Origin of the sequence: Clostridium fallax (assembly GCF_900129365.1) — a bacterium.
GTDB lineage: Bacteria > Bacillota > Clostridia > Clostridiales > Clostridiaceae > Clostridium_AH > Clostridium_AH fallax.
Window position 1 is genome coordinate 1 of the sequence record NZ_FQVM01000006.1, and the last position, 57,671, is coordinate 57,671.

A 57,671-nucleotide genomic window follows, 5' to 3' on the forward strand; every position below is an offset into this window, starting at 1 on the left:
GATAACTTTAAAGAAATTATAGAAATTATAAAGAATAATAATGGTATTTATACTAGAGCAGAGCTTAAAAATAAATTTAATATATCTACCTATTCCCTAAAAAAATTAATAGATAATGAATTTTTAGAAGTTAAAGAGGTAATAGTTGATAGAGCTAATTATAGAGAATATACTTATTATAGTAAAAAAATATTAAATGAAGAGCAAAAAGTAGCTGTAGATACCATTTTAAATTCTAAGGAAAAGATTTTTTTGCTTAAAGGTGTTACTGGAAGTGGTAAAACAGAAGTATATATGAATTTAGTAGAAGAGATGCTAAGGAAAGATAAAAGTACACTGATATTAGTACCAGAAATTTCTCTTACTCCTCAAATGATTGAAAGATTTAAAGGAAGATTTGGGAAAGATGTTTCCGTATTCCATAGTAAGCTATCTGATGGAGAAAGATTTGATGAGTGGTTTAGAGTGAAATCAGGAAGGGCAAAATTAGTTGTAGGTGTTAGATCTGCTATATTCCTACCATTTAACAATCTAGGACTTATAGTAGTAGATGAAGAACATGAAAGTACTTATAAATCTGAACAAAATCCTAAATATCAAACTAAGGAAATAGCAGAATTTAAAAGTAAACTTTATGGATGTAAAGTGGTGTTAGGATCTGCAACTCCTAGTATAGAAAGTTATTATAAAGCTAAAACTGGAAATATATCTTTAATAGAACTTAAAAATAGGGTAGATTGTGGAAAACTTCCTAAAATTCATATTGTAGATATGAGAGAAGAGCTTTCTTTAGGTAATAAATCTATTTTTAGTGAAAAGCTACAAAATTATATAGAGGAAAGATTAAAAAATAAAGAGCAAATAATCTTATTTTTAAATAGGAGAGGTTATTCTACTTTTGTTAGCTGTAGAAGCTGTGGTTATGTTTTTAAATGTGATCATTGTGATATTGCAATGACTTATCATAATAATGGTTTTTTAGTTTGTCACTATTGTGGAAAAACTTTAAAAGAACCAAAATTATGTCCAAAGTGTGGAAGTAAATATGTAAAATTCTTTGGAACAGGTACTGAAAAGGTGGAGGTTACACTTAGAAAATTATTTCCTAAAATAAAAATATTAAGAATGGATGTAGATACTACTAGAAAAAAAGATTCATATGAAAAGATTTATAATAGCTTTAAAAAAGGCGATGGAGATATTTTAGTTGGTACTCAAATGATAGCTAAAGGGTTAGATTTTAAAAATGTTACTTTAGTTGGAATAATTGCTGCAGATATTTCATTAAATTTTCCTGACTACAGGTCATCAGAAAAAACCTTCCAGATAGTAACTCAGGTTAGCGGTAGAGCTGGAAGAGGAGATAAAGAAGGAGAGGCTGTAGTTCAAACATATAGTCCTAATCATTATAGTTTAAAATATGCTATATCTAATGATTATGAAGGATTTTATGAGGAAGAGATAAAAATAAGAAGGTTAATGGGATATCCACCTTTTAAAAAGTTTTTAGCTATAAATTTAAGTAGTGAGAATGAAAAAAAATTAATAGATTTTTCTATGAAATTAGGAAATAAATTAAAACCTTATATTCTTAATTGGAATTTAGAAATGTTAGGACCCTGTCCTGCTATAATTCAAAGAATAAATGGAATGTATAGATGGCAAATATTAATTAAAGGTAACTTTGATTATATTATTGGTAATAATATAAAAGAAATTCTTTATGAAAATACAAAGGAAGTTTATAATGAAATAAGGGTAAGTATAGATATAAACCCTAATAGTTTGACTTAGGAGGTAGAAAAATGGCATTAAGAAATATTAGAAAATATGGTGATGAAATATTAAGAAAAAAATGTAGAGTGGTAGATGAAATAAATGAAAGAATACTAACACTTATAAAAGATATGGCAGAAACTATGTACAAAGCTGATGGAGTAGGAATTGCAGCACCGCAAGTAGGAATTTTAAAAAGAATATTTGTAATAGATGTTTATGATGGTGAAGGTACTAGAGTTTTTATAAATCCTGAAATCTTAGAAAAGGATGGAGAACAAATAGATGTAGAAGGATGTTTAAGCCTTCCAGGAGAGCAAGGAGAGGTAAAGAGACCAGAAAGAGTTAAAGTTAAGGCTTTAGATATGAATGGTAATGAATTTACTCTTTCAGCAGAAGGACTTTTAGCAAGAGCTATATGTCATGAAAATGATCATTTAGATGGAATTCTTTTTGTTGACCACGTAGAAAAACAAGACTAAAGGAGCGATTAAATATGAATATAGTTTTTATGGGTACTCCTGATTTTGCAGTACCATCTTTAAAAGGCTTAATAGAAAAGTTTGGAGTTAAAGCTGTATTTACTCAACCAGATAGGCCAAAGGGAAGAGGTAAAAAATTAGCTATGTCACCAGTTAAGGAAGTGGCTTTAGAAAATAACATCCCAGTTTACCAGCCAATAAGTATAAGAAAAGAACCAGAAGTTATTGAAAAACTAAGAGAAATGAAGCCAGATTTTATTATAGTTGTAGCTTTTGGACAAATATTACCAAAGGAAGTTTTAGAAATTCCTAAATATGCTTGTATAAATCTACATGCATCACTTCTTCCCAAATATAGGGGTGCAGCTCCTATAAACTGGGCTATTGTAAATGGAGAAAAGGTATCAGGAAATACAACTATGCTTATGGATGTAGGTCTAGATACTGGGGATATGCTTCTTAAAAATCAAATAGAAATTACAGATGAAATGACAGCAGGTGAACTTCATGATAAACTTATGGAGTCAGGAAGTTCTTTATTAGTTGAAACAATAGAAAAAATGGTGAAGGGTGAAATAACACCTATTAAACAAGAAGATGATAAATCTTGTTATGCATCAATGATTAATAAAGATCTTGCTAAGATAAATTGGAAAGATGATGCTCTTACAATTCATAATCTTATAAGAGGATTTAACCCTTGGCCAATAGCTCATACTTTATATGGAGATAAAGCTATGAAAGTATATGAAAGTGAAGTGGCTAATGGTAAAACAGATAAAGAGCCAGGAACTATATTAGAAGTTTCTAAAAAAGGAATAGAAGTTGCAACTGGAAGTGGAATTTTATTGATAAAAAAAGTTCAATTTCCAAATGGAAAACCTCTTACTATAGAGCAATACTTAAATGGTAATGACATGGATAAAACTATAATTTTAGGAAAATAGGAGATGAAAATTTATGTATTACTATGGTTTTGATTCTAGTATTTTATATTTAATTCCAGCATTAATAATATCTATTTGGGCCCAGAGTAAAGTATCTTCAACTTTTAATAAATATAGTAGAGTTAGAAGCATAAGTGGATATACTGGTGCTCAAGTGGCAAGAATGTTATTAGATGGAGCAGGACTTTATGATGTTCCTATTGAAATGATACCAGGAAGGTTAAGTGATCATTATGATCCTTTAAATAGAGTTTTAAGATTATCACAAGATGTTTATAGTAGCCAGTCAGTAGCATCAATTGGAGTTGCAGCCCATGAGGTTGGTCATGCAATACAACATAAGGAAAGCTATAAACCTCTTATCGTAAGAAATTCTATAGTGCCAATAGTAAATATTGGTTCAGGTTTTTCTTGGATATTATTCTTTGCAGGATTAATATTAGGAATTAAACCACTACTTACAATAGGAATAATATTATTTTCAGCAGTAGTTATATTTCAGTTAATAACATTACCTGTAGAATATAATGCTTCTTCAAGGGCCTTAACAATTTTAAATTCAAAGAAAATTTTAAACAATGAAGAAATAAATGGTGCAGAGAAAGTATTAGATGCAGCAGCAATGACTTATGTTGCAGCTACATTGACTTCTATAGCACAATTAATTAGACTTATAGCAATCAGTAATAGAGAAGATTAAGCGAGGTATTTAAATGAACAGTAGAAAAATAATAGTTGAAATACTTGATAAAGTATTTTTTGAAAAAACTTATTCAAATTTAGAATTAGGAAAAAGATTAAATGAAAGTTCTTTAAATGATAAAGATAAAGCTCTTGTAACAGAAATAGTATATGGAACTATAAAGTATAAGTTATACATAGATAGTATAATAAAAAACTTTGTAAATTCTATAGATGATATTGATCCTAAAGTTATAAATATTTTAAGAAGTGCAATTTATCAAATAAAGTTTTTAGATAGAGTTCCAGATTATGCTGTAGTTAATGAAGCAGTAAATCTTACAAAGGAAATAGATTCTTCTTTAACTAGCTTTATAAATGGAGTTTTAAGAAATTATTTAAGAAATAAAGATAATATAACAATAAAAACTTTAGGAACTAAAGAAAAACTTTCAATAGAATATTCTTTTCCTAAGTGGATTATACAAAAGTTTTTAAAACAATATGGCCTTGAAGAAACAGAAAGAATTTTAAGAGGATTAAATTCTATTCCTGATGTAACAATAAGAGTTAACAGTTTAAAGGGAGATTATGACGATGTATTCTCAGAACTTGAAGAAGCTGGATATGAAGTAGAAGAAGGAGTAGTATGTCCAGAGGCTATAAAAATTTCAAGAGGCAAAAACATAGAAAAAAATCCTTTATTTAATGAAGGTAAAATAACAGTTCAAGATGAAAGTGCTATGTTAGTGGCTCCACTTATGGACCTAGAAGAAGATATGAAAGTATTAGATATATGTAGTGCTCCAGGTGGAAAAACAACTCATATAAGTGAACTTATGAATAATAAAGGAGAGGTTTATGCTTTTGATATTTATGATCATAAACTAGACCTTATTAAAGAAAATGCAGGAAGACTAGGTCTTTCAAATATTAAAACAGAAATTATGGATGGAACTAAAATAAATAGTGATTTTATAAATTTTGCAGATAGAGTTTTAATAGATGTTCCTTGTTCAGGATTAGGAATAATAAGAAAAAAGCCAGAAATAAAATGGAATAAAACAAATAAAGATGTGGAAGAGCTTATAGTAATTCAAAAACAAATTATGGAGAATGCTTGGAACTACCTTAAAAAAGGTGGAGTAATGTTATATTCAACTTGTACTTTAAATAAAGAAGAAAATGAAGATAACATAGAGTGGTTTTTAAAGAAAAATAAAGATGCTGTTATTGAAGATATATATGTAGGAAAACTAGATAATATAATATATAACAATGATAAAACTATAACTGTATTACCTAATAAAAATATGGATGGATTCTTTATTGCAAAACTTAAAAAAATATAGGTGGTAATATGAAAAACAATATATTAGATTATAAATTAGAAGAACTTCAAGATTGGATGAAAACCAACAAAGAACCTGCTTTCCGTGGAAAGCAGGTTATAGGTTGGCTTTATAAAGGTATAGATAGTTTTGATGATATGAAAAATATCCCTAAAGCTTTAACTGAGAAATTAAAGGATAAATTTTCTTTATCTTTACCTAAAATAGTTAAAGTTTACGAATCTAAAATAGATAACACAAAAAAATTACTTTTGGCTTTAGAAGACGGTAATTTAATTGAATCTGTACTTATGAAATATAAGCATGGTAATTCTATATGTGTGTCTACACAGGTAGGTTGCAGAATGGGATGTAAGTTTTGTGCATCTACTGTAGATGGAATGAAAAGAAATTTAACAGCAGGAGAAATTATTTCACAAATTTTAGTTGGGGAAAAAATACTAAATGAAAGAATTTCTAATGTGGTCCTTATGGGAAGTGGAGAACCTTTTGATAATTATGATAATGTAAATAAATTTATAGATCTTGTTACTGCAGATTATGGACTTAATATAGGTCAAAGACATATAACCATTTCCACTTGTGGTATAGTTCCTAAAATTTATGAATTTGCTGATAAAAATACTCAAGTAACTTTAGCAATATCATTACATGCTTTCAGCGATGAAAAAAGAAAGCAAATAATGCCTATTGCTAATAAATATAGTATAAAAGAAATATTAGATGCTTGTAATTACTATATAGAGAAAACTAAAAGAAGAGTTACATTTGAGTATTCTTTAGTTAAAGATGTGAATGATTCTAAAGAAGATAGTAAGTCTTTGGCAAAACTTTTAAAAGGTATGCTTTGTCATGTTAATTTAATTCCAGTTAATGAAATTAAAGAAAATTCCTTTAGAAAATCCTCCGATAAAACAATAGAAGACTTTAAAGAAATTTTAAAAAGTTACGGTATTGAAGTTACAGTAAGAAGAGAAATGGGATCAGATATAAATGCAGCTTGCGGACAGTTAAGAAGAAGTTACTTGAATTCACAACAAAATCAATAGGGGGGAAACTATGGTTGGTAAAATAACAGATTTGGGAAATAAAAGAGAGTTAAATGAAGATTATTTAGACTATTTTAAATGCAAAGATTTTGAAGTTTATGTCATAGCTGATGGAATGGGAGGTCATAATGCCGGTGAAGTAGCTAGTAAAATGGCTGTAGAAGGTATTTTGAATTTTATAAAATCTAATTATGGTATAATAAATAACGAAGAAATTTTAAAAAAATCTGTTGAATTTGTAAATGATAAAATTTATAAACACTCGCTTTCCTCAAAGTCTTTAGAAGGTATGGGAACAACTTTAACTGCATGTTTTAGAACTAAAAAAGAATTACAAATAGCTAATGTTGGAGATAGTAGTTGTCTAGCTATTAAAGATGATAAAATCGAAAAAATCACTAAAGATCACTCTTTGGTTCAAGAACTTCTTGATTCAGGTTCAATAACAGAGGAAGAAGCAAAAATTCATCCTATAAAAAATATAATTACAAGAGCAATTGGTACTAATTCAACTGTAAATATAGATATTTATAATTACTGTCCTAAAGAATATGATACCTTTATATTATGTACAGATGGCTTAACTAACGACGTTTCTATTACAGAAATCTTAGAAGCTGTAAAGTCTACTTCAGATTATAATAAAGTTTGTAGATCTCTTGTAGATTTAGCTAAATTAAGAGGAGGTAAGGATAATATCTCAGTTTTGATTTTTGGAGGAGAGATGTAGATGAATGAGATGATTGGGAAGATAATAGGAGATAGATACGAGATATTAGAAAAAATAGGTGAAGGTGGAATGTCTTATGTATATAAGGCAAAGTGCAATAAGTTAAATAGGTATGTGGCAATAAAGGTATTAAAAGACTCTTTTAAAGACAATGATGAAATAGTTGATAGATTTAAAAGAGAGGCTACAGCTATTGCTAATTTATCTAATGCAAATATTGTTAATGTCCTTGATGTAGGTACTCAAAATGAAGATATTCATTATATAGTTATGGAATACGTAAAGGGTAAGACTTTAAAAACTATAATAAATGAACAAGGAAAGCTTCCTTATGATGTAGCAGTTAATATAGCTATAAAGGTAGCAAATGCATTAGAATGTGCCCACAAAAATAATATAATTCATAGAGATATAAAACCTCATAATATTTTAGTAACTGATGAAGGTGTAGTTAAAGTTACTGATTTTGGTATAGCAAAATCTACCAATTCTACTACAATACAATATACTAATAGCGTTATGGGATCTGCTCATTATTTTTCACCAGAGCAGGCAAAAGGAAGTTATATAGATTGTAGAACGGATTTATATTCTTTAGGAGTAGTTTTATATGAAATGGTTACAGGAAAGGTTCCTTTTGATGGGGATACTCCAGTTACAATTGCTTTAAAACATATACAAGAAAATCCTATTCCGCCAAAGGATATTAATTCAAAAATACCAGAAAGTTTAAATCAGTTAATACTTAAGGCTATGAATAAAGAGCCTATAAAAAGATATCAAAATGCAAAGGAATTAATTAATGATCTTCAAAAAATAAAAGATGATCCAGATACTGTTATAGGAAGTAATAAATTAAAGGATGATGAAGATCATACAAGGATCATGGCTCCTGTAAATGTGCCTCCTGATGAAGATGATGAGGAGGAAGACTATGATGACGACGATGATGAAGATTATGAGGATGATGAAGATGAAAATAAAAAATCTAGTTCTTCAAAAAAGAATAAGATATTAAATAAAGTTATATTTGCTTTAATTGCTATATTAGTTTTAGCTTTAGGTGGGGGAGCCGCTTATATGTTTACTAAAGGTTCCTCAGAAAAGGTAAAGGAAATATCAGTTCCTGATGTAGTAGGTAAAAGCAAAGATGAAGCGAAGAAAATTATAGAGTCTGCAGGATTAATATTTGTTGAGGCTGGACAAAAGGAAAGTGACAAAGAAGAAGGAACTGTTCTTGAGATGTTTCCAGAAGCAGGCAGTAAAGTTAAAGAAAAAGCTGAAATAAGAGTTATTGTAAGTGGTGGTGGTGAAAAGCTTAAAGTACCAAACTTACAAGGAATGACAGTAAAAGATGCTAAGAATATGTTAGCTACCTACGGATTACAATTAGGAAATGTTAGTGAAGAATTTAGCAGTAAAACTAAAGGCACAATAATAAAGCAAAGTCCTGAATCTGATTCAGAAGTTAAAAAATCAGATAAGATAGATGTTGTAGTAAGTAAAGGACAAGAAATTAAAACTTCTAATGTACCAGATTTATCTGGAAAAACTTTAAATGATGCTAAAACACTTTTAGATAGTTTGAAATTCCAAATGAAACAGGTAGAAACTGTAACTAGTGAAGGTGATAAAAAAGATTTAAATGGAAAAATCTATAAGCAAGATCCAGGTGCTGGTTATGATTTAAAACAAGGAAGTACAATAACTGTTTATTATTATACCTATAAAGAACCAGAAAAGAAAAAATATAATGCTAACGAATTAGTTGGCAAATCTTATGGAGAAGCTCAAAACTGGGGAAAAGATAAAAAGATAAGTGTAAATGTTCAAAATGCTGGAGATTTTGCACAAAATCAAGGAGAAATGAGTAGTGCTAAAGTAACAAATGTTAGTCCTCAAGAAGTTGAAGAAGGCGGTTCTGTAGTTGTTACATTAGAAAAGCCAAAGGCACAACCTCCAAAAGATGAAGGAACTCATCCAGACCCTCGTTCTAGTAACGATAAAAAAAGTTAATTAATAAAATTAAAAGCAGCTAATTTTAGAAAATTAGCTGCTTTTTTAGTAAAGTATAGATATAAAGAAATAAAGTTCTTTAATAAATAAATATAATGTTGCATTATTATATTTATTTTGTTTATTATAAGTATATAAGAATTTTTAATTGGAGGAATTATGACAGGAAGAATTATAAAGGGAATAGGAGGCTTTTACTATATAAAGGTAGAAGATAGAATAATTGAATGTAAAGCTAGAGGGAAATTTAGACATAACTCAATGAAACCTATGGTAGGAGATTATGTAGAGATTTCTTTAGATAAAGATAAAGGAGTTATAGAAAAGATATTAGATAGAAACAGTGAACTTATAAGACCAACTGTTTCCAACGTAACTCAAGCTTATGTAGTATTTGCTATAAAAAATCCTGATATAAACTATGATTTATTAAATAGATTTTTAGTGTTATGTGAAAATAGTAATATACATGCTATAGTGTGTTTAAATAAAATAGATTTATGTACAGAGGAAGAAAAATTAGAAGTTAAAAGGAAAATAAATGATATAGGATATGAAGTATTATTTATAAATGCTAAAACTGGTGAAGGAATTGAAACCCTTTTTAATAGGTTAGAAAATCAAACTACAGTGCTTTGTGGTCCTTCAGGGGTTGGAAAATCTACTCTTATAAATATGTTAACTGGAAAAGACCATATGGAAACTGGTAAAGTTAGTGATAAAATAGGAAGAGGTAAACATACTACAAGACATAGTGAACTCATAGAAATAAAAAATGGATATTTAGTAGATACTCCAGGTTTTTCAACTATTGATATTAATTTTATAGATAAGGATCAACTAAAGTATTGTTTTCCAGAATTTAATGATTATAATGGAAAATGTAAGTTTAATGGATGTAATCACTATAAAGAGCCTGGCTGTGCAGTTAAAGAAGCAGTAGAACAAGGAAAAATAAATTCTAATAGATATGATTTTTATATAAAAACTTTAGAAGAAATAATAAATAGGAGGAAAAATAAATGGTAAAAATTGCACCATCAATATTATCAGCAGATTTTGCAAAATTAGGAGAACAAATAGAAAGAGTAGATAAGGGAGGGGCAGAATTTATTCACATAGATGTAATGGATGGAGCCTTTGTTCCTAATATATCCTTTGGATTTCCTATTATAAAAGCAATTAGAAAATATACAGACAAGGTTTTTGATGTTCATTTAATGATAGAAGAACCTTCAAGATACATAGATGAATTTATAGAATGTGGAGCAGATCTTATAACAATTCATTATGAGGCAGATAGACATATAGATAGAACTATAAATTATATAAAAAGTAAAGGAGTTAAAGTAGGAGTTGCTTTAAATCCAGGAACACCAGTTGAAGTTTTAGAAAATATATTGGAAAGTTTAGATATGGTTCTTATAATGTCTGTTAATCCAGGCTTTGGAGGACAAAAGTTTATTCCTTATTCTTTAGATAAAATTAAAAGAATAAAGGATATGTGTGAAAAAATAGGTAGAGAAGATATGCTTATACAAGTAGATGGAGGAATTGGACAAGGTAATATAAAAGAAGTAGTAAAAGCGGGAGCAAATGTTATAGTAGCAGGTTCAGCTGTATTTAAAAATAATGAAATAGAGAAAAATATAGAGGCTTTGAAAAGAGGGGTTTAAATGAGAGCTTTAATAGTATCAGGTGGATATAAACCAAGTAATAAGATGTTTTTAGATGAAGTTAAAAAAGCTCAATATTTAATAGCTGCAGATAGGGGAGCAGAAGTATTTATAAAAAATAATATAAAGCCTGATTTAGTAGTAGGAGATTTTGATTCTATAGGGGAAGAATTTAAGGAAAGTTTAAAAGATTTTAATTTAGTTAAGTTTAATCCTGAGAAAGATTTTACAGATTCTGAAATAGCTTTTAATAAAGCTTTAGAAAAAGGGGTAAAGGAAATTGTTTTGTTAGGAGTTACAGGTAGTAGGTTAGATCATGCCTTTGGAAATATAGGACTTTTAAAGAAGGCCTTAGATAAAAATATAAAAGCTTATATAAAGGATAATAATAATATTATATTTCTAACTAATAAGCCTATAAACTTAAAGGGAACTTATGGACAAACAATATCATTTCATGCTTACTGTGATATTGTTAAAAAATTTAATATAAGAAAAGCTAAATATAGTCTTTATGATTATGATTTACATTTAGGGGAATCTAGAGCTATATCTAATGAGTTTTTAAATGAAGATATAGAAATAACCTTTGAAGAAGGTATTATAATGGTAGTTTACTCAAGAGATTAATTTATAAGTCACTAATAAGCTGTTTTTGCATAATATGTATTAAAGCAACTTATTGGTGATTTTTATGTTTCAGTAAAAAAAGTAAATTTTTAAAACTAATATTAAGTTTAGGGGCATTTCTAATTATTTTAAATGTTTTTTGTAGTAAATTTTATTTAGTAGCATTAGGAGTAATAATTGCATTAATTGGTTATTCAATAAGTGAGAGTTAAAAAGTTTGGGGGAAGAAGAAATATGAAAATTTTTGCTATTAAAGTTCCAAAGGCTATTTCGTGTATTGTAAAACTTTTTGTAAGAAAGAAAAAGTAGATATACATAAAATAGCAAAAAATATTAAAAGTAATGGTATTGCTAGATTATATATCTTCTAAAATTTTAAAAGCTACAGAATATAATTTCTGTAGCTTTCTTTATATTTATTTTAATGAATTTTATGTTTTAATAAAAGTTAAAGTATTTTATTGTTTTTTTTAAAAGAAAAAATGCAATTGTAAATTACACAACTGCATTTAGTAAAACTATTATATAGCTCTTTGAACTTTACCTGAACGTAAGCATCTAGTACATACGTGAACAGTTTTTGGAGTTCCGTTAACTATAGCTTTAACTTTCTTTATGTTTGGAGCCCACTTTCTCTTAGATTGTCTATGTGAGTGGCTGTATTGTACTCCTGATACAACGCCTTTGTTGCATACATCGCATCTTCTTGCCATCTGAAAACACCTCCTTGCTGTGAAGATCTACTCTTCAATAGGACAAATAATATTTTATCATAGAATATATAGATTATGCAAGTAAAATATAAAATTTTCTTATTATGAAATTAATAAATATCATAAAGGTATTTGCTTGAATATTATTATTAATTAATATAGAATATAGTATATGGATAAATCAAGGAGGAATAGCCATGATGGGATTTTCAAATGCAAATGGTAATATAAATTATTCTGATGAAGTGTTAGCTAAGATAGTTGGATTAGCTACAATGGAATGTTATGGAGTTGTCGGAATGGTTTCAAAAAACGCAACTGAAGGTTTTTGGGAATTAATGAGAGTAGAGAACTTAAGTAAAGGCGTTAAAATAAATTTTAATGAAAATAAATTAAATATAGAGTTATTTGTAATGGTTGAATATGGTGCTAAAATATCAGTTATAGCTAATAATATTATTCAAAAAGTTAAGTATAATGTGGAAAGCTATACAGGATTATCTGTGTCAGCAATTACTGTAAATGTTCAAGCAGTTAGAGTCTAGGAGGGAGTTTCCGATGGAATATACTAAAATAAATGGAAAGCATTTTTATAACATGGTTGTAAATGCTAGTAATAGATTAGAAGAAGAAAGCGATTTTGTTAATTCTTTAAATGTTTTCCCTGTGCCAGATGGAGACACAGGAACTAATATGTCAATGACTTTTAAAGCAGCAGTAAGAGAAATTGAAGGCATGCAAAATAGTACAGTAGCAGAAATTTCCAAAAAACTTGCTAAAGGTGCTTTAATGGGAGCTAGAGGAAACTCTGGAGTTATTTTATCTCAAATTCTTAGAGGAATATCTAAAGGACTAGAAGATAAAGAAGAGGTTACAAGTAAAGAATTTGCTCATGGGTTAGAAGAAGGGTGTAAGGCTGCTTATAAAGCAGTAATGAGACCTACTGAAGGGACAATTCTTACAATTATAAGAGCTGCAGCTGAAACTGCTGTAAAATCTAATAAAGAAAATATCGTAGAACTTATGGAAGAAGTTTGTGTTGAAAGTAAGATAATGTTAGATAAAACTCCAGAAATGTTACCAGCACTTAAAAAGGCAAGGGTAGTAGATTCTGGTGGAATGGGATTATTAATCATATTAAAGGGAATGGAGCAAGCTTTAGAAGAAGGAGTGGATTTTACAATCCAAGACTTTAAATCTAAAGGAGAAAGCAAAGTTTCTAAAGGTAATGTTGAAGAATGTGATATTAAATTCGGATATTGTACAGAATTTATAATTTTAGGTGATGCATCTTATGCAAATCAATTTAAAAACAGTATAGAATCTTTAGGAGACTCTATGATAGTTGTAGGATATGATGATGTAATAAAGGTTCATATTCATACAAATGATCCAGGAGAAGTTTTAAGTAGAGCAGTTAAAATAGGAGAGTTATCAAAAATAAAAATTGATAATATGAGAGAAGAACATAGAAGCCTTATAATGGATGGGGCCTATAATAATGAAGAAGAAACTGTAGATACAGTAGAAGATAATGAACCTAAAAAATATGCTTTTATAGCTGTTGCTATGGGAGAAGGAATTAAAAATATATTTAAAGATTTAGGTGTTGACTATGTTATAGAAGGTGGTCAAACAATGAATCCAAGTACAGAAGATATAATGAAATGCATAGAGAGTTTAAATGCAGAGCATATATTTGTACTTCCAAACAATAAAAATATAGTAATGGCAGCTAATCAAGCAGCAGAAATTTCAGATAAGGATGTAAGAGTTATACCAACTAAAACAATACCTCAAGGTATTACTTGCATAACTATGTTCAATCCAGAAAATGAAGTTTCTGAAAATGAAAAAGAGTTAAAAGAAGCTATTGATATGGTTAAAACTGGTAGTGTAACTTATGCAGTCCGTGACACAGAAGTTGATGGAAAAGAAATAAAAGAAGGTAATATTCTAGGATTATTAGAAGGAAAGATTAAAGAGGTAGGAGAAGATAAATTTAATGTTGCTGAAACTTTAATCGAAAAAATGGTAGATGAAGATAGTGAACTTATAACTATACTTTATGGAAAAGATTGTAATGATGAAGAAGTTGAAGAATTTAAGGAAAAAATAGAAGAAAAATATAGTGACTTAGATATTCAATGTTATAAAGGGGAACAACCACTTTATTATTTTATAATGTCTGTAGAATAAAAAATTTTATGAAAAATTAAAAGCGACTTAGTCGCTTTTTTTATTATTAATAGATATAATATTCTTATAATTTTACAAAGGAAAAGGTAGGTGATTATTTGAACATTAATAGTGAAGTTAGTATTTTAAAGGGAGTTGGCCCTAAACTTTTAGATAAATTAAATAAAGCAGGAATATTTACTGTATTAGATTTATTATTATATTTTCCAAAGGATTATGAGTATATAAATGGGGATAGTTCTCTAGTAGAAATAGATGAAAAAGAAAAAAGAATACTAAATTGCAAACTTTTATCCTTTGAGGGAACTATTAAAACAAAGACAAGAAAAACCTTAACTACTATAAAATTTATCTGCGGGGAAAAAATAGTTTTAGGGAAATGGTTTAATCAACCTTATATTATAAAAAATTTTAGAATTGGGGAAAGTTATAATCTTTTAGGGAAGTTTAAAATGGAGAAAAATCATATAGAAGTTATTAATCCTATATGTGCATGTAAAGAAGCATTAGATAGTGATATTATTCCTAAATATGCTCTTAAAAATGAACTAACTAATAAAATATTATCAAAGCTTATAAATAATATTTTAGATACTGTAAATATAGAAGAGAATTTACCTAAAGACTTAATTGGAAAATATAATCTTATGGATTTAGATAGAGCAATTAGAAATATACATTTTCCAAAAGATAAAGAATCACTTCTTTATTCTATAAAAAGGCTTAAATTTCAAGAACTTTTTATCTATTCAATGAAGCTTATGGCATTAAAAAAAGAATTTAAAAATAAATCTAATGGAATTCCTTTTAAAATATCAGAGGAACTTATAGATTTAAAAAATAAAATTCCCTTTGCTTTAACAGAGGCTCAAAATAAAGTAATAAGAGAAATTTTAATAGATGAAAAAAAGCCATTTAATATGAATAGGTTAGTTCAAGGAGATGTAGGAAGTGGTAAAACTATAGTAGCTTTAATTGCTTTATTTAATGTTTATAAAAATGGATATCAAGTAGCTATGATGGCTCCTACAGAAATTTTAGCGAATCAACATTATTTAGAATGCAAAAAATTATTTAAGGAATTTGATGTAGATATAGAGTTTTTAGTAGGAAGTACAAAGGCTTCTGAGAAAAAAAGAATAAAAGAAAAAATAAGTACTGGAGTTCCAGTAGTTATAATAGGAACTCACGCAATTATTCAAGAAGATGTTGAATTTAAAAAATTAGGACTTGTAATTACCGATGAACAGCATAGATTTGGAGTTGAGCAAAGAAGTAAGCTTATAAATAAAAATAAATTTGCAGATGTTTTAGTTATGACTGCAACACCTATACCAAGAACATTAGCTTTATACATTTATGGAGATTTAGATGTATCTGTAATAGATAAACTGCCCCCAGGAAGAAAAGCTATAGAAACTAAATTCTTTGAAGAAAAAAATAAACATAGAGCTTATAGCTTTGCATTAAATGAGATAAATAAAGGCCGACAGGTTTATATAGTATGTCCTCTTATTGAAGAAGGAGAAAAATTACAATTAAATTCTGTAGAAAAGCTTTATGAAAATCTTAAAGAAAATCAGTTTAAAAATATTGAAGTAGCTATTCTTCATGGAAAAATGAAAGCTAAAGAAAAGGAAGAAATTATAAGGGATTTTAAAGAGGGAAAAATAAAAGCTATAATATCTACTACAGTAATAGAGGTAGGAGTTAATGTACCTAATGCTAGCGTTATGATAATTGAGAATGCAGAAAGATTTGGATTATCTCAGCTCCATCAATTGAGAGGAAGAGTTGGAAGAGGTGAATATCAATCTTATTGTATTTTAATTGGAAATGCTAAAAATAAAGTTACAAAAAGAAGAATGGAAATTATGACTGAAAGTAATGATGGATTTTTTATAGCAGAGCAGGACTTAAAATTAAGAGGAACAGGAGATATGTTTGGATTAAGGCAACATGGAGAAGATGGTCTTATTTTAGCTGATTTATATGAAGATATAGAAATTCTTAAGATATGTAGTAGAGAAGCTAATGAAATTGTATATAGTGATTTAAAAGAAAATAAAAAGTTTTTAGAAGAAGTAATAAAGACATTAGAAAGAAGTAGTAAATTCATATGTTTTAATTAGTAATTGTACCATAATAAGTATTATGGTAAAATGTTATGAGTAGAAAAAGGAGGAATAATAGATGAGAATAATCGCAGGAAAAGCAAGGGGAAGAAAGCTTCTTTCACCAGATACTTATGAAACAAGACCTACTTTAGATAGAGTAAAAGAATCAATGTTTAGTATAATTCAAGGATATATTCCAGATGCAACTGTAATAGATGTATTTGCAGGTACTGGAAGCCTAGGACTAGAGGCTGCAAGTAGAGGTGCAAAGGAAGTATTTTTAGTAGATAAAAGTCCAGTTACTTTCCCAAACTTAAAGAAGAATATAGAAAATCTAAAATTTCAAGATTTTTGTCATGCTTTACATACAGATGCATATTCAGCATTAAAAAGTTTGGCTGATAAAGGAAAGAAATTTGATGTAATATTTATAGATCCTCCATATTTAAAAGATATGATTCCGGAAGCAGTAAAAATAATTGAAGATAGAAATATACTTCAAGAGGATGGTATTATAGTTACTAAGATAGATACAAGTGAAGAAATTTTTCAAGGTACTGAAAAAATTAAACTATATGATACAAGAAAGTATGGAAATACTACAGTATGCTTTTACAGAATTGAGGAGGACTAAAATAAAATGAAAATTGCTGTTTACCCTGGAAGTTTTGATCCTATTACAAATGGGCATTTAGACATTATAAAAAGAGGTGCGAAAGCTTTCGATAAGGTTATAGTTGCAGTTATGGTAAATATAGATAAAAAAGGATTGTTTCACTATGAAGAAAGGGTAGATCTTATAAAAAAGTTAATAAAGGGTTTGGAAAATGTTACCGTAGAAAGTCATAGTGGATTATTAATAGATTTAATGAGAGATAAAAATGCTACTATAATTTTAAAAGGTTTAAGATCTGTTGCAGATTTTGAATATGAGATGCAGATGGCACTAATTAATAAAAAATTAGATCCTAAAATAGATACAGTATTTATGATGACTAATACAGAATATTCATATATAAGCTCATCAGCTGTAAAGCAAATTGCAAAATTTGGTGGTAGTATAGAAGGATTGGTGCCAGAGGAGATAATTCCAGATGTAATTAGCAAAATTAAAAGCCAGTAATGGGGGGTATTAGAAATGGAAGTTAATGTAATAGAATTATTAGAATATCTCCAAGATATTATAGAAGGAGCATCAAAGGTACCTATAACAGGTAAAGTTGTTGTTGATAAGAAAGAAATTCTTGAGGTTATCGACCAAGTTATTAACTATTTACCGGAAGAACTTAAAAAAGCTCAGTGGATTATGAATGAAAAAGATAGAATTCTAGGAGAAGCTCAAAAGGAATATGAAGTTTATAAAGAACAAACAAAGGATCTTGTAAAAAAACAAGTTGATAACCATGATATAGTTAAAGAAGCTGAAATAAAAGCCCAAGAAATCATAACATTAGCTCAAAGAGATGCTAAACTTATGAGACTTGGGGCAAGAGATTATGCAGATGAAGTAGTAAGTCAATTGGAAAAACAAGTAGAGCTAAAGACAGCAGAATTATTAGATCAAGTAAAAACAAATGTTGAAAATTTTGCAGAAAATCTAACAAAAGATTTAAATACTACATCAACTTCAATAAGAGAAAATATTCAGGAGTTAAGAAAGATGAAATAGTTTATCTAATAATAAAAATATAGAAGATAATACTAGTATTATTAATGTAGGAATAAAATAAGAAAAACTAGTTAATGTTACTCCAGTATTAAAGGTTTCTATAGAGTTTAAAGTAAATAGGCATATTATATAACAAATAATAACGGAAATTACTCCTTGTAGTATTTTAAATAGTAAATATTTTATCATTGATATATTATGCTTGTACACGAATGAATTAACTTGAGCTAAAACCGAAAAGCTACCAAAAGAACAGATAAAACTTAAAATACATAATTTTAATGTTAAATCTAACTGAGAAGTGGCTATTAAGTTTGCTCCGTTGGTAAGATCAATACTACCTAGTAATATGCCTTTTATGGATTCAAAGTTTTCTATATTATAGTTAAATAACATTTTAGATAAATTGTTATCTTTAATTATAGTTATTAATAACGAGAAAAATATAACATATCCACCAACAGTTAATGTACCAGTTAAAGCATCAGTTATAGATAGCTTTAATATCTCCCCAATATTTTTTTCTTTTTTGTCTATCATAGGAGGAAGTTCTGAAGATAAAGGACTTCTCTTTTTTATTGTTAAAATTCCTATAATAATTGCAGAAATATAATTAGCAGCAAGGATTATGTAGCCAAAAGTGGCATTACCAAGCATTGAACTTCCTATGGCACCTATTATAAATAAGGGGCCGGCATTAGAGGCTATATTTAATAATCTTGAATATTCCTCATGTCCTATATATTTATTTTCATATAAATCTGTAGAATACTTAGCCCCTAAAGGATAACCGCAAATAAAACTTGCAACTATAGCAAAACTAGAAGCTTTAGAAAGTCTTAAAGGCTTACAGATTATAGGTCCTATTATTTTAGAGTATATATTTATTCCATTAAAGTGCATAAGCATATTACATATAACCATAAATGGAAATAGAGATGGAAGTATAGAATTTACAAAAAGATCAGCGCCTTTTATTGAAGCCTTTATACATTGGTCTGGTGATAATATAAAATATAAAATTATTATAGTTAAAATAATAGTTGCAAAGGTGTTTATATTTATTCCTCTTTCTTTCATTTGTTTTCCAAGAATAATAACTAAAAATATAATTAAAAAGCACAAAATATAGATACCATACATTTTATCAATCCCCCTAAACTGTATATTGTATTTATATATGTGCTTTTTAAATATTATGACTTTACTTAAAAATTATAGGACTTTTAAAGTAATCATCATTAAAATTTATATTGCTAGAAATTAAACTGTAGGCATTAGTTGATTGTATATCTAGCTTTAACATAGAATCTTCTACCTTAGATGGAACCTTTGTAATAAGATTTATATTACCTTTGTTTTTAATTGCCTTTAAAATTTTACTGCCTTTTTTATTTAATCCTAAAACCCTTCCATAGGAAGGAGAAGTATCTCTAAGGTTTAAAATATTAAAATCATAAGTTCCTATAAAAATACTACAAAGGATTCTGTTTATTCTAGTATAGGTATATCTTTTAGATTTTATTTTTAAAATAAGTTCATCTAAAGAAGAGGAACTCCATAAACTTTTTAAAATTCTATTATCTAATCCTTCGGAAACTTCAGGAATGAATTTTAAGGCATCTGAATTAACTAATAAATTATATCTTATAAAAGGAAACATAGAGTTAGGATCGGTAAAATAATTTCCTTCGTTTAAAAAGTTTTTTAAAATATTATAACTTTCATATGGTATAAAATCATGAATAGAAGATATATCGTTATTTTTTAAACAAGCCTCTCTAATAGCTGTTGCACTAGCAGTTTTACTTTGTAAAAGTTTTTCGTTATAGTCAGAACCTTCTCTTTTTATTGTTAAAGGTTTTATTGAAGAATTTAGTTTTAGAAGGTTTTTTATATACTCCATGCCTAAAATATTATTTGAAGAATTCAAAATAATATCTATATCTTCAATTAATTGATTTTTTTCTTTAAAATAATCACTTAAAGCTAAACTTCTAGCTTTATGGAAGGGAAGACCTTCCTTACAATAATTTTTTAAGGATTCTTTAAAAAAGGAAGGTTCCTCTAAAAGAACATTACTTATAAGTTTTAAGTTTTTAATATCTCCAAGTTCACTTCCAAAACATAAAGAATCAACTACCCCTAGAGAGTTTAAAATTGACACAGCTCCTTTGGCAAAAAACTCTGCTGAAGAAGTTGCAAATATTGAAGGAAGTTCTAAAACTAAATCAACGCCGTTAGATAAAGCCATAGAAGTTCGGGTCCATTTATCAACAAGAGATGGGATACCTCTTTGCATAAAATTTCCACTCATTATACATATAACAGCATCAGCTTCTGATAGATTTAAGCTTTTTTTTAGATGAAGTTTATGACCATTGTGAAAAGGATTATATTCAGTTATTATGCCAACTACTTTCATTTTTAACCTCCTTAAACTTACTATAAGGATATCATACAAGAATTTAATAAAAAGATAAATAAAAAACTTTTTTCTTAATTGTATGAAAAAATAGAAAATAAGAACAAAAAGGATTTTAACTTTTTCTTGTTGAAATTTATGTTGTTTTAGGAGTATATTAATATATGTAGGTAGATATTTTGACATCTATTGAAAGGAGAAATGAACATGGAATTAATGAAACAAATATGGAAGGCAGCTAAAGCTAATAAAAAGAGGATTGTTCTTCCAGAAGGTGATGAAGAGAGAACTTTAATAGCAGCTGAAAAGATAGAAAAAGAGGGACTTGCTGATTTAATTTTAGTAGGGGATAAAGAAGAAATAGAAAAAAAAGCTAAATCTTTAGGTGTAAACTTAGAAGGTATAACAATTGAAGATCCAAATAAATCAGAAAATCTTCCAAAGTATATAAATGCATTCTATGAGTTAAGAAAGAAAAAAGGAATGACTTTAGAAAAAGCAGAGAAAATAGTAAAGGATCCTTTATACTTTGGTACAATGATGGTAAAACTAGATGATGCAGATGGTATGGTTTCAGGAGCAGTTCATACAACTGGAGATCTTTTAAGACCAGGACTTCAAATTATAAAAACTGCACCAGGAGTATCTGTAGTATCAAGTTTCTTTATAATGATGGTACCAGGTTCTAAATATGGTAAGGAAGGTATGTTATTATTCTCAGACTGTGCAGTTAATCCAAATCCAACAGCAGATCAATTAGCATCAATAGCAATAGCTACAGCTGATACTGCAAAACAATTATGTAATATGGAGCCTAAGGTTGCAATGCTTTCATTCTCAACAATGGGAAGTGCTGATCATGAATTAGTTGACAAAGTAAGAACAGCAACAGAAAAAGCAAAAGAACTTAGACCAGACTTATTAATAGATGGAGAAATGCAACTAGATGCTGCTATAGTACAAAAAGTAGCAGATCAAAAAGCACCAAAAAGCCCAGTAGCAGGTAATGCAAATGTATTAGTTTTCCCAGATTTACAAGCTGGAAACATAGGATATAAATTAGTACAAAGATTTGCAAATGCAGAAGCTATAGGACCAGTTTGTCAAGGTTTTGCAAAACCAATAAATGATTTATCAAGAGGTTGTAGCTCAGATGATATAGTAAATGTTGTTGCATTAACAGCAGTTCAAGCACAAGCACAATCTAAATAAAAATTGTTATTTTGGGGAGGAATATAATAATGAATATTTTAGTAATAAATTGCGGAAGCTCATCTTTAAAATATCAACTTATAAAAATGGAAAATGAAGCAGTTTTAGCAAAGGGATTAGTAGAGAGAATAGGAATTGAAGGATCAATACTAACTCATAAAGCTAAGGGCGATAAATTTGTACAAGAAGAGCCTATGAAGGATCATAAGGATGCTATAAAATTAGTTTTAGAAGCTCTTATAGACGAAAATCATGGGGTTATAAAATCAATGGATGAAATTTCAGCTGTTGGTCACAGAGTAGTACATGGTGGAGAAAAATATTCAAAATCAGTTATAGTTAATGATGAAGTTATGAAAGAATTAGAAGCTTGTGCAAAACTTGCTCCACTTCACAATCCAGCTAATATAATAGGTATAAATGCATGTAAAACTCTTATGCCAAATACACCAATGGTAGTTGTTTTTGATACAGCTTTCCATCAAACTATGCCAGAAAAAGCATATATGTATGCATTACCATATGAGTTTTATAAAGAACATCAAATAAGAAAATATGGATTCCATGGAACTTCACATAAATATGTTTCTCAAAAAGCAGCAGAAGCAATGGGAAAAGATATAAAAGATTTAAAAATGGTTACTTGTCATATTGGAAATGGTTCAAGCTGTACAGCTGTAGATGGAGGAAAATCAGTAGACACTTCAATGGGCTTTACTCCATTAGATGGTTTAGTTATGGGAACTAGATCAGGAAGCTTAGATCCAGCAGTTGTAACATATTTAATGAAAGAATTAAACTGTTCACCAGATGAAGTTAATGACATATTAAATAAAAAATCAGGTTTAATTGGAATATCAGGTTTAAGCAGTGACTTTAGAGATATAAAGCAAGCTGCTTGGGATGGTAATGAAAGAGCTAAATTAGCAGTTGATATGTTAACTTATAGAATTGAGCAATATATAGGATCTTATGCTGTAGCTATGAAGGGATTAGATTGTATAGTATTTACAGCTGGAGTTGGAGAAAATGATTTTTACAGCAGAGGAATTGTTTGTAGAGATTTAGAATTCATGGGTGTTAAGATTGATGAAGAAGTGAACAAAGCAACAGTAGGTGACTTTGCTGAGCTTAGCACAAAGGATTCAAAAGTTAAAGTATTTGTAATTCCAACTAATGAAGAATTAATGATTGCTAAAGAAACTTTAGATTTAATTCAAAAATAATATTATATAAATTGCTTGACTTTTAAAATGGTAGTTTATATAATAAATTGTGTTGTCAGTAAATATAAGATTTTTTAAGGAGTGTGAATTCGCTAAAGATGGTAATAGATTTCTCAGATAACTATTTAAATGCAAAGAAATTTGATTATGAATTCACAATGGACTCTATCAAACTTGATGGAGAAGAAATAGTTCCACTAAAACCTATTAAGGTTATTGGTGAAGTTAGAGTACATGATAGTATAATAATTTTAAAGGCTAAAGTTAATACTTTATTAGAATTAACTTGTTCAAGATGCTTAGAAAACTTTTCTTTACCTATTGATTTAGAGGTAGAGGATAAGTTTACAAATAATACAAGTAAAGACTTAGGTGACGATGTTGCCTTAGTTTTAGGTGATACACTTGATATCACTGATACTATTGTAAAAAATATAATATCAACCTTGCCTATTAAAAGACTATGTAGTGAAAACTGCAAAGGTCTTTGTCAGCAATGTGGTACAAATCTAAACAAAGCTAATTGTAATTGTGATAATGGAGATGTAGACATAAGACTGGCAAAACTTAAAGATTTGTTTAGCTGATTTAAGGAGGTGTAATAATGGGAAATCCTGCAAGAAAGACATATAGAGCTAGAAGAGATGCAAGAAGAGCTCAAAACTTCAAGTTAAGCTTACCAGGTATTGTTGAATGTCCACAATGCCACGAAATGAAGCTTGCTCACAGAGTTTGCAAAAGCTGTGGATATTACAAAGGTAAGGAAGTTGTTGCTTCTGAAAAATAAAGAAAGTCGTCAGACTTTCTTTTCTTTATATTTAAAAGAAAAAAAGGGGAGTTATTATGAAGATTGCAATTGATGGCATGGGTGGAGATAATGCTCCAAAGGCTGTAGTTGAAGGATGTATCAAAGCTTTAAAAGAGTTTAATGATATAGAAATTTATATTACTGGACCAGAAGAAAGTATAAAGAACGAGCTTTCTAAACATGAATATGACAAAAACAGAATACAAATAATTAATGCAACAGAAGTAATAACTACAAATGAACATCCAGTTATGGCACTACGTAAAAAGAAAGATTCAAGTATAGTAAAGGCTTTAAATCTTGTTAAAAATAAAGAATGTGATGCTATAATTTCAGCAGGTAGCACAGGAGCTTTTTTAGCCGGTTGTACTTTAATTATAGGAAGAATTAAAGGGATAGAAAGACCTGCTATAGGGCCAGTTATGCCTGGGAAAAATGGAGCATTTATGATTATAGATGCAGGAGCTAATGTAGATTGTAAACCTCAATATTTAAAGCAATTTGGAGTTATGGGAAAAATATATTTTGAAAATATATTAGGACAAAAGAATCCAACAGTAGGACTTGTTAATATAGGAGAAGAAGAAGAAAAGGGAAATGAACTTACTAAGGCAACATATAAGTTATTAAAGGAAAGTGATTTAAACTTTGTTGGAAACGTTGAACCAAGAGAAGTTCCTACTGGAGATGTAAATGTTCTCGTTTGTGATGGCTTTGTAGGAAACACTATATTAAAAATGTATGAGGGAGTAGCAGGAACTTTATTAAAGACAATTAAAGATGAAATTATGGCTTCAACTATATCAAAAATTGGAGGCTTATTTTTAAAACCTGTGTTTACTTCAATAAAGAAAAAATATGACTATAAAGAGTATGGTGGCGCACCATTTTTAGGTGTAGAAGGTATTTGTATTAAAGCTCATGGAAGTTCAGATAGCAAAGCTTTTAAAAATGCTATAAAGCAAACTAGAATTTTCTATGAACATGATATTGTAAATAAAATAAAAAAAGATATTAACTCAAATAAAACAGAAGAGTAAAAAGTTAAATTCAGAAAATAAAAAAAATTTTTTAGATAAATACATTTATAAGTTATATTGACGACATTAAAGATATATAATATTATCTAATTAGACTTATAAATGGAGGTGAAAATATGTTAGATAGATTAAAAGAAATAATAGCAGATAAGTTAAGTATAAGTGAAGATGAAATAACTGTTGAGTCAGCTTTTATTGAAGACTTAGGTGCAGATTCATTAGATATAGTTGAACTTATTATGGCACTAGAGGATGAACTGGATATAGAAATTCCAGATGAAGTAGCAGAGAAATTTGTTACTGTTGGTGATGTTTTAGAATATATAAAAGAACACCACGAAGAATAAATTAGTCCCGCGAAATTGCGGGATTTTATATTATTTAAATTTATTCTTGAATTTGTTTTAAAGCAAACTGAAGAATAAATCTTAAGGAGATGAAAATACAATAATGCACAACTTTAACGTTAAAGAATTTGAAAAAAAATTGGGGCTAAATTTTAAAAATAAGTTTTTATTAGAAACAGCGTTAACACATAGTTCTTATGCTAATCAATTTAAGGATAAACAAATTCAAGAATTAGCAGTTACAAAATCTTCTTCTGCAGCAATTAAAAATATTGAATACAATGAGAGATTAGAATTTTTAGGGGATGCAGTACTTCAACTTGTAATTTCAGAATATCTTTTTGAAAATTGCAAAGATAAGCCAGAAGGGGAACTTACTAAAATGAGGGCTCTTATAGTATGTGAAAATTCTCTTTTTGAAGTGGCAAAGGAACTAAAACTTGGTGCTATGATAAGAATGAGTAAAGGTGAAGAATTAACTGGCGGTAGAGAAAGAATGTCTATACAAGCAGACTGCGTAGAAGCTATAATAGCTGCTATATATTTAGACAGTGGATTTGAAAATGCTAAAGAATTTATAAAAGTTCACTTTGAAAATATAATAGATAAAGCCTTAACTAATAAGCTTATATTAGATTTCAAAACAAGGCTTCAAGAAATTCTTCAACAAAATGGAGAAGTAGATATAAACTATGAATTGATAAAATTTGAAGGACCACCTCATAGAAGAAAGTTTTACACTAAGGTAATCATTGATGATGTGGTTATGGGAGAAGGAGAAGGCTTTAGTAAAAAAGAAGCAGAACAGAACTCTGCAAAAGAAGCTTTAAAAAAATTGGAGGAAATAAATGAGTAAAAAACATTACATAATTCCTATATTCGTTCCTCATGAAGGATGTCCTCATAATTGTGTTTTTTGCAACCAAGATAAAATCACCGGGGAAGATCAAAAGGTTACAGGAGAATATGTAAAAGATACTATAGAAGAATATTTAAAAACAATAGAAAGAGAAGATTCTATTACAATTGAAGTTTCGTTTTTTGGAGGAACTTTTACTGCCATTAATATAGATAAACAAAGAGAATTATTAAAAGTAGCTAAAGAGTACAAAGATAAGGGTAAAATAGACTATATTAGATTATCAACAAGACCAGATTATATAGATGATTTTATATTAAATCATCTAAAGGATTATGGGGTAAATATTATAGAACTTGGAATTCAATCTTTAGACGAAGATGTGCTTTTAAAATCTGGAAGAGGTCATTCAAAAGAAGATGTAAAAAAGGCTTCTAAACTTATAAAGGATTACGGTTTTGTTTTAGGACATCAGATTATGCTTGGGCTTCCAGGAGATACTTTTGAAAAGGATATAGAAACTGTTAAAAAATCTATAGAAATGAAACCAGAAATATGTAGAATATATCCAGCTTTAGTTATTAAGGACACCCCTATGGAAACTATGTTTAATAGAGGAGAATACAGACCTTATACTTTAGAAGAAAGTATAGAAATAACTAAAAAAATATATGATATGTATTTAGAAAAAGATATAAAAGTAATTAGAATAGGTCTTCAGCCAACGGATACAATTAATGAAGGTGGAGATATTGTAGAAGGCCCATTCCATCCAGCCTATAGAGAATTAGTAGAAGGAAGTATGTTAAATGAAAGAATATACTCTAATATTAAGAATTCTACTGGAGAAATAATCTTAAAAGTAAATCCTAAAACTATATCAAAGTTATATACTAATAAAAAACTTTATTTTAATAATCTTTGTAAAAGGATTAATGAAAAAGTTAAGTTAAGAGTTATTCAAGATGAGGAAATAAAAAAAGATACAATTGTTATAATAGATAGTGATAAAAATTACACAGTAAATATCTAAAGAAAAAGACTCCTTAGACCTTGAAATATAGGTGATAAAGGAGTTTTTCTTTTATATAAGAATATTGAAATTTTTAAATATATACTATAAACTAATAGAGAATAAGGAGTGGTAGAATATGAAGAAGAAAACAAGGGAAAAAATGACTAAAATATTAATAGGATTTGTTTTAATTACTTTCATATTGACATTATTACCAGTACTATTTAGATAGTCTAAAAGGAGTGGACGTATGTTTTTAAAATCTCTTGAAATAAGAGGGTTTAAGTCTTTTGCTGATAAAACAGAACTTGGCTTTAAAAAAGGGGTAACTGCAGTAGTAGGACCTAATGGTAGTGGAAAAAGTAATATAGCAGATGCTGTAAGATGGGTTCTAGGAGAACAAAGTGTTAAGACTTTAAGAGGTGGAAAAATGGAAGATGTAATATTTTCCGGTACTCAATATAGAAAGTCTTTAGGCCTTGCAGAGGTATCATTAACTTTAGATAATGGTGATGGAGAACTATCTACAGAATATTCTGATGTTACAGTAACTAGAAGAATATTTAGATCAGGAGAAAGTGAGTATTTAATAAATAATACTCAGTGTAGACTTAAAGATATAAATGCTTTATTTATGGATACTGGTATAGGAAAAGAAGGATATTCTCTAATTGGACAAGGTAAAATAGATGCAATACTTAGTGGAAAACCAGAGGAGAGAAGAGGGCTTTTAGAGGAAGCCGCAGGTATTGTAAAATATAAAACAAGAAAGCAAGAAGCAGAGAAAAAGTTAAGTAATACGGAACAAAATCTTATAAGAATAAATGATATAATTTCTACTTATGAAGAAAGACTTGAACCTTTAAGAATTGAAAATGAAAAGGCAAAACTTTTTTTAGAATTATCTAATAAATTAAAGGATAGAGAAGTTTCTATTTTAGTACACAAGATTAAAAAAAGTGAAGAAAAAATAAATTCTCAAGAAAAAATAATAGATGATATAAAAAAAGAAAATGATAAATTAAAGGAAGATTTAAATTCTAATAAAAGTTTATTAGAGGAAAAAGAAAATAGATTAGAATCTTTAGAGAAAAATTTCAATGAAGAAAAGATGACTTACTATAAAAATAAAGAAGATAGTGGAGAGCTAATATCAGAAATTGAAATTCTTAAAGAAAGAATAAAAAATATAAAAGAAACAATAAATAATAATGAAAAATTATTTTTAGAATATAAAGAAAAGTTTAACACCTTAAAGGTTAGCAAAGATAAATTAGAAGATGATTTGCTAGAAAGAAGTAAAATACAAAAGGATTTAAATTTAGAAATAGAACAATATGAAAAAAGTATTAGAGATGAAAACAATTATATAGAAGAAAAGAAAAAATTATTAGTTTCTATTATAGAGGAAAAATCTAAAAGTGAAAAAAGTTTTGTAGAAATAAATAAAGATTTATTAATTATTAATAATGAAATAGAAAATGCGGAAATTAATTTATCTTCTCTAAAGGATAACTATAAAAATCATGAAAATTCTATGACTATAAATATATCTACTAAGGATATGGTATCTAAAAAGATAGAAAGTGATAGAGAAAATATATATGATCTTAAAGAGAAGATAAAAAATAAAAATAAGGAAATATATAAAACAAATGAAGATATAGCTTTCCTTGAAAAAGAGCACAAGATTTTATCTAATAATTATAATAAGCTTGAAGCTAATAAGAATATATTAACTAGATTAGAAAAACAATATGAAGGATATACAAAATCAGTTAAGTATTTAATGGAACATTTAGAAAAAGGTTTTATAAAGGTTTCCTCTTGTAGTGTTTTAGGAGATATAATAAAGGTTCCTAAGGATTATGAAACAGCTATTGAAATAGCTTTAGGAGGAGCTATTTCTAATGTTATAACAGAAAATGAAGAAGATGCAAAAAAACTTATCTCATATTTAAAGGAGAAAAAACTTGGAAGAGCTACTTTTCTTCCTCTTACAATAATAAAAGGTAAGAGATTATCTTTAGAGGATAAATTAAAAAAAGCTTCAGGGTATATAGGGCTTGCATCAGATTTAATAGAGTATGATATAAGATTTAAAAATATAATTGAAAATATTCTTGGAAGAACTGTTGTTTGTGCGGATATGGATACGGCTTTAAAGGTAGCTAAGATAATTAATTTTTCTTATAAAATTGTAACTATAACAGGAGAAATAGTAAATCCAGGTGGAGCTTTAACAGGAGGCAGTATCTATCAAAAAAATACTAGTATAATTAGTAGGAAAAGAGAAATTGAAGATATTACTATCAATATTGAAAAAGCTAAATTAGAATTAGAAGTAAAGGAAAAGGAAATCCTAAAAAATAAAAACATTCTTAGAACTTACCAAGAGGAGATAATTACTTATAATGATAATATTCATAAAATCAATGTTAATATTGCAACTTTAGAAAACGAAATAAGAAATATAGAAAAAGATATATTAAGAATTAGAAATTTAATTAAAGCCTCAGAAAATGAAATTAAATTTAATGATGAAAAAATAGAAAAATTATCTTTAAAGTATGATGAAAAGAAAAAAACTATAGAAGATATTAAGGATAAAAATATAAAAAGAGATGAAACTATAAAAATCTTAGAATTAAAAATAGAAAATAAAGAAAATAAGATAAAATCTAAAAAAGAGCTTATTACAGAAAAGAAAATTTTAAAAGCTCAGGTTGATGAAATAGTAATTAATAAAATTTCAGAAATTAAAAGAATAGAAAAAGAAATAGAAGAATTAGAAGAAAAAATAAAGTTTATAGAAAATAATAAAAAACAATGTGATGAGAGTATAAAAAATTTTACTAAATCAATTGAAAATAAAAAAATAAGAATCAGTGAAATCAAAGAGGAGATAATATCTCTTGAAGAAAAGTTTAAAGTTACAGAAGTTGAAAAGTTAAAGATTAAAGAAGATATAAAAAAATTAAACAGTTCAATTGAAGGACTGTTTATAGAAAACAGAAAAGTGGAAGATGAAATTCATAAAAATCAAGTTATAAAAATCAAGCAAGAAGGTGAAAGAGAAAATTATATAGGAAGGTTAAATGAAGAGTATTCTTTAACCTATGCAGAGGCTTCTAATATAGCTTATGAAATAGAGAATGAAGATATGGTATCTAAGGAAGTAGCTATTTTTAAAGGTAAGATTTCAAAGCTTGGAAATGTAAATGTAAGTGCTATTAATGAGTACAAAGAAACATTAGAAAAATATGAATTTATGTCTACCCAAAGGGATGATTTAACAAATTCTAAAGAAGAGCTTTTAACTGTTATTGATGAGATGACATCTAAAATGAGAGAATTATTTAGAGAAAACTTTAAGATTTTAAATAGTTATTTTGGAGAAACTTTTAAAGAATTATTTAAAGGGGGAAGTGCAGAACTTATATTAGCAGAAGGTGATGAGCTTACTGCAAACATTGATATAAATGTTCAGCCACCAGGTAAAAAGTTACAAAATATAAATCTTATGTCTGGAGGAGAAAAGGTATTATCTGCAATAGCTTTATTATTTTCTATATTAAAAATGAAACCAACTCCTTTTTGCATATTAGATGAAATTGAAGCAGCCTTAGATGATGCTAATGTTCATAGATATGCAGGATTCTTAAATAAATTTTCAGAGAGAATTCAATTTATAGTTATTACTCACAGAAAGGGAACTATGGAAGCTAGTGATGTTATGTATGGAGTAACTATGGAAGAAAAGGGAGTTTCTAAAGTAGTGTCAGTAAATTTTGCAAAATAAAGGAGGAACAAAAATGTTTGGTGGTTTATTTGAAAAACTAAAATCAGGCTTAACAAAAACAAGAGATAATTTAACGGATAAAATAAATGAGGTATTAAATATTGCAGTTACAATAGATGATGACCTTTATGATGAATTAGAAGAAATACTTATAACATCAGATATAGGTATGGATACTACAATAGAAATTATAGATAGATTAAAAGCAAAAATAAGAGAAGAAAAGATTAACAATCCAGAGGAAGTTAAACCAACTTTAAAAAAAGTTATATCTGAAATTCTTGAAGAAGGAGAAGATAATTCAGAAGAAGCAGGAAAGAGAGTATCCTTAATAATAGGAGTTAATGGAGTTGGCAAAACTACATCTATTGGTAAAATAGCAGCAAAGGAAAAGGAAAAGGGAAATAAGGTTCTACTTGCAGCTGCAGATACTTTTAGGGCAGCAGCTATTGACCAATTAGATATTTGGAGTAAAAGAGCTGGTGTGGATATTGTAAAGCATCAGGAAGGTTCAGATCCTGCAGCAGTAGTTTTTGATGCAATACAAGCTGCAAAGGCTAGAAATATAGATTTATTAATATGTGATACAGCAGGAAGACTTCATAATAAGAAAAATCTTATGAATGAATTATCTAAAATAAATAGAATAATAGATAGAGAATACGAAGAAGCAAAGAAAGAAACGTTGTTAGTTTTAGATGCTACTACTGGCCAAAATGCAGTTATTCAAGCTAAACAATTTATGGAGGCGTGTCCTATAGATGGGATAATCTTAACTAAATTAGATGGAACTGCAAAAGGTGGAGTTGTTATCGCAATAAAAAATGCATTAAATATTCCTGTAAAATATATAGGTGTTGGTGAATCTGTAGAAGACTTACAAGAATTTAATGCTAAGGAATTTGTAGAAGCGTTATTTTAAAAGCAATTAAAAAATTTTTTAGGTGTTAAGTAAAAATACTTGACAGTACTTTTCTTATCTGATAATATATCTTTTGTGAGTAAGGTGGTTATATGTTAGATAGATTTGAAACAATTTTATTGATGGATTATTACAGTTGCTTGCTTACAGATAAACAACTTAAAATTATGAATATGTATTTTAATGAAGATTTATCTTTAGCAGAAATATCAGAAATAACTGATACTACAAGGCAAGCTATTCATGATTTAATAAAAAGATGTGAAAAGCAACTAAAAGTTTATGAAGAAAAACTACAGTTACTACAGAAGAATTATATTAGAAATAAAAGAAAAGAAGAACTTTTAGATAGTTTAGAAAATAGATTTAATTTAGATTCAAAATTATTAGATAATATCGAGAAGAGTATTGATGATATAATCAACGCATAGGAGGGGTAACATGGCTTTTGAAGGTTTAGCCTCAAAACTTCAAGACACATTAAAAAAGTTAAGAGGTAAAGGTAAACTTAATGAAAAAGATATTAAAGAAGCCATGAGAGAAGTAAAGCTAGCGTTGTTAGAAGCAGATGTTAACTATAAAGTTGTAAAAACTTTTGTAGCTAATGTAAGCGAGAAATGTGTTGGAGAAGAAGTTCTAGGAAGCTTAACGCCAGCACAACAGGTTATTAAAATAGTTAACGACGAACTTACTAATCTTATGGGTGAGACAGAAAGCAAAATAAGCTACTCAGATAATGGGCCAACAGTAATTATGCTAGCAGGATTACAAGGTGCTGGTAAAACAACTATGTGTGGTAAATTAGCTCTTCATATGAGAAAGAAGAATAAGAAACCATTATTAGTAGCCTGTGATATATATAGACCAGCAGCTATTAAGCAGTTGCAAGTTGTAGGTAAGCAAATTGATATACCAGTTTTTTCTATGGGTGATAAAATAAGTGCCGTAGATATAGCTAAAGCAGGAATTGCAAATGCTAGAGAAAATGGTTATAACATGGTTATAATAGATACAGCAGGTAGACTTCATATAGATGAAGATCTTATGCAAGAGCTTAAAGATGTAAAAGAAGCAGTAAATCCAAATGAAATTTTATTAGTTGTGGATTCAATGACTGGTCAAGATGCTGTTAATGTAGCAGAAACTTTTAATAGTAATTTAGATGTTTCAGGAGTTATATTAACAAAACTTGATGGTGATACAAGAGGTGGAGCTGCTTTATCAATTCGTGAAGTAACTGGAAAACCTATTAAATTTATAGGCTTAGGTGAAAAAATGAATGATATAGAAGTATTCCATCCAGATAGAATGGCATCAAGAATATTAGGAATGGGAGATGTTTTATCTCTTATTGAAAAGGCTCAGCAAGCTATAGATGAAGATCAAGCTAAAGAACTTACTAGTAGAGTTATGAATCAAGAGTTTAACTTTGAGGATTATCTATCAGCTATGGAGCAAATGAAAAAGTTAGGACCTATAAATAAACTTTTAGAGATGATTCCAGGAGTTAATACAAAACAACTAGAAGGAATTGATTTTGAAGAGGGAGAAAAACAATTAGTTAGGGTTAAGGCTATTATTCAGTCAATGACTTTAAAAGAGAGAAGAAACCCTCAGTTAATTTCAGGCTCTTCTTCAAGAAAGAGAAGAGTGGCAATAGGTTCTGGTACTACAGTACAAGAAGTTAATAAGCTCATAAAAGGATATGAAATGATGAAAAAGAACATGAAACAGTTCAAATCGCTTCAAAAGAATGCTAAAAAAGGACTTTTTGGTAAGTTACCTTTCATGAGTTAATATATATGACTTACTTTAAAGGAGGTGAAAACACATGGCAGTAAAGATAAGATTAAGAAGAATGGGTGCTAAGAAAGCTCCTTTCTACAGAGTTGTTGTTGCTGATTCAAGATGTCCAAGAGATGGTAGATTCATCGAAGAAATCGGATATTACAATCCAGTAGCTAAGCCAGAAGCTGAAGTTAAAATAGATTCTGAAAAAGCTACAAAATGGATGCAAAACGGTGCTCAACCAACTGATATAGTTAAAAAACTTTTCGTCAAGGCAGGAATTAACAAATAATTGCTGGGGGAGGTGAGTTCTGCTTTAGAAAACTCTAAAGCAGATAGGCTATGAGAGAATTAGTTGAAATAATTGCTAAATCCCTTGTTGACAACCCAGATCTTGTTCAAGTTAATGAGATTTCAGGAGAGCAATCTTTAATCATAGAATTAAAGGTAGCTCCTGATGATATGGGTAAAGTTATTGGTAAGCAAGGCAGAATTGCCAAAGCTATCAGAACTGTAGTTAAAGCTGCAGCTATAAAGGAAAATAAAAGAGTAGTAGTTGAAATAATTTAGCAAGAGTTAGGAGTTTCCTAGCTCTTTTTCTACATATAAAGAAAGGAGAATTTTTGTGAAAAAACAGTTATTTAAAGTAGGTCAAATAGTAAATACTCACGGAATAAAAGGAGAGGTTAAAATAATTCCTTTAACTAGTGATATAAAAAGATTTGATTATTTAGATAAAGTAATTTTAGAAGATAAAGAATTAAATATAGAAGGCGTTAAATACCAAAAAGATAGAGTTATATTAAAACTTGAAGGTATTGATTCTATAGAACAAGCAGAGAAGTTAAAAAATAAATATTTATTAATAGAAAGAGAAGAGGCTATAGAGCTTCCTGAAGATACGTATTTTATTGCAGATTTAATAGGATGTAAGGTTTTAGATACAACTGGATTTGAATATGGTAACATAACAGAAGTTATACAGACAGGAAGTAATGATGTGTATTGGGTAAAGGGAAACAAAGAAGTTTTAGTTCCAGTCCTTAAAGATATAGTTTTAGATATCAATATAGATGAAGAGACTATAACTATAAAACCAATAGGAGAATGGATGGATGAAGATTAATATATTAACTTTATTCCCAGAGATGTTTCAAATATTTGATTATAGTATAATAGGCAAGGCAAGGGAAAAAGGTTTAATTCAATTAGAAACTACTAATATAAGAGATTATACACTTAATAAGCATAAAAAGGTGGATGATTATCCTTATGGAGGAGGAGCTGGGATGGTTATGGCAGCTCAACCAGTAGTAGATTCCATTAAAGCTATAAAAGAAAATAATAAAGGTAAAGTAATATTTTTAGGACCAAGGGGTAAAACTTTTAATCAAGCTTTAGCATTAGAACTTTCCAAGGAAAAGGAATTAATATTTGTTTGTGGGCATTATGAAGGAATAGACGAAAGAGCTTATAAATATTTTGATTTAGAAGTATCTTTAGGAGATTTTGTTCTTACTGGAGGAGAAATGGCTTCAATTCCTGTAATTGATAGTATATGTAGACTTATTCCTGGGGTTTTAGGAAAGGAAGAAAGTTTTCAAGATGAATCTTTCTACAATGGAGCATTAGAATATCCTCAGTATACAAGACCAGAAGTTTTTGAGGAAGAAAGGGTTCCAGAGATTTTATTATCAGGACATCACGAAAATATAAGAAAATGGAGAAGAAAAAAATCTCTTCTTATAACTAAAGAGAGAAGACCTGATTTATTTAAAAATTTAGAGTTGTCAAAAGAAGATAAAAAACTATTAAATGAAAAGTAATTTTTTGTTGATATTATAGATATATTGTGATACAATAAGCGTTGTGCTAGTACGGGCGTTCCTCTATCAAAAAGTCTTGGTAAGAACGTCAACATTTAACTAAGGAGGGAATGCACATGAACGAATTAATAAAACAAATTGAAAGCGAACAAATTAGAACTGATATACCTCAATTTAATGTTGGAGACAACGTAAAGGTATATGTTAAAGTTAAAGAAGGTAACAGAGAAAGAGTTCAAATGTTCGAAGGAACAGTAATTAAAAGACAAAATGGTGGATTAAGAGAAACTTTCACAGTAAGAAGATTAGCTTACGGTGTTGGAGTTGAAAGAACTTTCCCACTAAATGCACCTATCATAGATAAGATAGAAGTATCAAGAAGAGGTAAAGTAAGAAGAGCTAAATTATTCTACTTAAGAGATAGAGTAGGTAAGGCTGCAAAGGTTAAAGAATTAATAAGATAACCAATTTTTAAGGGGCTTTTATAGTCCCGTTTTTTATTATAAAGAAAAATTAATTTTAAATAAATAGATTTTAAATATACTATATAAAATTTTTAGTGAAAATTTATATATTATTAAAGAAAGGATTGAGGTTATGGCTATAAATTGGTTTCCAGGGCATATGGTGAAAACCAAAAGAGAAATTAAAGAAAACTTAAAGCTAGTAGATGCTGTAATAGAGATAAGAGATGCAAGAATTCCTTATTCAAGTTCTAATCCAGATGTAGATGACCTTTGTAAAGGAAAGCCAAGATTAATACTTTTAAATAAAAGTGATTTAACAGACAGCAATATAACTAAGAGATGGATAAAGTCTTTAACTAAAGAAGAAGTAAGAGCTATTGAAGTAAATAGTTTAAAAGGTGATGGATTAAAAAATATAAAGCCTATTCTTATTGATATGCTAAAAGAAAAGCATGATAGATTAAGAAAAAAGGGTTTAGTAAAAATAACTACTAGAGTTATGGTTGTAGGTATACCTAATGTAGGAAAATCAACATTTATAAATAAACTAGCAAAAAATAATATAGCAAAAACTGGAGATAGACCAGGTGTTACAAGAAGTAAGCAATGGATAAAAACATCAATGGGAATAGAACTTATGGATACTCCAGGAATACTTTGGCCTAAATTTGAAGATGAAAATGTGGCCTTAAATTTAGCTTTTACAGGAGCTATTAAAGATGAAATAATGGATACAGAAGAATTAGCTTTAAAATTAGTTGAAAGATTACAAAACATACATCCAGACTTACTAAAAGCTAGATATAAACTAGATTCACTAGAAGAGTCTCCTTTAGAAAACCTAGATAATATAGCAAGAAAAAGAGGAGCTATACTATCTGGTGGCGTAATTAATTATAATAGAATTTCATCTATTTTATTAGATGAATTTAGAGGCGGAAAAATAGGAAAAATTTCTTTAGAAACACCATAAAAAGAAGGTGAAATTATTGGAAGAAAAAATAAGTTTTTTAATTAATAATAGAGAAAAATTAAATTTCAAAGAAATCAATGAAATAGTATCTTCAATAGAAATTAATAAGAAAAATGAAATTCTAATAAGAGAAATTTGTAATGAACTATTAAAGGATACAAGAAAAAATATTATACTTCTAAGGGAGAAAATTCTAAAAAGATTAGATAAGTATTTAAAAGAAGTAGAGAGAGTTAAAAATATGTATCTTTTTGATAAATCCTATGGGGATTTTAAGTATGTCGCAGGAGTAGATGAAGTAGGAAGAGGACCATTAGCAGGTCCTATAGTTGCAGCAGCAGTTGTTTTAGATTTAGATGATCTTAATGATTTAATTTTGGAAATAAATGATTCCAAAAAATTAAGTGAGAAGAAAAGAAAAGCTTTATCTAAAATAATTAAAGAAAAAGCAGTTTCTTACTGTATTTGTGAAGCTTCTAATAATGAAATTGATGAAAAAGGAATAGCTTATTGTAATAATAAAGTTTTTTTAGATTCATGTAATGGATTAAAGGTTAAGCCAGATCTAGTTTTATCTGATGGATATTTAATAAAAAATTTTAATCTTCTTAATAAATCAGTTATTAAAGGGGATACAAAAAGCGCATCAATAGCTTGTGCATCTATAATAGCAAAGGTTTATAGAGATGAATTAATGGAGAAATATAGTGTTAAATATCCTAGTTATGATTTTAAACAAAATGTAGGATATGGTACTCAAAAACATATTGAAGCTATAAAAAAACATGGACCTTGTGATATTCATAGAATGACTTTTTTACAAAATATAATAAAATAATTTTAAAGCCTAAAGGCATCTTCTATAAGATTAAAATCAGGATCTTGTAAATTTTTTGTAAAATTTATAGATAAAGTATCGAATCTTATAAATTTATTGTAAATTTTATTTTCCATAATATATCCTTTAGATGCTTTAATAATTTGCTTTTGCTTATTGCAGGTAATAGATTCCTCACCGTACCCAAAGTTGAGGCTATACCTGCTTTTTATTTCTAAAAATATTAAAATATCATCCTTTAAAGCTATTATATCTATTTCATTTTTATGAAATCTATAGTTTCGTTCTAAAATATTATAACCATTCTTTTTTAAATAGGCAGAAGCCAAGTCCTCACCTATATTTCCTAAAACTTTATTTCCTTTTTTCAAATTATCACCTCAATAGAATTATTGACCAAAAATTGATTAATATTTCTTTTTTTATGTCAATAATGAAAGAGAGGTGATTAATATGGCAGTAACAATAAAAAGTGCTACCTTTTCTGCTTTAGAAGCTAAAATAATAAATGTAGAAGTAGATATAAGCAAAGGTCTTCCTTCTTTTACTATAGTAGGACTTCCAGGAACTTCTATAAAGGAATCTAAAGAGAGAGTAAGGGCAGCTATAGTTAACTCGGGATATATTTTTCCTTTAGGTAGAATAACTATAAATTTAGCTCCAGCAGATCTTAAAAAGATAGGTACTTTATTAGATTTACCTATAGCAATGGGACTTTTAATTGCAAGTGATCAAATAAAAATTCATGATATAGATAAAAATTTATTAGTAGGTGAGTTGTCATTAGCAGGAGATTTAAGAGGAATAAATGGAATACTTCCTATTTTAATTGAGCTACAAAATAAAAATTATAAAAAATTTATATTTCCTAAGGAAAATTCTAATGAATGTATTATAACAAGTGAAAATTTATATCCTCTAGAAAGTTTAAAAGAGGTAGTTAATTTAATAAAATATAATGATCTTAAGCCTTGGAAACCAGAGTTTAGTTTAAATAGTGATATCGGTTATAAAAAAGATTTTTCTGAGGTTTGTGGCCATGAAAGTATAAAAAGAGCAATGGAAATTGCAGCATCAGGTCATCATAATATTTTAATGTTTGGACCTCCTGGTAGTGGAAAAACTATGCTAGCGGAAAGACTTCCATCTATCCTTCCTAGTTTAAACTATGAAGAAGTATTAGAGGTCTCTAAAATATACAGTATCTCTGGCCTTTTAAAAGAAGAAGGCCTATTAAAAAATAGACCTTATAGAAGTCCTCATCATACAATAACTTCATCAGCTATGGTAGGAGGAGGAAGGGAGCTTAAAGTTGGAGAGATATCTTTAGCTCATAAGGGAGTACTATTTTTAGATGAACTTTTAGAGTTTAATAAAGGGGTTATAGAACTTTTAAGGGAGCCTATTGAAAATAAAGAGATAACAATATCAAGGCTTAATTCTAAGGCTACCTTTCCAAGCGACTTTATTTTTATAGGGGCCTTCAATCCATGTCCTTGTAGACATTAAAGTTGACGTTGAAGTTTAGAGTTGGTTTAATTACAAGTTCTTTTCTACCATTTTCAATTTTAAAATTAACTAATACTTCTTTTATTAAATACTTTATAATTTCTTTCTTTTTTTCTCTGGAGCAGTTAACTATACTCTTTTTATATTCTATTATTGTTTCTGTAAAAGAATTTAATTTTTCTTGACAATTAACTAGATTATTTTCAATTTGGAGTATTAATTTATTTAATCTGTTTTTCTCATCTTTTATTGCTTTTATTTCTTTTTCAACATCATCTTCGCTTATTAAATCCTTTCTAAATAAAGTTAAAATCTTATCTTTTTCTTTATCTTTTTTATTAAATTCTTCTTTCAGTTTTAATAAATTCTTTTTTTTCTCATTAGAAGAAATTTTACTTTTATTTAAACTTGGAATTACCTTTTCATAATTTAATAATATTTGCTTTACTAGACTCCACATTGTTTCTTCCATAACTTCAGCATTTACATTTATGTTATCACAAGTTTCTCCCAGGATTCGCTTTTTGTCACCTCTTTTAGTAGCACATACATAAACAGAACTTTTATCTTTATACGAAACTCCCTGAAAATTTCTACCACATCGTTCACATTTTAATATTCCACTTAATAAATAAGTTCTCTTATGACAATTGCGAGGGTTACAATAATTATTTTTTTGCTTTTGAATCTGTGCTTTATTCCAAATTTCTTCATCTATTATTGCAGGAACATTTCTAGAAATAGTTTCCTTTCGTCTTGTTCCACGTTTACCATACTCATGAATACCTTTATATGTACTACTGGATAATATTCTAAGAATACTATTATGTCTCCATTTACCTGTTAAGCCTTTTCTACGTTTACCTTTACTATTTCTAAAACTATTTGTGGGTATATTAAGACTATTTAAATACATAGATATATCTATTGATGTATAGTTTTTATTAACATATAAATTATATATTTCTTTTACAACTTTAGCTTCTTCCTCATTTATTTGTAGATAACCATCAGCATTAACTTCATAGCCATAAGGAACAATTCCGCCAAGCCACTTACCTTTTTTAGCGGCTCTTGTTGCGCCTAGAAACATTCTATCTAATATATTATTTCTTTCTAATTCAGCCATATTTAAATAAGTTATAAATTGAAATCTACCTGTTGCTGTATTTAAATCGAACGGCTCAGTTATACTAATTATTTCTATGTTATATTTTCTTAAAAGTTCTATAGCACTTAAGCCACTTAGAGTATCTCTTCCAAATCTATCAATTTTCCAAACTAAAATAGCATTAAATAATCCTTTTTTAGCATCTTCTATAAGTTCTCTTTACCAGCAGGTCTTTCATTAAAAGGAACTGTGCCAGATATTCCATCATCTAAATATTTTTTAAAGGTATTTAAATTATTTTTCATTTCTATATAAGTATTAAGTATTTCAACTTGATTTTCTATTGTTTCTCTTTCTTTCTGATCATCACTAGATACTCTACAATATAGAGCAACTTGTTTCATAAAATCACCTCCTAATCTTTTTAGTTCATCAATAGAGAATGTATGTTCTTTTTGATTTATAAAATAATCATTAGAAATCCTCAAACTTTTTAAGGACTCCTAATGTTGGTTCAAATCTAATAATATAGTTATCTAATTCATACCAGGAACCATATTTACTTTTATAATAATCTAAAGCTTCTTGTAAAAATTCCTCCGTAATATTTAGATATTCAGCTAATTCATATCTTCCTTTGCAACCATATTCGAAAGCATTTATAATTCCCACTAGACCTATATTTTTATCATAACTCCATCTTCTAGCTATAAGTTCTTGCTTTTTATGAATTATATTATTTTGATTGCATATATTTCCTACTGTTTTATGAAAATGTCCCAATTCTTCTGCTAAGACACAAGTTTTTTCTTTAATATTATTTTTAGAATTTATAAATATTTTATTACCAATACATTTACCACAAGGGCTATTAACACCAAAATTAATTTCTATAACTTCAATACCATCTTTTTCAGCTTCTTTTATTAAAACATCATAGTTTGCCATTAATAATACCTCCCATCCCTTGAAGATATTATTTATGATTTTTTAAATATTCTTCTATTTTTGAATTCATCATATTTTTTTCTTCTTCTGACAAATTATCATCATGACAAGCAATAGGCATTAAATGTTCTTTTCCTTCTTCTTCCCATATTTGCTTTTGATATTTAGGCATTTCAATTAAATCTTTAGTATAAGTAAAGACTTTTTTCTTACCTAAGTCATTTAGCTTTCTTAAATCTTCTATATGTTCTTTTTCTTCCTTGGATAAATTATTATTAACAGAAGGTTTTTCTTGTTTTTGTAATCCTAAAAGCCAAACAGGATCTACATTTAATGCATTAGCTATTATTTCTAGTTTATCTATAGGCATATTTTTTATAGAGCCAGTTTCATATCTTTGTAATGTAGATTTACTCATATTAGTTTTAACTGCTAAATCTTGATATGAAAGTTTTAATTCTAATCGTCTTTCTTGAATTCTTTTCATTATTGTTTTCATATTTTCACTATTAAATAAATGCGTCATTTAATCACCTCATAATATAATTATAAAATATTTTTTCATAAATGCAACGATTATTTTAAAAAATATAAAAAAAAGTTGCATAAATGGGTTGACGAACAATTAAAGAGGTGTTATGATTTAATCATCCCAAATATGCAACGGAGGTGAGTAGATGATTTATAATAAATTAAAGGGAATTATGAAAGAAAATAATTGTTCTCAAAGTAAATTGGCTAAAAAATTAAACATAACAACTCAAAGTTTAAATGCTAAACTTAATGGACGTACTCAGTTTACTATAAGAGAAGCTGTAGATATCATTTCTATTTTTAATATAAAAAATCCAAATGATATAACGGAAATTTTTTTTACAAATAATATCCCAAATAAGCAACGAAAAATTAGTTAAGGAGGATAGCTTATGGGTAATTTAATACCATTAGAATTTAAAAATCAAATAATAATTACAACAAAAGTTTTAGCAGAAGAATTCGGAACAGAAGAAAAAAATATACAAATGAATTTTAGTAATAATCAATTTAGGTTTAAAGAAGGAAAACATTTTATAAAACTTAATGGACAAGTACTGAAAGATTTTAAAAATAGCTTACCCAATGAAATTAGGGAACCTATAAAGTTTGCTCCAACTCTTTACTTGTGGACAGAAAAAGGTGTTGCAAGACATGCAAAAATTCTTGATACCGATAAAGCATGGGATGTATATGAGGAATTAGAGGAAACTTATTTCAGAGTAAAAGAAGGAAAAACTAATTTAGATGGATTAAGTCCACAGTTACAGGCTCTTATCAATATTGAATTAAATCAAAAGAAACTTGAAGAAAAAATAAATTTAGTTAGAGAAGAAAATAAAGAAGAAATAGAAGCTATGAGAAGTGCTATTACTCTAGACAGTAATGGATGGAGAAAAGAAACTACAGCAATAATAAATAAGATAGCAAATAAGTTAGGAGGTTTTTCACAGGTAAATCTTTTAAAAAGAGAAATTTACAAGTTATTAGATACTAGGCTTGGAGTTGATGTAAATAGAAGATTACTTGAAAAACAAAAAAGAATGGCTTTAGAAGGTGTATGTAAAAGTAAGATAAATAAAACTAATGTCCTAGATGTAATAGCGGAAGATAAAAAGCTTATAGATGGTTATGTAAATATAATAAGGCAGTATGCACTTAAATATGGAGTATAGAGATTAAAGTATAAAAGAAAAGGAGACTTAATTATGGCTTATAAAGAAATAGTTATAAATAAAAAAACAAAAATAATAATAGCTGAACCAAAATTTAGCGGTATAAGTAAAGAGGAACAAAAAGAACTTTTAAAAAAAGCTATACTTACTCTTATGCCAGGTTATGAATTAGATGAGATTAAGGAGGAAATATGAATCTAAAAGATACTATAAATCAACTAGAAGATATCAAGGAAAATAATGATTTAGTTGATAATAAAAAAGCTTTGAAAAAAGCTATTACAATCTTAAAAATTGTCAGCAAAGTCTATGAAGAGTTACTTGCAATTTTAATGATACTTATAGTTTTCGGGTTTCTTTATCTTATAGCTTGTAGAGTTTATAAATAAAGAAAAGTAGTTCTTATCTATAGCGCCAACTATAAACAGATAAGAGCTACTCAAAAAACTCAATTAAATGATAGGTCATTTTATGAAAAATTGCAAGTACTTAGATTTTGACAATGGACAAGTTTATGACATTAGAACTGGTAATGAAGTTAGTGATCTAAAGGAGACAGATATAGATACATTACTAGAAATAGTGGAGGAGGAAAATATAAATGAGTAAAAATATTTTTATTAAGTCTTTAGAGTTAAAGAACTTTAAGGGGATGAAGAGTTTTTCAGTAGATTTTTCTAATATAACTAATATCTATGGTGATAATGGTACAGGAAAAACTACTATAGTAGATGCTTTTACATGGTTATTATTTGATAAGGATAGTAAAGATAGAACATCATTTGAGATTAAAACATTAGATAAAAATGGAGAGGTACTTCATGGATTAGATCATGAAGTTATAGGAGTTCTAAATATAGATGGAAAGGACATAAAACTTTCAAAAATATATAAGGAGAAGTGGACAAAGAAGCGTGGTGAAGCAGATAAGCAGCTTACAGGACATGAAACTTTATATAGTATGGATGAAGTACCAGTAAAGAAAAAAGAATACCAAGAAACTATAAATAAAATTATAGATGAAAACTTATTTAAATTAATTACTAACCCTCTTTATTTTAGTGCAAATATGAAATGGCAGGACAGAAGAAATGTACTTTTAAATATTATAGGAGATATTTCTAATGATAAGGTTATTAACTATAGAAGTAATCTAAAGCCATTAGAAAAGCTTTTAGATGATAAGGATATAAATACATTAAAGAAGAGTGTACAAGCTAAGAAAAAAAAGCTAAATGAAGAAATAAAAGCTATTCCAATAAGAATAGATGAGGCTAGTAATTCAATAAAAAATGATATAGATTTTGAAGCTTTAGATTTTAAAAGAAAAGGAATCATAAGTGGAATAAAAGGTTTAGAAGAGCAACTTATAGATGGTTCTAAAGTTAGAGATGAACTTTTAAAAGAAAAAGATAAACTATATTCTTTGAAATCTAAATTAAGAGATATTGAGTATAAGGCAAGTATGGAATCGGATAAACCAAAGAGAAAATTGGAAAGTAATCTTAATACTTTAAAATTAAATATTAAGAAATTAGAGTATTATATTAATTCCTTAAATACAGATAAAAGCAATATAGAATATGATATACAAAAATATAAAAAGCTTAGTGATGACGAAAGAAATAAGTGGTTTGAAGAAAATAAAGAAGTATTTAAATTTGATGAAAGTAGCTGTGTATGTCCTACTTGTAAAAGGGCCTTTGATGAAGAAAAGATACAGCATATAAAACAAGACTTGCAGGAAAACTTTAATTCTAATAAAGCTAAGACTCTTAAGGAAATTCAAGTGAAAGGTAAGGGATATACTGATTTATTAAATAAATATAAAGAGAAATTAGAAGAAGTAAATTTTCAAATTAAAGTTTCAAATCATGAGTTAAATGATTTGAGGATTTCAGAAGAAAGACTTCAAGAACAAATTGATAACTTCAAATCAATAAATCCATTAATAAATAATCAGGAATATGAAGATTTAAAAGCTGAAATTGTAGAACTTGAAAATAAGTTACAGCAACCAGATACTATTAATAATCAAGTTCAAGAGCTTAAAGAAAGAAAAAGTAAGCTAGAATTTGAACTTGAAGAAATAACTAAGCAATTAGGTCATAAAGAACAAAATGAAGAGCTTAAAAATAGAATAGAAAGTCTTAAAGAAGAAGAAAGATCTCTTTCAAATACATTTGCTGAACTTGAAGGTCAGGAGTTCTTATGTGAAGAGTTTATAAAAACAAAAGTAGAATTATTGGAATCTTCAATTAATTCTAAGTTTAAATATGTAACCTTTAAGTTATTTGATGTTCAAGTAAATTCAGGAATAAATGAGTCATGTGAAGCTTTGATAGATGGAGTTCCATTTAGTAATGCTAATAGTGCTAGTCAGATTAATGCAGGATTAGATATTATCAATACTTTATGTAAGCACTACAATGTACAAGCTCCTATATTTATTGATAATAGAGAATCAATAAATGAAATTATAGATACAGATTCTCAAATTATAAATCTTATTGTTAGTAAAGATAAAAATTTAAAAGTGGAGGTAATGTAAAATGGCTGAAAAAAATACAGCAGTAACAGTTCAAGAAAAAAATATTACAGAGGAAGTGCTTTCAAGAGTACAAGCTTTAAATAAAAAAGGAGATTTAGTTATTCCTAAAGGATACAGTGCTGAAAATGCTTTAAAGAGTGCTTACTTAATACTTTCAGAAACAGTAGATAAAGAAAAGAAACCAGTACTTCAAACTTGCAGCAAAATGAGTATAGCAAATACTTTACTAGATATGGTTATACAAGGTTTAAGTCCAGCTAAAAAACAATGTTATTTTGTAGCTTATGGAAAGAAACTACAGTTAATGAGAAGTTATATGGGAACTGTAGCAGTAACTAAAAGACTTAAAGGAATTAAAGATGTTAAAGCATACTGTATTTATGAAGGTGATGAATTTGAACAGGAATATAACATAGATACAGCAACTCTTAAGATAACAAAGTTTAATCCTAAATTTGAAAATATAGATATAAATAAAATTAAAGGTGCTTTTGCAGTAGTTTTAGGTGAAGATGGTCCAATTCATACAGAAGTTATGAATATAAACCAAATTAGAAACTCATGGAATCAAGGGTATGCAAAAGGTAATAGTGGAGCACATAATAATTTTACGGATGAAATGGCTAAGAAAACTGTATTAAATAGAGCTTGCAAAATGTATGCAAATACATCAGATGATAGTGATCTATTAATTGAATCATTTAATAATACAGATAAAGCCTATGATGAAAAAGATATGCTAACTAATGTTGATTATGAAGTTCAAGAAGAGATAAAAGAGAAGGCAAATTCTAAACCTTTAAGTTTAAATTCAGAAACAGTAGAACCAATTAAACATATTGAAACAGTTGAAACCGAAAAAGTTGAATTTAAAGAGAATGAAGTAATACCAGGACAGGTTAATATGATGGAAGGACCAGGATTCTAAGATGGAACTTAAAGTATTAGGGAGTGGCAGTTCAGGAAACTGCTATCTCTTACAAAATGAAAATGAAACTTTAATTATAGAATGTGGATTACCATACAAGACAATTTTAAATGGTTTAAATTTCAACTTAAGTAATGTAGTAGGCTGTTTAATAAGTCATGAACATAAGGATCATAGCAAAGCAGCAAATGATTTAATTAATAATGGAATAGATATATATCTAAGTGAAGGAACTATTGCTGGAATTGAATTTACTGATATAAATAGTGGATACAGGATAAATAAACTTATAAGTGAAAAAACAATTAAGATAGGAAGTTTTATTATATTACCATTTGAAACAGAACATGATGCAAATGAACCACTTGGATTTTTAATTTATCACAATGATATAGGAAAGCTTTTATTTATTACAGATAGTTATTACTGCAAATATAAATTTTCAGATATAGATCATGTAATGATAGAGTGCAATTACAGTTTAGAAATATTAAAAGAAAAACAATTACCACAAACTTTAAAAGGTAGAATTATTAAATCTCATTTTGAGCTGGATAATGTGAAGAACTTTTTAAAAACAACGGATTTAAATGATACTAAAGAAATATTACTTATTCATTTAAGTGATGGAAATAGTAATTCAGAGCAGTTTAAAACAGAAATAGAAAGATTGACAGGTAAACCTACTTATATTGCAGATAAAGGCTTAGAAATTAATTTATAGGAGGCAGATATGAGCCAAGGGTGGTTTAAATTATATAGAGAATTATTTGAAAAAGCAATATGGCAAAGTTCCACTCCAGAACAAAAGGTTGTATTAATAGCACTACTTGGAATGGCAAACCACCAAGGCAGAGAATGGGAGTGGAAAGGAAAACAATTTAAAGCTCAACCAGGACAATTTGTTACTTCAATTGATAGCATAGTTAAACGTTGTGGCAAAGGAATTTCAGAACAAAATGTTAGAACTGCACTTAAAAAATTTAAAAAGTATGAATTTCTAACAGAGGAAGTAACAAAGACAGGAAGGCTTATAAACCTAGTAAACTGGAGACTTTACCAAGGTACAGAAAATGAAACTAACAAACAAACTAACAAAGAGCTAACAGACACATCACAAACACCTAACAAAGACTTAACAAACAGCTCACAAACACCTAACAAAGAGCTAACACCTAACAAGAATGATAAGAATGATAATAAAGAAAAGAATGATAAAGAAGGAAAAGAAGGGGAAGAAAAAACACCTCAACTTCCACCTCTTTCCTTTCCTACTCAAATTCATGAATTTATATTTAAACAATTTGGTGAAACATCTTATAGAACTTGGTTTATGAATACTGAAATATCTGAAAGTCATGGTGTTATAAATATTAATCCTAATGAATCATTTAAGAAAGGTATCATAACTCAAGAATATTCTAAAGCATTAGAAACTATTTTAAATAAAAAAGTAGTAGTAAGCTAAGGAGGAATGATTTTGAAACTATTAATGCATATACTCAAGAAAAATAAAAAGCTAAATATTGATAATGAAGCAGTTAGTTTTACAGATATAGAAGATAAATTTATGGAGGAAGCAGCAGAACTTATAGAAGCTTCAAGAGTGTGGCAAGAAAATAAAAATTTAGAGAATCTGAAAAATATAATTAGAGAAACATTTGATGTCATTCAAATGTGTATCTTGATACTTTGGAGGTCTGATAAGGAGGCTAAGAAGCTTAAAGCAGATTTATTAGTACAAACTATTAACTTAGAACATAAAGACAAAGTTATTACTCAGTATGGTTGGGAACCTGAAACAGGGATAAGAATAGAGATTCTAAAATAATTTGTTAGGAGTGAAAAAATGAGTTATTTAGATTTACTAATAAAGAGAGCTGCTATTAAAGCTGCTGAAAAGATAAATGAAGAGTTAAAGGCTAGAAAAAAATATCTTAAAAAATGCAGAAATAGAGAGATTCTGTATAAAAAGAAATTAAGTCTTGGAAGAAGATTGTAGGAGGAAGAAGAAAATGAAATCAACAGGAATCGTTAGAAAAGTAGATGAATTAGGAAGAATAGTAATTCCAAAGGAACTTAGAAGAACATTAAACATAGAAGAAAAGGATTCTTTAGAGATCTATGTAGATGGAGAACAAATCATATTAAAGAAATATGAGCCAAGCTGTATATTCTGTGGAGACGCTAGAGACGTTATAAACTATAAAGGTAAAAATATATGTAGGAAGTGCTTAAAAGAGCTTAGAAAGTAATTTTTAAGGTTTATGGAGGGGTTATGAGTAAATATAAATCACAAAAGATAGTTATAGATGGAATAAAATTTGATAGTAAAGATGAAGGGAAATACTATCAATATCTTAAAAAGTTAAAAGCAGAAGGTAAGATATTAAATTTTGAATTGCAACCTAAATATGAATTGCAACCAAGCTTTAAAAAGAATGGAAAAGCATATAGGGCAATAACATATGCACCTGATTTTCTCATTTATCATACAGATGGTTCCGAGGAACTTATAGATATTAAGGGAATGAGTACTCAACAAGGTGAAATGAGAAGAAAAATGTTTGACTATAAATATCCAGAATTAAAACTTACTTGGGTAGCTAGATCATTAAAATACAGCAATACTGGTTGGATAGATTATGATAAGTTAAACAAGATAAGAAGGGAGAATAAAAAGAAATGACAAAAATAAAGATTGTAAATGATAGAACAGGAGAAATAAAAGAAATAGATTGTATTGGTTACAACTTACAGTTTGTAACATCAGATGGAGATGGAAGAGTACAAAAGATTAGAGAATTAAATAATGGAAAGTATGACTGTAAACATTGGATTAAGAATGATATTTATTATCCTATAGCAAAAAAAGTAAAAGCAAATCTTATAGAATTATCACCTTCTTTAACAAGTGTAAATATAGAAAATATATTGTTTTTGGAAGATATAGATTATGTAACAGATGAGATAAATAGAAAAACAGATTGGGTAATGAAAATAAAAAAGGCACCAGCTCAATTAACTCAACTAACAGGGTATAAATTCATTATAGAAAGTAGGGAATTTTGGATGTCTAGAATAAGTTATGAACAAATTGTAGCTCATATTTATAGTTGCTTAAAGCAAATAGATGGAGATAAGGTAGTAGAACCAGATATAAAAGGTTGAAAAGAAGTTTTAGGAACATTAGGTTATGGATGGGAAACTACTATAAGTCCTATTCCTAATTTGCTAGATGGATTTGAACAAGAAGATTTTAATATGCTAAAAAGGGCCGATAAGCAGACTAAATTTGATTTAAGAAATGTAAGATAAATAGTTTTAATTTAGGAGATAGAATCTTTTATTCTCTAAATTAAGTTAAAGTGTTCTTTTAAAATTGAATAGTGCGGTATTAAAATTGACATTTGGCAAATATTGATTTATAAGTATAGTTATAAATTAATAATATTTAAATAAGGGGGATTTTAATGTATAGCAAAATTGAAGTCATTGATTATGTATGGCAATATTCTAGATGTTTGGGGAATTTATTAGGCAGTTGCTATAGATTAGAGGAATACGAAGAAGGACAAATACTATTATTTAATTTATTTAATATAACAGAAGTAATTTTTAAAAGCGTAATAGAAGATTATGAGAGTAGATTTATTGATATAATAGATAAATTAAAAAAATATGATTATATTAATGATATTGAATGTAATTTTCTTAATGATAAAAAAATAGGAATTAGAAAATTTAGAAACTTATTAGCTCATGCTAATTTATCAAAATATAATGTAATATTTTTGGATGAAGATAATAAATTGATGTATCCATTAACAGAAAATGAAACATGTATGAAGTTATATAATTTATTTTCTGATATATTATTTAATTTAATATTGAAAGTTGTAAAATTTAATAATATTAAGTTAGATAATGAGATTAAAAATATAAATATAGAAATTATGGAAATTAGTGATGATGAACTATTATTATATAAAGGATTTGAAAAGGAAGATATAAAAAAACTAAATAATAATAACATTATGTCAGAAGATACAAAATATAGATTAGCTGAAAATAGTCAAGATATTCAAGTTTTAGAATCTATATTTAAAAATTTATTTATTAAATAATTATATTTTAATACTATATAATTCATAAATTGAATAATATAGTATTTTTTATTCAAAGTTAAGAGGTGATTAAGTGTCAGATAATAACTATAGAAAAACAGAAGGTATTTTATATAATTATATAGATATAAAAACAGAAATTAAAAATACTGAAATAGATATACAAGAGTTAAAAGCAGAATATGAAGGAGTATCTGGAATTTCTTATGAAGAAAGATCAACGCCAACTAATAAATTTAATTCAAGTGTAGAAAATGAGTTATTAAGAAAAGAAAACCTAATTAAAAAACTTATTAGAGAAAAAGATAGTAAACAAAGGTTAATAAATAAGATAGATAATGCATTAGAGCCATTAGATGAAATTGAAAGGAAAATAATAGAGTATAGGTGCATTAGAGGTTATGGTTGGACAAAGGTTGGTGTTATGCTTAATATGGATGGAGATTATTGTGGAAGAATAAAAAGAAAAGTAATTAACAAGATAGCTCCTAATATATGGATTAAAGAAAAGTTTATTGATTAGTACGTAAAAAATACGGAAATAAGTCGTAAATAAAACGGAACATTTACTGTATATATGTGATAATATTGTATCATAGAAAAACCACAAGGGACTTACAAACCGTGGTGACAGGGCACTCGGCAACGGGTGCCTTTTGCATTATAAAAAATAAGACATATTCATAAAAGTTAATATATATTAACCAAAGTACTTAGCTAAGGTGGATGATTTGCTCCATACTATAGGTTAATTGCTTTTTACATACTTACTTAAAAAAGAAATAAAAATAAAATTGAAAAAGTAAGAAAATCCTTTATAATGTAGAATTAGTTGCATATAAAGGAGGAAAAATGAATATAGAAAATTTAAAAATAAACACAAAAAGAATATTAAAAAAGATTCCATATAAAAAAATATATGTAGTATTAATTGTTTTCATAGGATTAAACATTTTGGGGAAAATAATTGGATTTAACATAGTAAGTACAATTTTAATCTCAATAAGTTTGTTAGCTTTAGCTATAACTATATTAATAAATTCAATATTATTTTTAATTGATGATATAGAAAGGATAGCAACAGTTTTAATAGTTATTATATGGGTTTGTTTTACTATTGGAATTATTGGGAAAGGAATGTTATATTTTATTCCTATAATTTTCCCTCAAAAATCAATAGATACTATAATCAATCTTTACAGTAGTTGTATATCTGCTATAATTTCTGCATTTATAGGAATAATGGGAGTATTTTTGGGTTCAAATCAGCAAAAGAATTACCAAAAACAAATAGATTTAAAAAATCAACTACAAAAACAAAAAAATCTAGAAAGAATGTTTAAAACATTTATATGCCAAGAAATAACCTATAACTTTAATATTGCAATTCCAGGAATTAAAACATTTTTTAAAAATAACGAAAAACCATTTAATAATTATTCCTATGACTCAGATAGGTTTATATTTAAAGAATTTAGTGAAATAAAATCTGAAATTATATCAATAGATTCAGAATTGAGTAAAAACATAATCGAAGTTTATAGTATGTTTAAGATACTACAATATAATAAAAAGGTAGACAATTTGAATAAAGAACAATATGATTTTGTAAGAAAGGTTTATTTAAACAATATTGAGAAATATGAAGGGACTAATGAATAAATATTCTTGAACTATGTTAAAATACACCAAATATGATTTACTGTTAGTTTAAAATATAAGAGAAAATGATAAACGAATTATGAAGGAAAACCTTCTTAAGTGCAGAAATAAATAGTAAAAGTACTTACATATGGAGGTTAAAATATGAATAGAAATATGTGTTCAAGAAATGTAAAAGAAAAATATTTCGGTATTGAAAAATGTGCTATATGTGGCGAGAAATTTAAATGGGTTGAAGATGAAAATGCAGAATTAATTGTTTATACAAAATCATATGATGGAAATAAAGTTTTTCTTGATTTTGATCTAATAGCAAAGTGCACTAAATGTCTTCATAAATGTAAATATAAAGTAAGCACTGATGGCGAAAAATATCGTTAACAAAAAAGAGCATCTATTGATTTAGGTGCTCTTTTTTGTACATTAAGATAAGGAGGTGGCATTGTGAAGCTAACATCAAAACAAAAGGCATTTGCTGATTATTATATACAGTTAGGCAATGCCACAGAAGCAGCGATAAAAGCTGGATATAGTAAAAGAACAGCAAAAGAAACAGGATATGAGAACCTCACAAAACCTCACATAAAAGATTATATAGAGGAAAGAAATAAAACTATTGAAAGCAAAAGAATAGCTGATATGAAAGAAGTTAAAGAGTTCTGGACTAATGTATTAAGAGATAAAGAAGTTGAAACTAAGGATAGATTAAAAGCATCCGAATATATAGCAAAAACTAGCGGTGCTTTTTTAGATAAAGTAGAGCATAGTGGAAATGTATCTAACGAAGTCAATATAACAATTGACGGTGAAGAATATGGGACTTAAACTCAATATTAATTCCAATATATTCAACCCTATATATTTAAAACATCAATTAAATAATAATAACCGTTATCAAATTTACTTTGGAGGTTCATCTTCAGGTAAATCTTTTTCTTTAGCTCAAAGAACTGTTTTAGATGTACTTAATGGTCATAGAAATTACTTAATAGTTAGAAATGTTCAAAATACAATTAAGAGATCATGTCTTAATGAAATAACAAAAGCAATAAGTAACTTTAAGGTTGCTAATTACTTTGAAGTTAATAAAACAGATATGATAATTACTTGTAAAATAAATAAAAAACAAATACTATTTTGTGGTTTAGATGATGTTGAAAAGATTAAATCAATTACTCCAGTAGATGGGGTAATAACTGATATATGGGTAGAGGAAGCAACCGAAACAGAATATAAAGCAGTTAAACAATTAGATAAAAGACTTAGAGGAAGGTCAGATGTAACCAAAAGATTAACTTTAAGTTTTAATCCAATACTTAAGGACCATTGGTTATACAATGAATATTTTAATATTTGGGAAGATAATAAGCAGTATGTAGAAAAGAATAATGTATCTATTCTTAAAACCACATATAAAGATAATAAGTTTTTAACTGATGATGATATATCAGCATTAGAAAATGAAACAGATCCATATTATTATGAAGTTTATACATTAGGTAACTGGGGAGTTCTTGGAGCTGTTATATTTAAAAATTGGAAAGTGCAAGACTTTAGTGATATTGAAAAGACATTTGATAATTATAGGCATGGAGTTGACTGGGGATTTGCTGATGATCCTTTTGCGTATATAAAATCATATTTAGATAAGACAAGAAAAAGGCTTTATATATGTGATGAAATAGAAGTAGTTGGAATGTTAAATGAAGAATCAGCTCCTTTAGTAAAAGAAAAGGCTGGTTCAAGTAGAGTGATATGTGATAGTGCTGAACCTAAATCAGTAGCTGAATTTAAAAAACTAAGGGTAAATGCTAAATCAGCAAAGAAGGGACCAGGAAGTATTGAATATGGAATTAAGTTTTTACAAGGTTTAGAAATTATAATACATCCGAGATGTCAAAACTTCAAAAATGAAATAAGCAAGTATAAATATAAAGAAGATAAGAATGGCAATATCCTTCCTATACCAGTAGATAAGGATAACCATTTAATAGATGCATTAAGATATAGTCTAGAAGATGAAATGAAAGGAAATTCAATATCATTTGATTAAGGAGGTGGTAAGTATGTCTATGATGGGTAAGATAAAATCAATATTAACTACTGGAGCTAATAGTACTATGAATTTAGAAGAGATAATTCAAGAGGATATTAAAGATTGGAATACCTCTCAATCAAGACAGCTTATGTTAGATGGAGAAAGATATTACAAAGGTGATAGTGATATTCTTAAACGTAGACGAATGGCTATAGGGGAAGATGGTCAGTTAGAAGAAGTTAAAAACTTAGCTAATAATAAATTAGTACATAACTTTGTTAGAAAACTAGTAGACCAAAAGGTAGGATATTTATTATCAAAACCTTTAGCTATTCAAACTAACAATATTCAATATAAAGATATACTAGATTATGTTTTTGATAAATCATTTATGAGATTACTTAAAAATCTAGGCAAAGATGCAATTAATAAAGGTATAGCGTGGGCACAGGTTTATTATAATGATGAAGGTAAACTAAGATTTAAAAGATTACCTAGTGAAGAGATAATTCCGTTATGGAAGGATTCAGAGCATACTAAATTAGATGCAGTTATTAGAGTATATCAAATAATAGTTTATGAAGGGCATACAAAAAAAACAGTAATTAAAGCAGAATATTGGGATACAGAAAAGGTATTAAGGTATGTAGAAGATAATGGTAAGTTAGTACCTGATGTTGAAGCGCCAGAAGATACAGGGCATTTTAGTATGGTAGATGATAAAGGAAATAAAAAGTCATTTACCTGGTCTAAAGTGCCTTTTGTATATTTTAAATATAATGATGAAGAGCAGCCGCTTATTAAGTTTGTTAAAAGCCTTGTTGATGATTATGACAGAAATAAAAGTGACAATAGCAATAACTTAGAGGATCTTCCTAATTCTATTTATGTGCTTAAAGATTATGATGGTACAAACCTTGGAGAGTTTAGAAAGAATATGGCTTTGTATCGAGCAGTTAAAGTTACTGGTGATGGCGGAGTTGAAACAAGAAACTTAGAGATTAATGTTGAAGCTTATAAAACTCATATAGAACAAACTAGAAAAGATATATATGAGTTTGGTAGGGGAGTAGATACTCAATCAGATAAGTTTGGCAATAGCCCAAGTGGTATTGCATTAAAGTTTTTATATAATGATTTAGATTTAGACTGTAATATCATAGAAACAGAGTTCCAAGCTTCATTAGAATACTTACTATGGTTTATAAATCAGCATTTAATCAATACTAGACAAGGTGATTTTACTAATGAAAATGTAGATTTTATATTTAATAGAGATACTCTTATAAATGAATCAGATAGTATTAGTAATTGTCAAAATTCAGTAGGTATTATATCGAATGAAACTATAGTTTCTAACCATCCATGGTCCACTAAAGATGAACTAGACAAAATAAAAAAGGAAAAAGAAGATCAGCAAAGTGTTTATCCTAATTTTCAACTAAAGGATGATAGTACTGAAGGTGATGGTCTAAATGAAGAATAAAGACTATTGGAAGAAGCGTTCAGAATCTATAGCTTCAATGCAGTATAAGAAGGTTGACGATTATTTATTATCTATGCAACTTGAATATGATGAAGCATTAGCTAATATCAAAAAAGATATAGAATCATTTTATATAAGGTTTGCTAATAATAATAGAATAAGTTTAAGTGAAGCTAATAAACTTTTAAATTCTAATCAATTATATGAATTTAAAATGGATTTAAAAGAGTTTACTAATAAGGCCAAAGATAATATAGATGGTAAATGGGAACAGGAACTTAATAATGTATCTTATAAAGTTAGAATAAGCAGACTACAAGCTTTACAAACACAACTTAATAATGAAATAGAGAATTTATATTCTAAACAATATAAAGATGTTACAAGCCTTTTAAATGATGTATATGAAGATACTTATTATAGAAATATATATGAAGTTCAAAAGGGTTTAGGAGTTGGAGTAAATTTTGCTAAATTAGATTCTAATAAAATAGAAAAGACTATAAAAGAACCATGGAATGGAGATAATTATAGCAGTAGAATTTGGAGTAATAAATCTAAGTTAGCAATGGAATTACAAACTAATTTGGTACAGTCATTTATAAGAGGAGATAGCATTGATAAAACATCAAAGATAATAGCTAATAGAATGAATGTATCTAAGAATAGAGCTAGAACCTTAGTTAATACTGAAAGTTCATATATAACTTCTAAAGCTACATTTGATAGCTACAGTGGAAGTGGTGTAGTTAAACAATATGAAATATTGGCTACTTTAGACTTAAGGACCTCTCAAATATGTAGGGAAATGGATGGTAAAGTATTTGATTTAAAAGATAAATTAATAGGAATTACAGCTCCACCATTTCATCCTAATTGTAGAACTACTACAGTAGCATATTTTCCAGATAGCATAGATGAAGAAAGAATTGCTAGAGATAGTGATGGTAATAATTATGTAGATGGAAATATGGATTATAAACAATGGTATGATAGGTATGTTAAAGGAAATCCTAAAGAAGAAGTAGCTGAAAAGAAAATAAAAAATAAATCTAATGATATAAAACAGCATGAAAGATACAAAGAGATTTTAGGAGAAAATATTCCTAAATCTTTTGATAAGTTCCAAGAGTTAAAGTATAATAATAAAGGAGATTGGGACAGAATATCATATAAATATAAGCTAGAAACTGTTTATAATTTAGATAGATTGAAGCATACAGAAAATTTTGCAAGTAAGAATGTAATTAAACATATCCTTGAAGGTGAAATAAACAAAAGAGGTAAGGCAGTTGGATTTCATATGGAAAATATGCCAACTAAAAAAGGTGAAATTATAGAAGAAACCAAAAGTAAAGTTAATAAAAATGGTATTTATAACGCAAAGGTAATTATTGAAGGTATACCTAAAATAGCAAAATCAACATTTTTCCCAATTGATATGACGCCGCAAGAAATAGTTAATGCTATAAATGAGGCTTATTATTCTAGAATAGAAACTCCTACAAATGAATTTATAGGTAATACAAGCTATGGATTTAAAATAGGAATGTATTTAGATGATAAGGGCAATATAATGACAGCATATCCTAAATTTTAAAGGAGTGATTATATGAAGTATAGATTTATTATTAAAGAGATATTTGGAAAGTTAGAATTGTTTATGTGTTTTGAAGATAAATATAAAATATTGAGTAATATATTTACTAGATCTGCTTTAGACATTGATAGTAAAGAAGAATGGTTAAAAACTATAGATGATACAATGAAAGGCGAGATTGAAAATGGAGATTTTGGAGTTCAAACAGGATTTGGAGCAGATGTAGGAAAAGAAAAAACAATAATATATTGTGATTTTAGCGATGAAGAAGTTGAGATAACAACAGAGGAATTTAAGAAAATATCAGAGATATGGTTTGATAAGTTAGAAGAGTTTAATAAAAAACAAAATATTAATTAATAAGCACTTACTAAGTAAAATAGTAGGTGCTTTTATTATTAATAAAATTAAGAAAGG

The 57,671-nt window shown here is 27.8% G+C and carries 69 protein-coding genes; 61 read left to right on the top strand and 8 right to left on the bottom strand.

Annotation, left to right across the window (positions count from 1 at the left end; all coding sequences use genetic code 11):
- The 11 genes from priA to BUA70_RS04475 form a co-directional block, all read left to right on the top strand.
- Positions 1–1,794 (top strand): primosomal protein N' (gene priA / locus BUA70_RS04425; RefSeq protein WP_072893806.1); only part of this gene is annotated, 1,794 nt, incomplete at its 5' end.
- Between the two features lie 11 nt (positions 1,795–1,805).
- Complete coding sequence (gene def, locus BUA70_RS04430) at positions 1,806–2,258, top strand: peptide deformylase (RefSeq protein ID WP_072893809.1); 453 nt, start codon at positions 1,806–1,808, stop codon at positions 2,256–2,258.
- A gap of 14 nt (positions 2,259–2,272) precedes the next feature.
- Positions 2,273–3,205, top strand: a complete 933-nt coding sequence (gene fmt, locus BUA70_RS04435) for a methionyl-tRNA formyltransferase (protein WP_072893812.1) — start codon at positions 2,273–2,275, stop codon at positions 3,203–3,205.
- 13 nt (positions 3,206–3,218) lie between these two features.
- The gene (locus BUA70_RS04440; RefSeq protein ID WP_072893815.1) at positions 3,219–3,905 is read left to right on the top strand and encodes a zinc metallopeptidase; all 687 of its coding nucleotides are present in this window, start codon (positions 3,219–3,221) and stop codon (positions 3,903–3,905) included.
- Between the two features lie 13 nt (positions 3,906–3,918).
- A complete protein-coding gene (rsmB, locus tag BUA70_RS04445) occupies positions 3,919–5,238 on the top strand; it encodes a 16S rRNA (cytosine(967)-C(5))-methyltransferase RsmB (RefSeq protein WP_072893818.1) in 1,320 nt (439 codons plus the stop codon).
- An 8-nt stretch (positions 5,239–5,246) separates the two neighbouring features.
- Positions 5,247–6,287: a dual-specificity RNA methyltransferase RlmN gene (rlmN, locus tag BUA70_RS04450; RefSeq protein WP_072893820.1), complete on the top strand. Its 1,041-nt coding sequence runs from the start codon at positions 5,247–5,249 to the stop codon at positions 6,285–6,287.
- Positions 6,288–6,297: 10 nt separating this feature from the next.
- Entirely contained in the window at positions 6,298–7,017 is a 720-nt protein-coding gene (locus BUA70_RS04455; protein WP_072893823.1) for a Stp1/IreP family PP2C-type Ser/Thr phosphatase, read from the top strand.
- The gene (gene pknB, locus BUA70_RS04460; RefSeq protein ID WP_072893826.1) at positions 7,018–9,033 is read left to right on the top strand and encodes a Stk1 family PASTA domain-containing Ser/Thr kinase; all 2,016 of its coding nucleotides are present in this window, start codon (positions 7,018–7,020) and stop codon (positions 9,031–9,033) included. It abuts the gene before it with no gap.
- Between the two features lie 159 nt (positions 9,034–9,192).
- Complete coding sequence (rsgA, locus tag BUA70_RS04465) at positions 9,193–10,062, top strand: ribosome small subunit-dependent GTPase A (protein ID WP_072893829.1); 870 nt, start codon at positions 9,193–9,195, stop codon at positions 10,060–10,062.
- Positions 10,056–10,709, top strand: a complete 654-nt coding sequence (rpe, locus tag BUA70_RS04470; RefSeq protein ID WP_072893833.1) for a ribulose-phosphate 3-epimerase — start codon at positions 10,056–10,058, stop codon at positions 10,707–10,709. The genes rsgA and rpe overlap by 7 nt, the downstream gene beginning before the upstream one ends.
- On the top strand, positions 10,710–11,339 hold the full coding sequence (locus tag BUA70_RS04475) for a thiamine diphosphokinase (RefSeq protein ID WP_072893836.1): 630 nt from the start codon (positions 10,710–10,712) through the stop codon (positions 11,337–11,339).
- A gap of 521 nt (positions 11,340–11,860) precedes the next feature.
- On the opposite strand, the gene rpmB is transcribed toward BUA70_RS04475, so the two are convergent.
- Positions 11,861–12,052, bottom strand: a complete 192-nt coding sequence (gene rpmB / locus BUA70_RS04480) for a 50S ribosomal protein L28 (RefSeq protein ID WP_072893839.1) — start codon at positions 12,050–12,052, stop codon at positions 11,861–11,863.
- 197 nt (positions 12,053–12,249) lie between these two features.
- On the opposite strand from rpmB, the gene BUA70_RS04485 reads away from it, so the two are divergent.
- The 6 genes from BUA70_RS04485 to BUA70_RS04510 all read left to right on the top strand — a co-directional run bounded on the left by BUA70_RS04485 (position 12,250) and on the right by BUA70_RS04510 (position 18,037).
- The gene (locus BUA70_RS04485; RefSeq protein ID WP_072893842.1) at positions 12,250–12,597 is read left to right on the top strand and encodes an Asp23/Gls24 family envelope stress response protein; all 348 of its coding nucleotides are present in this window, start codon (positions 12,250–12,252) and stop codon (positions 12,595–12,597) included.
- A 13-nt stretch (positions 12,598–12,610) separates the two neighbouring features.
- Positions 12,611–14,251, top strand: a complete 1,641-nt coding sequence (locus BUA70_RS04490) for a DAK2 domain-containing protein (protein WP_072893845.1) — start codon at positions 12,611–12,613, stop codon at positions 14,249–14,251.
- A 98-nt stretch (positions 14,252–14,349) separates the two neighbouring features.
- Complete coding sequence (recG, locus tag BUA70_RS04495; RefSeq protein ID WP_072893849.1) at positions 14,350–16,383, top strand: ATP-dependent DNA helicase RecG; 2,034 nt, start codon at positions 14,350–14,352, stop codon at positions 16,381–16,383.
- Positions 16,384–16,444: 61 nt separating this feature from the next.
- Positions 16,445–17,002: a 16S rRNA (guanine(966)-N(2))-methyltransferase RsmD gene (gene rsmD / locus BUA70_RS04500; RefSeq protein WP_072893852.1), complete on the top strand. Its 558-nt coding sequence runs from the start codon at positions 16,445–16,447 to the stop codon at positions 17,000–17,002.
- A gap of 6 nt (positions 17,003–17,008) precedes the next feature.
- Entirely contained in the window at positions 17,009–17,491 is a 483-nt protein-coding gene (coaD, locus tag BUA70_RS04505; protein WP_072893854.1) for a pantetheine-phosphate adenylyltransferase, read from the top strand.
- Positions 17,492–17,506: 15 nt separating this feature from the next.
- Positions 17,507–18,037: an ATPase gene (locus BUA70_RS04510; RefSeq protein WP_072893856.1), complete on the top strand. Its 531-nt coding sequence runs from the start codon at positions 17,507–17,509 to the stop codon at positions 18,035–18,037.
- Here BUA70_RS04510 and ylbJ read toward each other — a convergent pair.
- Complete coding sequence (gene ylbJ / locus BUA70_RS04515) at positions 18,020–19,180, bottom strand: sporulation integral membrane protein YlbJ (RefSeq protein ID WP_072893858.1); 1,161 nt, start codon at positions 19,178–19,180, stop codon at positions 18,020–18,022. The two genes, BUA70_RS04510 and ylbJ, sit on opposite strands and share 18 nt — an antisense overlap.
- Positions 19,181–19,241: 61 nt before the next feature.
- On the bottom strand, positions 19,242–20,462 hold the full coding sequence (locus tag BUA70_RS04520; RefSeq protein ID WP_072893861.1) for a nucleotidyltransferase: 1,221 nt from the start codon (positions 20,460–20,462) through the stop codon (positions 19,242–19,244).
- Positions 20,463–20,669: 207 nt separating this feature from the next.
- Between BUA70_RS04520 and pta the strand changes: the two genes are divergently transcribed.
- The 20 genes from pta (at position 20,670) to BUA70_RS04615 (ending at position 37,585) form a co-directional block, all read left to right on the top strand.
- Entirely contained in the window at positions 20,670–21,674 is a 1,005-nt protein-coding gene (gene pta, locus BUA70_RS04525) for a phosphate acetyltransferase (RefSeq protein WP_072893863.1), read from the top strand.
- 29 nt (positions 21,675–21,703) lie between these two features.
- Positions 21,704–22,900, top strand: a complete 1,197-nt coding sequence (locus BUA70_RS04530; RefSeq protein WP_072893865.1) for an acetate/propionate family kinase — start codon at positions 21,704–21,706, stop codon at positions 22,898–22,900.
- Between the two features lie 83 nt (positions 22,901–22,983).
- On the top strand, positions 22,984–23,487 hold the full coding sequence (locus tag BUA70_RS04535) for a YceD family protein (protein ID WP_143762332.1): 504 nt from the start codon (positions 22,984–22,986) through the stop codon (positions 23,485–23,487).
- Between the two features lie 17 nt (positions 23,488–23,504).
- A complete protein-coding gene (rpmF, locus tag BUA70_RS04540) occupies positions 23,505–23,687 on the top strand; it encodes a 50S ribosomal protein L32 (protein ID WP_072893869.1) in 183 nt (60 codons plus the stop codon).
- A 56-nt stretch (positions 23,688–23,743) separates the two neighbouring features.
- Entirely contained in the window at positions 23,744–24,748 is a 1,005-nt protein-coding gene (plsX, locus tag BUA70_RS04545) for a phosphate acyltransferase PlsX (RefSeq protein WP_072893873.1), read from the top strand.
- A gap of 116 nt (positions 24,749–24,864) precedes the next feature.
- Positions 24,865–25,095 carry an acyl carrier protein gene (gene acpP, locus BUA70_RS04550; protein ID WP_072893876.1) on the top strand — a complete coding sequence of 77 codons (231 nt, stop codon included), beginning with the start codon at positions 24,865–24,867 and terminating at the stop codon, positions 25,093–25,095.
- 103 nt (positions 25,096–25,198) lie between these two features.
- Positions 25,199–25,951: a ribonuclease III gene (gene rnc / locus BUA70_RS04555; RefSeq protein ID WP_072893879.1), complete on the top strand. Its 753-nt coding sequence runs from the start codon at positions 25,199–25,201 to the stop codon at positions 25,949–25,951.
- Positions 25,944–26,987 carry an elongator complex protein 3 gene (locus BUA70_RS04560; protein WP_072893883.1) on the top strand — a complete coding sequence of 348 codons (1,044 nt, stop codon included), beginning with the start codon at positions 25,944–25,946 and terminating at the stop codon, positions 26,985–26,987. The genes rnc and BUA70_RS04560 overlap by 8 nt, the downstream gene beginning before the upstream one ends.
- A 118-nt stretch (positions 26,988–27,105) precedes the next feature.
- Positions 27,106–27,201 carry a DUF4044 domain-containing protein gene (locus BUA70_RS13130; protein ID WP_200789764.1) on the top strand — a complete coding sequence of 32 codons (96 nt, stop codon included), beginning with the start codon at positions 27,106–27,108 and terminating at the stop codon, positions 27,199–27,201.
- A gap of 18 nt (positions 27,202–27,219) precedes the next feature.
- The gene (smc, locus tag BUA70_RS04565) at positions 27,220–30,771 is read left to right on the top strand and encodes a chromosome segregation protein SMC (protein WP_072893886.1); all 3,552 of its coding nucleotides are present in this window, start codon (positions 27,220–27,222) and stop codon (positions 30,769–30,771) included.
- Positions 30,772–30,784: 13 nt separating this feature from the next.
- Positions 30,785–31,693 (top strand): signal recognition particle-docking protein FtsY, encoded by a 909-nt coding sequence (ftsY, locus tag BUA70_RS04570; RefSeq protein WP_072893890.1) that lies wholly within the window; start codon positions 30,785–30,787, stop codon positions 31,691–31,693.
- A gap of 92 nt (positions 31,694–31,785) precedes the next feature.
- Entirely contained in the window at positions 31,786–32,124 is a 339-nt protein-coding gene (locus tag BUA70_RS04575) for a putative DNA-binding protein (RefSeq protein WP_072893893.1), read from the top strand.
- A gap of 10 nt (positions 32,125–32,134) precedes the next feature.
- Entirely contained in the window at positions 32,135–33,490 is a 1,356-nt protein-coding gene (gene ffh / locus BUA70_RS04580) for a signal recognition particle protein (protein ID WP_072893896.1), read from the top strand.
- Between the two features lie 34 nt (positions 33,491–33,524).
- Positions 33,525–33,773, top strand: a complete 249-nt coding sequence (rpsP, locus tag BUA70_RS04585) for a 30S ribosomal protein S16 (protein ID WP_072893899.1) — start codon at positions 33,525–33,527, stop codon at positions 33,771–33,773.
- A gap of 50 nt (positions 33,774–33,823) precedes the next feature.
- The gene (locus BUA70_RS04590; protein ID WP_072893902.1) at positions 33,824–34,051 is read left to right on the top strand and encodes a KH domain-containing protein; all 228 of its coding nucleotides are present in this window, start codon (positions 33,824–33,826) and stop codon (positions 34,049–34,051) included.
- A gap of 55 nt (positions 34,052–34,106) precedes the next feature.
- The gene (rimM, locus tag BUA70_RS04595) at positions 34,107–34,607 is read left to right on the top strand and encodes a ribosome maturation factor RimM (protein WP_072893906.1); all 501 of its coding nucleotides are present in this window, start codon (positions 34,107–34,109) and stop codon (positions 34,605–34,607) included.
- Positions 34,597–35,307, top strand: coding sequence for a tRNA (guanosine(37)-N1)-methyltransferase TrmD (gene trmD, locus BUA70_RS04600; RefSeq protein WP_072893909.1), 711 nt, complete (start codon positions 34,597–34,599; stop codon positions 35,305–35,307). The genes rimM and trmD overlap by 11 nt, the downstream gene beginning before the upstream one ends.
- Positions 35,308–35,423: 116 nt before the next feature.
- Positions 35,424–35,771, top strand: a complete 348-nt coding sequence (gene rplS, locus BUA70_RS04605; RefSeq protein WP_072893913.1) for a 50S ribosomal protein L19 — start codon at positions 35,424–35,426, stop codon at positions 35,769–35,771.
- 133 nt (positions 35,772–35,904) lie between these two features.
- Positions 35,905–36,747 carry a ribosome biogenesis GTPase YlqF gene (ylqF, locus tag BUA70_RS04610; protein WP_072893916.1) on the top strand — a complete coding sequence of 281 codons (843 nt, stop codon included), beginning with the start codon at positions 35,905–35,907 and terminating at the stop codon, positions 36,745–36,747.
- 16 nt (positions 36,748–36,763) lie between these two features.
- The gene (locus tag BUA70_RS04615; protein ID WP_242977323.1) at positions 36,764–37,585 is read left to right on the top strand and encodes a ribonuclease HII; all 822 of its coding nucleotides are present in this window, start codon (positions 36,764–36,766) and stop codon (positions 37,583–37,585) included.
- Positions 37,586–37,587: 2 nt separating this feature from the next.
- On the opposite strand, the gene BUA70_RS04620 is transcribed toward BUA70_RS04615, so the two are convergent.
- Positions 37,588–37,956, bottom strand: a complete 369-nt coding sequence (locus BUA70_RS04620) for a YraN family protein (RefSeq protein WP_072893922.1) — start codon at positions 37,954–37,956, stop codon at positions 37,588–37,590.
- Positions 37,957–38,038: 82 nt separating this feature from the next.
- Here BUA70_RS04620 and BUA70_RS04625 point away from each other — a divergent pair, with 82 nt between their 5' ends.
- Complete coding sequence (locus BUA70_RS04625) at positions 38,039–39,094, top strand: YifB family Mg chelatase-like AAA ATPase (protein ID WP_072893925.1); 1,056 nt, start codon at positions 38,039–38,041, stop codon at positions 39,092–39,094.
- Here the strand turns inward: BUA70_RS04625 and BUA70_RS04630 are convergent.
- The 4 genes from BUA70_RS04630 to BUA70_RS04645 form a co-directional block, all read right to left on the bottom strand.
- Entirely contained in the window at positions 39,069–40,415 is a 1,347-nt protein-coding gene (locus BUA70_RS04630) for a recombinase family protein (protein ID WP_342039308.1), read from the bottom strand. The two genes, BUA70_RS04625 and BUA70_RS04630, sit on opposite strands and share 26 nt — an antisense overlap.
- Positions 40,412–40,609 carry a recombinase family protein gene (locus tag BUA70_RS13265; protein ID WP_143762333.1) on the bottom strand — a complete coding sequence of 66 codons (198 nt, stop codon included), beginning with the start codon at positions 40,607–40,609 and terminating at the stop codon, positions 40,412–40,414. The genes BUA70_RS04630 and BUA70_RS13265 overlap by 4 nt, the downstream gene beginning before the upstream one ends.
- Before the next feature lie 70 nt (positions 40,610–40,679).
- Complete coding sequence (locus tag BUA70_RS04640; protein ID WP_072893934.1) at positions 40,680–41,153, bottom strand: ImmA/IrrE family metallo-endopeptidase; 474 nt, start codon at positions 41,151–41,153, stop codon at positions 40,680–40,682.
- Positions 41,154–41,181: 28 nt separating this feature from the next.
- Positions 41,182–41,679, bottom strand: coding sequence for a helix-turn-helix domain-containing protein (locus tag BUA70_RS04645; protein ID WP_072893937.1), 498 nt, complete (start codon positions 41,677–41,679; stop codon positions 41,182–41,184).
- 151 nt (positions 41,680–41,830) lie between these two features.
- On the opposite strand from BUA70_RS04645, the gene BUA70_RS04650 reads away from it, so the two are divergent.
- The 23 genes from BUA70_RS04650 to BUA70_RS04750 all read left to right on the top strand — a co-directional run bounded on the left by BUA70_RS04650 (position 41,831) and on the right by BUA70_RS04750 (position 57,614).
- On the top strand, positions 41,831–42,067 hold the full coding sequence (locus BUA70_RS04650; protein WP_072893940.1) for a helix-turn-helix transcriptional regulator: 237 nt from the start codon (positions 41,831–41,833) through the stop codon (positions 42,065–42,067).
- Positions 42,068–42,079: 12 nt separating this feature from the next.
- Positions 42,080–42,862, top strand: coding sequence for an ORF6N domain-containing protein (locus tag BUA70_RS04655; protein WP_072893945.1), 783 nt, complete (start codon positions 42,080–42,082; stop codon positions 42,860–42,862).
- 33 nt (positions 42,863–42,895) lie between these two features.
- A complete protein-coding gene (locus BUA70_RS13030; protein ID WP_159429640.1) occupies positions 42,896–43,057 on the top strand; it encodes a hypothetical protein in 162 nt (53 codons plus the stop codon).
- The gene (locus tag BUA70_RS04660; RefSeq protein ID WP_072893949.1) at positions 43,054–43,251 is read left to right on the top strand and encodes a hypothetical protein; all 198 of its coding nucleotides are present in this window, start codon (positions 43,054–43,056) and stop codon (positions 43,249–43,251) included. The genes BUA70_RS13030 and BUA70_RS04660 overlap by 4 nt, the downstream gene beginning before the upstream one ends.
- Positions 43,252–43,333: 82 nt before the next feature.
- Positions 43,334–43,471, top strand: a complete 138-nt coding sequence (locus tag BUA70_RS13035) for a hypothetical protein (protein ID WP_159429641.1) — start codon at positions 43,334–43,336, stop codon at positions 43,469–43,471.
- Positions 43,464–45,413 (top strand): AAA family ATPase, encoded by a 1,950-nt coding sequence (locus tag BUA70_RS04665; protein WP_072893952.1) that lies wholly within the window; start codon positions 43,464–43,466, stop codon positions 45,411–45,413. Before BUA70_RS13035 ends, BUA70_RS04665 begins: the two co-directional genes overlap by 8 nt.
- Position 45,414: 1 nt before the next feature.
- Entirely contained in the window at positions 45,415–46,341 is a 927-nt protein-coding gene (locus BUA70_RS04670) for a recombinase RecT (RefSeq protein ID WP_072893955.1), read from the top strand.
- Between the two features lies 1 nt (position 46,342).
- Positions 46,343–47,065 carry an MBL fold metallo-hydrolase gene (locus BUA70_RS04675; RefSeq protein ID WP_072893958.1) on the top strand — a complete coding sequence of 241 codons (723 nt, stop codon included), beginning with the start codon at positions 46,343–46,345 and terminating at the stop codon, positions 47,063–47,065.
- A gap of 9 nt (positions 47,066–47,074) precedes the next feature.
- Positions 47,075–47,809, top strand: a complete 735-nt coding sequence (locus tag BUA70_RS04680; RefSeq protein ID WP_072893961.1) for a hypothetical protein — start codon at positions 47,075–47,077, stop codon at positions 47,807–47,809.
- Positions 47,810–47,821: 12 nt separating this feature from the next.
- The gene (locus BUA70_RS04685; RefSeq protein ID WP_072893964.1) at positions 47,822–48,172 is read left to right on the top strand and encodes a nucleoside triphosphate pyrophosphohydrolase family protein; all 351 of its coding nucleotides are present in this window, start codon (positions 47,822–47,824) and stop codon (positions 48,170–48,172) included.
- An 18-nt stretch (positions 48,173–48,190) separates the two neighbouring features.
- Positions 48,191–48,343, top strand: a complete 153-nt coding sequence (locus BUA70_RS13135; protein ID WP_172607483.1) for a hypothetical protein — start codon at positions 48,191–48,193, stop codon at positions 48,341–48,343.
- 13 nt (positions 48,344–48,356) lie between these two features.
- Positions 48,357–48,596: an AbrB/MazE/SpoVT family DNA-binding domain-containing protein gene (locus BUA70_RS04690; protein ID WP_072893967.1), complete on the top strand. Its 240-nt coding sequence runs from the start codon at positions 48,357–48,359 to the stop codon at positions 48,594–48,596.
- A 23-nt stretch (positions 48,597–48,619) separates the two neighbouring features.
- Positions 48,620–49,030: a DUF1064 domain-containing protein gene (locus BUA70_RS04695; RefSeq protein WP_072893972.1), complete on the top strand. Its 411-nt coding sequence runs from the start codon at positions 48,620–48,622 to the stop codon at positions 49,028–49,030.
- Entirely contained in the window at positions 49,027–49,512 is a 486-nt protein-coding gene (locus BUA70_RS04700) for a hypothetical protein (protein WP_072893975.1), read from the top strand. Before BUA70_RS04695 ends, BUA70_RS04700 begins: the two co-directional genes overlap by 4 nt.
- A 302-nt stretch (positions 49,513–49,814) precedes the next feature.
- On the top strand, positions 49,815–50,468 hold the full coding sequence (locus BUA70_RS04705) for a hypothetical protein (protein WP_072893979.1): 654 nt from the start codon (positions 49,815–49,817) through the stop codon (positions 50,466–50,468).
- A gap of 73 nt (positions 50,469–50,541) precedes the next feature.
- The gene (locus BUA70_RS04710; protein ID WP_072893982.1) at positions 50,542–50,991 is read left to right on the top strand and encodes a siderophore-interacting protein; all 450 of its coding nucleotides are present in this window, start codon (positions 50,542–50,544) and stop codon (positions 50,989–50,991) included.
- A 329-nt stretch (positions 50,992–51,320) separates the two neighbouring features.
- A complete protein-coding gene (locus BUA70_RS04715; RefSeq protein ID WP_072893985.1) occupies positions 51,321–52,130 on the top strand; it encodes a hypothetical protein in 810 nt (269 codons plus the stop codon).
- Positions 52,131–52,274: 144 nt separating this feature from the next.
- Positions 52,275–52,511 carry a hypothetical protein gene (locus BUA70_RS04720; protein WP_072893989.1) on the top strand — a complete coding sequence of 79 codons (237 nt, stop codon included), beginning with the start codon at positions 52,275–52,277 and terminating at the stop codon, positions 52,509–52,511.
- 63 nt (positions 52,512–52,574) lie between these two features.
- On the top strand, positions 52,575–52,955 hold the full coding sequence (locus tag BUA70_RS04725; protein WP_072893993.1) for a terminase small subunit: 381 nt from the start codon (positions 52,575–52,577) through the stop codon (positions 52,953–52,955).
- Positions 52,945–54,183: a PBSX family phage terminase large subunit gene (locus BUA70_RS04730; protein ID WP_072893996.1), complete on the top strand. Its 1,239-nt coding sequence runs from the start codon at positions 52,945–52,947 to the stop codon at positions 54,181–54,183. The genes BUA70_RS04725 and BUA70_RS04730 overlap by 11 nt, the downstream gene beginning before the upstream one ends.
- A gap of 13 nt (positions 54,184–54,196) precedes the next feature.
- A complete protein-coding gene (locus BUA70_RS04735) occupies positions 54,197–55,654 on the top strand; it encodes a phage portal protein (protein WP_172607482.1) in 1,458 nt (485 codons plus the stop codon).
- Positions 55,644–57,254 carry a minor capsid protein gene (locus BUA70_RS13040; protein WP_111944830.1) on the top strand — a complete coding sequence of 537 codons (1,611 nt, stop codon included), beginning with the start codon at positions 55,644–55,646 and terminating at the stop codon, positions 57,252–57,254. The genes BUA70_RS04735 and BUA70_RS13040 overlap by 11 nt, the downstream gene beginning before the upstream one ends.
- A gap of 12 nt (positions 57,255–57,266) precedes the next feature.
- Entirely contained in the window at positions 57,267–57,614 is a 348-nt protein-coding gene (locus tag BUA70_RS04750; protein WP_072893999.1) for a hypothetical protein, read from the top strand.
- Positions 57,615–57,671: the final 57 nt, after the last annotated feature.

Bases quoted from the DNA above. Each gene is read 5' to 3' on its own strand.
- BUA70_RS13130 (WP_200789764.1), top strand. From the start codon at position 27,106: ATGAAGAAGAAAACAAGGGAAAAAATGACTAAAATATTAATAGGATTT.
- ffh (WP_072893896.1), top strand. From the start codon at position 32,135: ATGGCTTTTGAAGGTTTAGCCTCAAAACTTCAAGACACATTAAAAAAG.
- rlmN (WP_072893820.1), top strand. From the start codon at position 5,247: ATGAAAAACAATATATTAGATTATAAATTAGAAGAACTTCAAGATTGG.
- BUA70_RS04475 (WP_072893836.1), top strand. From the start codon at position 10,710: ATGAGAGCTTTAATAGTATCAGGTGGATATAAACCAAGTAATAAGATG.
- BUA70_RS04670 (WP_072893955.1), top strand. From the start codon at position 45,415: ATGGCTGAAAAAAATACAGCAGTAACAGTTCAAGAAAAAAATATTACA.
- BUA70_RS04645 (WP_072893937.1), bottom strand. From the start codon at position 41,679: ATGACGCATTTATTTAATAGTGAAAATATGAAAACAATAATGAAAAGA.
- BUA70_RS04655 (WP_072893945.1), top strand. From the start codon at position 42,080: ATGGGTAATTTAATACCATTAGAATTTAAAAATCAAATAATAATTACA.
- BUA70_RS04625 (WP_072893925.1), top strand. From the start codon at position 38,039: ATGGCAGTAACAATAAAAAGTGCTACCTTTTCTGCTTTAGAAGCTAAA.
- rsmB (WP_072893818.1), top strand. From the start codon at position 3,919: ATGAACAGTAGAAAAATAATAGTTGAAATACTTGATAAAGTATTTTTT.
- BUA70_RS04660 (WP_072893949.1), top strand. From the start codon at position 43,054: ATGAATCTAAAAGATACTATAAATCAACTAGAAGATATCAAGGAAAAT.
- BUA70_RS04455 (WP_072893823.1), top strand. From the start codon at position 6,298: ATGGTTGGTAAAATAACAGATTTGGGAAATAAAAGAGAGTTAAATGAA.
- BUA70_RS04485 (WP_072893842.1), top strand. From the start codon at position 12,250: ATGATGGGATTTTCAAATGCAAATGGTAATATAAATTATTCTGATGAA.
- rplS (WP_072893913.1), top strand. From the start codon at position 35,424: ATGAACGAATTAATAAAACAAATTGAAAGCGAACAAATTAGAACTGAT.
- BUA70_RS04520 (WP_072893861.1), bottom strand. From the start codon at position 20,462: ATGAAAGTAGTTGGCATAATAACTGAATATAATCCTTTTCACAATGGT.
- BUA70_RS04640 (WP_072893934.1), bottom strand. From the start codon at position 41,153: ATGGCAAACTATGATGTTTTAATAAAAGAAGCTGAAAAAGATGGTATT.
- fmt (WP_072893812.1), top strand. From the start codon at position 2,273: ATGAATATAGTTTTTATGGGTACTCCTGATTTTGCAGTACCATCTTTA.
- BUA70_RS04730 (WP_072893996.1), top strand. From the start codon at position 52,945: ATGGGACTTAAACTCAATATTAATTCCAATATATTCAACCCTATATAT.
- plsX (WP_072893873.1), top strand. From the start codon at position 23,744: ATGAAGATTGCAATTGATGGCATGGGTGGAGATAATGCTCCAAAGGCT.
- BUA70_RS04700 (WP_072893975.1), top strand. From the start codon at position 49,027: ATGACAAAAATAAAGATTGTAAATGATAGAACAGGAGAAATAAAAGAA.
- BUA70_RS04440 (WP_072893815.1), top strand. From the start codon at position 3,219: ATGTATTACTATGGTTTTGATTCTAGTATTTTATATTTAATTCCAGCA.
- BUA70_RS04715 (WP_072893985.1), top strand. From the start codon at position 51,321: ATGAATATAGAAAATTTAAAAATAAACACAAAAAGAATATTAAAAAAG.
- BUA70_RS04490 (WP_072893845.1), top strand. From the start codon at position 12,611: ATGGAATATACTAAAATAAATGGAAAGCATTTTTATAACATGGTTGTA.
- ylqF (WP_072893916.1), top strand. From the start codon at position 35,905: ATGGCTATAAATTGGTTTCCAGGGCATATGGTGAAAACCAAAAGAGAA.
- BUA70_RS13030 (WP_159429640.1), top strand. From the start codon at position 42,896: ATGGCTTATAAAGAAATAGTTATAAATAAAAAAACAAAAATAATAATA.
- BUA70_RS13135 (WP_172607483.1), top strand. From the start codon at position 48,191: ATGAGTTATTTAGATTTACTAATAAAGAGAGCTGCTATTAAAGCTGCT.
- BUA70_RS13040 (WP_111944830.1), top strand. From the start codon at position 55,644: ATGAAGAATAAAGACTATTGGAAGAAGCGTTCAGAATCTATAGCTTCA.
- BUA70_RS04530 (WP_072893865.1), top strand. From the start codon at position 21,704: ATGAATATTTTAGTAATAAATTGCGGAAGCTCATCTTTAAAATATCAA.
- rpe (WP_072893833.1), top strand. From the start codon at position 10,056: ATGGTAAAAATTGCACCATCAATATTATCAGCAGATTTTGCAAAATTA.
- rsgA (WP_072893829.1), top strand. From the start codon at position 9,193: ATGACAGGAAGAATTATAAAGGGAATAGGAGGCTTTTACTATATAAAG.
- rpsP (WP_072893899.1), top strand. From the start codon at position 33,525: ATGGCAGTAAAGATAAGATTAAGAAGAATGGGTGCTAAGAAAGCTCCT.
- ftsY (WP_072893890.1), top strand. From the start codon at position 30,785: ATGTTTGGTGGTTTATTTGAAAAACTAAAATCAGGCTTAACAAAAACA.
- acpP (WP_072893876.1), top strand. From the start codon at position 24,865: ATGTTAGATAGATTAAAAGAAATAATAGCAGATAAGTTAAGTATAAGT.
- ylbJ (WP_072893858.1), bottom strand. From the start codon at position 19,180: ATGTATGGTATCTATATTTTGTGCTTTTTAATTATATTTTTAGTTATT.
- pta (WP_072893863.1), top strand. From the start codon at position 20,670: ATGGAATTAATGAAACAAATATGGAAGGCAGCTAAAGCTAATAAAAAG.
- BUA70_RS04675 (WP_072893958.1), top strand. From the start codon at position 46,343: ATGGAACTTAAAGTATTAGGGAGTGGCAGTTCAGGAAACTGCTATCTC.
- trmD (WP_072893909.1), top strand. From the start codon at position 34,597: ATGAAGATTAATATATTAACTTTATTCCCAGAGATGTTTCAAATATTT.
- rsmD (WP_072893852.1), top strand. From the start codon at position 16,445: ATGAGAATAATCGCAGGAAAAGCAAGGGGAAGAAAGCTTCTTTCACCA.
- BUA70_RS13035 (WP_159429641.1), top strand. From the start codon at position 43,334: ATGAAAAATTGCAAGTACTTAGATTTTGACAATGGACAAGTTTATGAC.
- BUA70_RS04510 (WP_072893856.1), top strand. From the start codon at position 17,507: ATGGAAGTTAATGTAATAGAATTATTAGAATATCTCCAAGATATTATA.
- BUA70_RS04590 (WP_072893902.1), top strand. From the start codon at position 33,824: ATGAGAGAATTAGTTGAAATAATTGCTAAATCCCTTGTTGACAACCCA.
- BUA70_RS04750 (WP_072893999.1), top strand. From the start codon at position 57,267: ATGAAGTATAGATTTATTATTAAAGAGATATTTGGAAAGTTAGAATTG.
- BUA70_RS04665 (WP_072893952.1), top strand. From the start codon at position 43,464: ATGAGTAAAAATATTTTTATTAAGTCTTTAGAGTTAAAGAACTTTAAG.
- BUA70_RS04735 (WP_172607482.1), top strand. From the start codon at position 54,197: ATGTCTATGATGGGTAAGATAAAATCAATATTAACTACTGGAGCTAAT.
- BUA70_RS04650 (WP_072893940.1), top strand. From the start codon at position 41,831: ATGATTTATAATAAATTAAAGGGAATTATGAAAGAAAATAATTGTTCT.
- def (WP_072893809.1), top strand. From the start codon at position 1,806: ATGGCATTAAGAAATATTAGAAAATATGGTGATGAAATATTAAGAAAA.
- coaD (WP_072893854.1), top strand. From the start codon at position 17,009: ATGAAAATTGCTGTTTACCCTGGAAGTTTTGATCCTATTACAAATGGG.
- BUA70_RS04575 (WP_072893893.1), top strand. From the start codon at position 31,786: ATGTTAGATAGATTTGAAACAATTTTATTGATGGATTATTACAGTTGC.
- smc (WP_072893886.1), top strand. From the start codon at position 27,220: ATGTTTTTAAAATCTCTTGAAATAAGAGGGTTTAAGTCTTTTGCTGAT.
- rnc (WP_072893879.1), top strand. From the start codon at position 25,199: ATGCACAACTTTAACGTTAAAGAATTTGAAAAAAAATTGGGGCTAAAT.
- pknB (WP_072893826.1), top strand. From the start codon at position 7,018: ATGAATGAGATGATTGGGAAGATAATAGGAGATAGATACGAGATATTA.
- BUA70_RS04720 (WP_072893989.1), top strand. From the start codon at position 52,275: ATGAATAGAAATATGTGTTCAAGAAATGTAAAAGAAAAATATTTCGGT.
- BUA70_RS04560 (WP_072893883.1), top strand. From the start codon at position 25,944: ATGAGTAAAAAACATTACATAATTCCTATATTCGTTCCTCATGAAGGA.
- BUA70_RS04680 (WP_072893961.1), top strand. From the start codon at position 47,075: ATGAGCCAAGGGTGGTTTAAATTATATAGAGAATTATTTGAAAAAGCA.
- rpmB (WP_072893839.1), bottom strand. From the start codon at position 12,052: ATGGCAAGAAGATGCGATGTATGCAACAAAGGCGTTGTATCAGGAGTA.
- rpmF (WP_072893869.1), top strand. From the start codon at position 23,505: ATGGGAAATCCTGCAAGAAAGACATATAGAGCTAGAAGAGATGCAAGA.
- BUA70_RS04695 (WP_072893972.1), top strand. From the start codon at position 48,620: ATGAGTAAATATAAATCACAAAAGATAGTTATAGATGGAATAAAATTT.
- BUA70_RS13265 (WP_143762333.1), bottom strand. From the start codon at position 40,609: ATGAAACAAGTTGCTCTATATTGTAGAGTATCTAGTGATGATCAGAAA.
- BUA70_RS04690 (WP_072893967.1), top strand. From the start codon at position 48,357: ATGAAATCAACAGGAATCGTTAGAAAAGTAGATGAATTAGGAAGAATA.
- BUA70_RS04705 (WP_072893979.1), top strand. From the start codon at position 49,815: ATGTATAGCAAAATTGAAGTCATTGATTATGTATGGCAATATTCTAGA.